This window comes from Nitrospira sp. (assembly GCA_029194665.1).
GTDB lineage: Bacteria > Nitrospirota > Nitrospiria > Nitrospirales > Nitrospiraceae > Nitrospira_D.
The window spans coordinates 692,060-749,730 of record JARFXO010000003.1 but is presented as its reverse complement, the minus strand read 5'-3'; the positions used below and the strand labels follow the sequence as shown (position 1 = coordinate 749,730).

At 56.0% G+C, this 57,671-nt stretch carries 49 protein-coding genes (2 of these 49 running past the window's edge); 34 read left to right on the top strand and 15 right to left on the bottom strand.

Features of this window, described 5'->3' with window-relative positions:
- The 6 genes from P0119_12975 to P0119_12950 form a co-directional block, all read left to right on the top strand.
- Nucleotides 1-295, top strand: the 3' portion of a protein-coding gene (locus P0119_12975) for a chemotaxis protein CheW (protein MDF0666971.1). It extends 152 nt beyond the left edge of the window; 295 of the gene's 447 nt are visible here — the last part of the coding sequence; its start codon lies off the left edge, out of view; its stop codon occupies nucleotides 293-295.
- 38 nt (nucleotides 296-333) lie between these two features.
- A complete protein-coding gene (locus tag P0119_12970; protein MDF0666970.1) occupies nucleotides 334-1,680 on the top strand; it encodes a response regulator in 1,347 nt (448 codons plus the stop codon).
- A 53-nt stretch (nucleotides 1,681-1,733) separates the two neighbouring features.
- Nucleotides 1,734-2,672, top strand: a complete 939-nt coding sequence (locus P0119_12965) for a hypothetical protein (protein MDF0666969.1) — start codon at nucleotides 1,734-1,736, stop codon at nucleotides 2,670-2,672.
- A 63-nt stretch (nucleotides 2,673-2,735) separates the two neighbouring features.
- Nucleotides 2,736-3,614, top strand: coding sequence for an AAA family ATPase (locus P0119_12960; protein ID MDF0666968.1), 879 nt, complete (start codon nucleotides 2,736-2,738; stop codon nucleotides 3,612-3,614).
- Nucleotides 3,599-4,681, top strand: coding sequence for an HD domain-containing protein (locus P0119_12955; GenBank protein ID MDF0666967.1), 1,083 nt, complete (start codon nucleotides 3,599-3,601; stop codon nucleotides 4,679-4,681). The genes P0119_12960 and P0119_12955 overlap by 16 nt, the downstream gene beginning before the upstream one ends.
- 120 nt (nucleotides 4,682-4,801) lie before the next feature.
- Entirely contained in the window at nucleotides 4,802-5,341 is a 540-nt protein-coding gene (locus tag P0119_12950; GenBank protein MDF0666966.1) for a hypothetical protein, read from the top strand.
- A gap of 4 nt (nucleotides 5,342-5,345) precedes the next feature.
- Here P0119_12950 and lpxD read toward each other — a convergent pair whose 3' ends face one another.
- The 5 genes from lpxD to P0119_12925 all read right to left on the bottom strand — a co-directional run bounded on the left by lpxD (nucleotide 5,346) and on the right by P0119_12925 (nucleotide 10,489).
- Complete coding sequence (gene lpxD, locus P0119_12945) at nucleotides 5,346-6,446, bottom strand: UDP-3-O-(3-hydroxymyristoyl)glucosamine N-acyltransferase (protein MDF0666965.1); 1,101 nt, start codon at nucleotides 6,444-6,446, stop codon at nucleotides 5,346-5,348.
- Complete coding sequence (locus P0119_12940; GenBank protein MDF0666964.1) at nucleotides 6,443-6,892, bottom strand: phosphopantetheine-binding protein; 450 nt, start codon at nucleotides 6,890-6,892, stop codon at nucleotides 6,443-6,445. Before P0119_12940 ends, lpxD begins: the two co-directional genes overlap by 4 nt.
- Nucleotides 6,893-6,967: 75 nt before the next feature.
- Nucleotides 6,968-8,224, bottom strand: a complete 1,257-nt coding sequence (gene fabF / locus P0119_12935; GenBank protein MDF0666963.1) for a beta-ketoacyl-ACP synthase II — start codon at nucleotides 8,222-8,224, stop codon at nucleotides 6,968-6,970.
- Nucleotides 8,225-8,301: 77 nt separating this feature from the next.
- Nucleotides 8,302-9,393, bottom strand: coding sequence for an LPS export ABC transporter permease LptG (gene lptG, locus P0119_12930; GenBank protein ID MDF0666962.1), 1,092 nt, complete (start codon nucleotides 9,391-9,393; stop codon nucleotides 8,302-8,304).
- A gap of 4 nt (nucleotides 9,394-9,397) precedes the next feature.
- Nucleotides 9,398-10,489 (bottom strand): LptF/LptG family permease, encoded by a 1,092-nt coding sequence (locus P0119_12925; protein MDF0666961.1) that lies wholly within the window; start codon nucleotides 10,487-10,489, stop codon nucleotides 9,398-9,400.
- A gap of 294 nt (nucleotides 10,490-10,783) precedes the next feature.
- Between P0119_12925 and P0119_12920 the strand changes: the two genes are divergently transcribed.
- Both P0119_12920 and P0119_12915 read left to right on the top strand, forming a co-directional pair.
- Entirely contained in the window at nucleotides 10,784-11,002 is a 219-nt protein-coding gene (locus tag P0119_12920; protein ID MDF0666960.1) for a cold shock domain-containing protein, read from the top strand.
- A 158-nt stretch (nucleotides 11,003-11,160) separates the two neighbouring features.
- Nucleotides 11,161-13,074: a tetratricopeptide repeat protein gene (locus P0119_12915; GenBank protein MDF0666959.1), complete on the top strand. Its 1,914-nt coding sequence runs from the start codon at nucleotides 11,161-11,163 to the stop codon at nucleotides 13,072-13,074.
- A gap of 27 nt (nucleotides 13,075-13,101) precedes the next feature.
- On the opposite strand, the gene P0119_12910 is transcribed toward P0119_12915, so the two are convergent.
- Nucleotides 13,102-14,058 (bottom strand): D-glycerate dehydrogenase, encoded by a 957-nt coding sequence (locus P0119_12910; protein MDF0666958.1) that lies wholly within the window; start codon nucleotides 14,056-14,058, stop codon nucleotides 13,102-13,104.
- Between the two features lie 88 nt (nucleotides 14,059-14,146).
- On the opposite strand from P0119_12910, the gene P0119_12905 reads away from it, so the two are divergent.
- The 7 genes from P0119_12905 to P0119_12875 all read left to right on the top strand — a co-directional run bounded on the left by P0119_12905 (nucleotide 14,147) and on the right by P0119_12875 (nucleotide 24,080).
- Nucleotides 14,147-16,984, top strand: coding sequence for an FAD-binding and (Fe-S)-binding domain-containing protein (locus P0119_12905; GenBank protein MDF0666957.1), 2,838 nt, complete (start codon nucleotides 14,147-14,149; stop codon nucleotides 16,982-16,984).
- Between the two features lie 78 nt (nucleotides 16,985-17,062).
- The gene (locus P0119_12900; GenBank protein MDF0666956.1) at nucleotides 17,063-17,341 is read left to right on the top strand and encodes a MoaD/ThiS family protein; all 279 of its coding nucleotides are present in this window, start codon (nucleotides 17,063-17,065) and stop codon (nucleotides 17,339-17,341) included.
- A 206-nt stretch (nucleotides 17,342-17,547) separates the two neighbouring features.
- A complete protein-coding gene (locus P0119_12895; GenBank protein MDF0666955.1) occupies nucleotides 17,548-18,207 on the top strand; it encodes an outer membrane beta-barrel protein in 660 nt (219 codons plus the stop codon).
- A 188-nt stretch (nucleotides 18,208-18,395) separates the two neighbouring features.
- Nucleotides 18,396-20,768, top strand: a complete 2,373-nt coding sequence (locus tag P0119_12890) for a DEAD/DEAH box helicase family protein (protein MDF0666954.1) — start codon at nucleotides 18,396-18,398, stop codon at nucleotides 20,766-20,768.
- Between the two features lie 66 nt (nucleotides 20,769-20,834).
- Nucleotides 20,835-21,329: a four helix bundle protein gene (locus P0119_12885; protein ID MDF0666953.1), complete on the top strand. Its 495-nt coding sequence runs from the start codon at nucleotides 20,835-20,837 to the stop codon at nucleotides 21,327-21,329.
- 16 nt (nucleotides 21,330-21,345) lie between these two features.
- A complete protein-coding gene (locus tag P0119_12880; protein MDF0666952.1) occupies nucleotides 21,346-22,896 on the top strand; it encodes a class I SAM-dependent DNA methyltransferase in 1,551 nt (516 codons plus the stop codon).
- Nucleotides 22,893-24,080, top strand: coding sequence for a restriction endonuclease subunit S (locus tag P0119_12875; GenBank protein ID MDF0666951.1), 1,188 nt, complete (start codon nucleotides 22,893-22,895; stop codon nucleotides 24,078-24,080). The genes P0119_12880 and P0119_12875 overlap by 4 nt, the downstream gene beginning before the upstream one ends.
- Nucleotides 24,081-24,211: 131 nt before the next feature.
- Here the strand turns inward: P0119_12875 and P0119_12870 are convergent, their stop codons facing one another.
- A complete protein-coding gene (locus P0119_12870) occupies nucleotides 24,212-24,898 on the bottom strand; it encodes a zinc metallopeptidase (protein MDF0666950.1) in 687 nt (228 codons plus the stop codon).
- 110 nt (nucleotides 24,899-25,008) lie between these two features.
- On the opposite strand from P0119_12870, the gene P0119_12865 reads away from it, so the two are divergent.
- Nucleotides 25,009-26,202 (top strand): geranylgeranyl reductase family protein, encoded by a 1,194-nt coding sequence (locus P0119_12865; protein ID MDF0666949.1) that lies wholly within the window; start codon nucleotides 25,009-25,011, stop codon nucleotides 26,200-26,202.
- A 44-nt stretch (nucleotides 26,203-26,246) separates the two neighbouring features.
- Here P0119_12865 and P0119_12860 read toward each other — a convergent pair whose 3' ends face one another.
- Nucleotides 26,247-26,975 (bottom strand): outer membrane beta-barrel protein, encoded by a 729-nt coding sequence (locus P0119_12860; GenBank protein MDF0666948.1) that lies wholly within the window; start codon nucleotides 26,973-26,975, stop codon nucleotides 26,247-26,249.
- Nucleotides 26,976-27,321: 346 nt separating this feature from the next.
- On the opposite strand from P0119_12860, the gene lepB reads away from it, so the two are divergent.
- The 9 genes from lepB to P0119_12815 all read left to right on the top strand — a co-directional run bounded on the left by lepB (nucleotide 27,322) and on the right by P0119_12815 (nucleotide 38,791).
- The gene (gene lepB, locus P0119_12855; protein ID MDF0666947.1) at nucleotides 27,322-28,245 is read left to right on the top strand and encodes a signal peptidase I; all 924 of its coding nucleotides are present in this window, start codon (nucleotides 27,322-27,324) and stop codon (nucleotides 28,243-28,245) included.
- 118 nt (nucleotides 28,246-28,363) lie between these two features.
- Nucleotides 28,364-31,138, top strand: coding sequence for an anti-sigma factor antagonist (locus tag P0119_12850; GenBank protein ID MDF0666946.1), 2,775 nt, complete (start codon nucleotides 28,364-28,366; stop codon nucleotides 31,136-31,138).
- A gap of 193 nt (nucleotides 31,139-31,331) precedes the next feature.
- On the top strand, nucleotides 31,332-31,715 hold the full coding sequence (locus P0119_12845; GenBank protein MDF0666945.1) for an STAS domain-containing protein: 384 nt from the start codon (nucleotides 31,332-31,334) through the stop codon (nucleotides 31,713-31,715).
- A gap of 160 nt (nucleotides 31,716-31,875) precedes the next feature.
- The gene (locus tag P0119_12840; GenBank protein MDF0666944.1) at nucleotides 31,876-32,655 is read left to right on the top strand and encodes a hypothetical protein; all 780 of its coding nucleotides are present in this window, start codon (nucleotides 31,876-31,878) and stop codon (nucleotides 32,653-32,655) included.
- A gap of 169 nt (nucleotides 32,656-32,824) precedes the next feature.
- Nucleotides 32,825-33,145 (top strand): hypothetical protein, encoded by a 321-nt coding sequence (locus tag P0119_12835; protein ID MDF0666943.1) that lies wholly within the window; start codon nucleotides 32,825-32,827, stop codon nucleotides 33,143-33,145.
- A gap of 292 nt (nucleotides 33,146-33,437) precedes the next feature.
- Nucleotides 33,438-35,204, top strand: coding sequence for a DEAD/DEAH box helicase (locus P0119_12830; GenBank protein ID MDF0666942.1), 1,767 nt, complete (start codon nucleotides 33,438-33,440; stop codon nucleotides 35,202-35,204).
- A 28-nt stretch (nucleotides 35,205-35,232) separates the two neighbouring features.
- Nucleotides 35,233-37,254, top strand: a complete 2,022-nt coding sequence (locus P0119_12825) for an oligopeptide transporter, OPT family (protein ID MDF0666941.1) — start codon at nucleotides 35,233-35,235, stop codon at nucleotides 37,252-37,254.
- Nucleotides 37,251-38,375 carry a RuBisCO large subunit C-terminal-like domain-containing protein gene (locus P0119_12820; protein ID MDF0666940.1) on the top strand — a complete coding sequence of 375 codons (1,125 nt, stop codon included), beginning with the start codon at nucleotides 37,251-37,253 and terminating at the stop codon, nucleotides 38,373-38,375. Before P0119_12825 ends, P0119_12820 begins: the two co-directional genes overlap by 4 nt.
- Nucleotides 38,376-38,485: 110 nt before the next feature.
- The gene (locus tag P0119_12815) at nucleotides 38,486-38,791 is read left to right on the top strand and encodes a DUF1232 domain-containing protein (protein MDF0666939.1); all 306 of its coding nucleotides are present in this window, start codon (nucleotides 38,486-38,488) and stop codon (nucleotides 38,789-38,791) included.
- Nucleotides 38,792-38,908: 117 nt separating this feature from the next.
- Here P0119_12815 and P0119_12810 read toward each other — a convergent pair whose 3' ends face one another.
- The 3 genes from P0119_12810 to hrpB all read right to left on the bottom strand — a co-directional run bounded on the left by P0119_12810 (nucleotide 38,909) and on the right by hrpB (nucleotide 42,301).
- Nucleotides 38,909-39,256, bottom strand: a complete 348-nt coding sequence (locus tag P0119_12810; GenBank protein ID MDF0666938.1) for a hypothetical protein — start codon at nucleotides 39,254-39,256, stop codon at nucleotides 38,909-38,911.
- A gap of 171 nt (nucleotides 39,257-39,427) precedes the next feature.
- Entirely contained in the window at nucleotides 39,428-39,649 is a 222-nt protein-coding gene (locus tag P0119_12805; GenBank protein MDF0666937.1) for a hypothetical protein, read from the bottom strand.
- 126 nt (nucleotides 39,650-39,775) lie between these two features.
- Nucleotides 39,776-42,301, bottom strand: coding sequence for an ATP-dependent helicase HrpB (gene hrpB / locus P0119_12800; protein MDF0666936.1), 2,526 nt, complete (start codon nucleotides 42,299-42,301; stop codon nucleotides 39,776-39,778).
- A 57-nt stretch (nucleotides 42,302-42,358) separates the two neighbouring features.
- Between hrpB and P0119_12795 the strand changes: the two genes are divergently transcribed.
- The 5 genes from P0119_12795 to P0119_12775 all read left to right on the top strand — a co-directional run bounded on the left by P0119_12795 (nucleotide 42,359) and on the right by P0119_12775 (nucleotide 47,911).
- Nucleotides 42,359-42,589 carry a hypothetical protein gene (locus P0119_12795; GenBank protein MDF0666935.1) on the top strand — a complete coding sequence of 77 codons (231 nt, stop codon included), beginning with the start codon at nucleotides 42,359-42,361 and terminating at the stop codon, nucleotides 42,587-42,589.
- Nucleotides 42,590-42,699: 110 nt separating this feature from the next.
- Nucleotides 42,700-44,166: a glucose-6-phosphate dehydrogenase gene (zwf, locus tag P0119_12790; GenBank protein ID MDF0666934.1), complete on the top strand. Its 1,467-nt coding sequence runs from the start codon at nucleotides 42,700-42,702 to the stop codon at nucleotides 44,164-44,166.
- Between the two features lie 273 nt (nucleotides 44,167-44,439).
- Nucleotides 44,440-45,870 (top strand): MFS transporter, encoded by a 1,431-nt coding sequence (locus P0119_12785; GenBank protein MDF0666933.1) that lies wholly within the window; start codon nucleotides 44,440-44,442, stop codon nucleotides 45,868-45,870.
- A gap of 571 nt (nucleotides 45,871-46,441) precedes the next feature.
- Nucleotides 46,442-47,320, top strand: a complete 879-nt coding sequence (locus P0119_12780; GenBank protein MDF0666932.1) for a formylglycine-generating enzyme family protein — start codon at nucleotides 46,442-46,444, stop codon at nucleotides 47,318-47,320.
- 51 nt (nucleotides 47,321-47,371) lie between these two features.
- Complete coding sequence (locus P0119_12775; protein MDF0666931.1) at nucleotides 47,372-47,911, top strand: hypothetical protein; 540 nt, start codon at nucleotides 47,372-47,374, stop codon at nucleotides 47,909-47,911.
- Nucleotides 47,912-47,935: 24 nt separating this feature from the next.
- On the opposite strand, the gene P0119_12770 is transcribed toward P0119_12775, so the two are convergent.
- The 3 genes from P0119_12770 to bioF form a co-directional block, all read right to left on the bottom strand.
- Complete coding sequence (locus P0119_12770; protein ID MDF0666930.1) at nucleotides 47,936-49,111, bottom strand: PilT/PilU family type 4a pilus ATPase; 1,176 nt, start codon at nucleotides 49,109-49,111, stop codon at nucleotides 47,936-47,938.
- A 27-nt stretch (nucleotides 49,112-49,138) separates the two neighbouring features.
- Entirely contained in the window at nucleotides 49,139-50,197 is a 1,059-nt protein-coding gene (locus P0119_12765) for a type IV pilus twitching motility protein PilT (GenBank protein MDF0666929.1), read from the bottom strand.
- Between the two features lie 119 nt (nucleotides 50,198-50,316).
- A complete protein-coding gene (gene bioF, locus P0119_12760; GenBank protein ID MDF0666928.1) occupies nucleotides 50,317-51,477 on the bottom strand; it encodes an 8-amino-7-oxononanoate synthase in 1,161 nt (386 codons plus the stop codon).
- A 151-nt stretch (nucleotides 51,478-51,628) separates the two neighbouring features.
- Here bioF and P0119_12755 point away from each other — a divergent pair, with 151 nt between their 5' ends.
- Nucleotides 51,629-52,411: a tetratricopeptide repeat protein gene (locus P0119_12755; protein ID MDF0666927.1), complete on the top strand. Its 783-nt coding sequence runs from the start codon at nucleotides 51,629-51,631 to the stop codon at nucleotides 52,409-52,411.
- A gap of 71 nt (nucleotides 52,412-52,482) precedes the next feature.
- On the opposite strand, the gene P0119_12750 is transcribed toward P0119_12755, so the two are convergent.
- Nucleotides 52,483-53,799 carry a transglycosylase SLT domain-containing protein gene (locus P0119_12750; GenBank protein ID MDF0666926.1) on the bottom strand — a complete coding sequence of 439 codons (1,317 nt, stop codon included), beginning with the start codon at nucleotides 53,797-53,799 and terminating at the stop codon, nucleotides 52,483-52,485.
- A gap of 272 nt (nucleotides 53,800-54,071) precedes the next feature.
- Between P0119_12750 and P0119_12745 the strand changes: the two genes are divergently transcribed.
- The 3 genes from P0119_12745 to hisZ form a co-directional block, all read left to right on the top strand.
- The gene (locus P0119_12745; protein ID MDF0666925.1) at nucleotides 54,072-55,214 is read left to right on the top strand and encodes an alanine--glyoxylate aminotransferase family protein; all 1,143 of its coding nucleotides are present in this window, start codon (nucleotides 54,072-54,074) and stop codon (nucleotides 55,212-55,214) included.
- Between the two features lie 17 nt (nucleotides 55,215-55,231).
- On the top strand, nucleotides 55,232-56,830 hold the full coding sequence (gene serA, locus P0119_12740) for a phosphoglycerate dehydrogenase (protein ID MDF0666924.1): 1,599 nt from the start codon (nucleotides 55,232-55,234) through the stop codon (nucleotides 56,828-56,830).
- Nucleotides 56,831-56,933: 103 nt separating this feature from the next.
- A protein-coding gene (gene hisZ / locus P0119_12735) for an ATP phosphoribosyltransferase regulatory subunit (GenBank protein MDF0666923.1) crosses the window boundary here: on the top strand, nucleotides 56,934-57,671 show its 5' portion. Its footprint extends 576 nt past the window's final position; the window shows 738 of its 1,314 coding nt (coding positions 1-738); it begins with the start codon at nucleotides 56,934-56,936; its stop codon lies beyond the right edge, outside the window.

The following is a 57,671-nucleotide window of genomic DNA, read 5'->3' as shown; positions in this document are numbered from 1 at the left end:
AACACCTTTTGTCACGGCAGTGGTTCGTCAGGGGCAGACCGTGCTACCGGTATTCGATCTGGCTAGGTTCCTTCATCTTGTCGTGCAAGGAAGCAGTCCCTTGTGTCTGAGGGTAAAGCATCCCCTCGGAGAAATGGCGATGCGCATTGATGAGGAGATTCCTGTGCTTCATACTTTTGATCCTGCCGCGCTTCAAACATACCAAGGCAATGATTTGCCAGCCGAAGGCAGCTATACCAACGGCTTGGACGAAATCCTGATTCTCTCGCTGTCACGACTTGGGTCGACTGTGTGACGATTTCCCGTGTTCCGGGACGGACGAAAGGTGCAGGCATGCCGAAGATCCTAATAGCCGATGATAGCATCGCAGTTCGTAAAGTTGCGGAGCGACTGTTGACCGAGGCTGGCCTCGGCGTCACTCTTGCCGCGAACGGAGAGGAAGCATTGGCCTATTTGGCAAAGGAACGGCCGGATGTTGTTGTGTCAGACGTCATCATGCCGGATAAGAGCGGATATGAGGTCTGTGCCTTTGTCCGTGGAAACGCAACCCTCTCCGCGACGCCCGTACTGCTCATCTCAGGAATCGTGAACGATGAAGTGACCAGGCAGGCCGAGTCTTGCCACGCGAATGGAGTGTTGAAGAAGCCGTTTCAAGGCACATCTCTGAAGGATCGAGTCCTCGAACTGATAGCAAAGCGGCAGGAACCAGCGGGGGCCGCGGTCGCCGAGCCTGTTTCCGTTCTCGCGGCGGCTCCCGCTGAGAGAATGATGCCCATGTCTGACCAACTGCAACAGAGTCTGTGCCGGGTGAGCGGCAAACCCGAAGAGTTTGAAGAACAGTTCCAGGCAGAGCGGGTTCGATCAGAGGAACTGACCAGGCAACTGGCTGAGTCTACAGCGCAGCTTGCTAGCGCCAAAGAAACCGAGGCGCAGCTGGTGACTGAGCGCAAACGCGCCGACGATCTGCGGGAGTCACTCGCAAAGGTTGAAGAACAGTTCCAGGCAGAGCGGGCTCGGTCAGAGGAACTGACCAGGCAACTGGCTGAGTCTACGGCGCAGCTTGCTAGCGCCAAAGAAACCGAGGCGCAGCTGATGACCGAGCGCAAACGCGCCGACGACCTGCAGGAGTCACTCGCTAAAGTCGAGCAACAACTATCAAGAATCCCTGAGCTGGAATCGGCACTGAAGGCGGAGAAGGATGCGGTCGAAGCCTTCAAGCAGGAGGCCGTGAACTGGCAAAAAACTTCTGTTCGAATTGCAGAACTGGAGTCTGCTCTACACGCTGAACGGTCGGCGGCGGAGCAACTCGTGCAACAACTGGTTGAGTTGGAGCAGGTGTCGATCAAGGCAAGAGACGTGGAAACAAGACTCACGAATGCAGAACAGCAGAATGGCGAACTTCATCAGAACATTCGTGACCTCGAAGTAGCACTTTCGACGGAACGACGGAAGAGAGAAGAGACGATGGGACACCTTCAAGAATTGGAGAGAGTGGCGACGAGAGTTCAGGAAATGGAAGGGCTCTTGGTCGCAGAACGAGATCGCAACGGAATACTCGCTCGACAAGTCGTTGAAACCGAACAAGCCGCTGACAGCGCCACAAAACGACTCGAGGAAATGGCGCGCAAGTTAAGCGAGATTGCAGGACTGGCTTCCCAACTCGGACATGGGAGGGGATAATCCTGAGCCGGTCACCTGAACTCTAGTGTGGTTTTGTCGAATGGCTGAAACCAATGTCCGTTGAAAGCGAAAGTGCGTTCCAGAAAGAACTGGTTGAACTGTTCGTTCAAGAGGCACAAGAATGGCTCCAGCAAATTCACGTCGCACTCGATGAACTACAGCAAACTCCGCCTTCCGATCGCCATCGTGTCTTGGCTCAGACAATCAAGGTCGGCGTTACGAACCTCGGCGGATCTGCAGCCACTGTCAACTTGTGCGATGTCGAGCGAGCTAGCTTCGCGGCCCTTCCCTTCGTTGAAGCCGTCCAAGACCCTTCCGTACCAATCTCAACCGATGACTTTATCGCCCTGTGCAAACAGCTGGGGCATGTCCATGGAGCCCTGACTCGAGCGACAGGTTTGGCATTTGAGGAGGAACAGGTACCGGCTTACGGCGAAGGCTCTCCAAGAATGATCGCTACGAAAGAGTTGCTGATATTGCTCCGTGGGCTTCAGGATCAATGCACAGCATCCGACACATTCCATCGCAATGTGGTTCAGACGATGGTGGCCCAGACGGAGGGATTGATGGGGGGCGGGGTGGAGCAATGCAATGTGACTTCCATCCGGGAATTTCTTGACCGGTCAGCCGAAGGAGATCAAGGCTTTCTCCAAGCCGTTCGGCAAGAACTTCCTCATCTGACGGCTGTGCTTCAGACCCTCAAGCATGAGAGCGTCGCCCCTGGCCGATTGTCTTCCGCCCTCCATAATGCAGTTGAACGTACCGCGCAGCTCTGGTCTGCCGCTCAGCAGGTCAATGCTTCTCATGCGATGGTATTTTTTATGGGATTGCATAGCTTCCTCACCGTCGTGATGCAGCATCGTGTGATGGTAAGCGCAGACAACTATGACGCAGTCCAGTCACGTCTGGACCAGAGCGTGAAGGGAATTGAGGACTGGGCAGAACGCGGTCGGGTGGAGCGCATGGCGATACAAGGCGTGTTGCCCCACTGAATGAACCCCATCTATCCGAAGCGTCCCTCCGGCTGAGATGCCGAAACGAAAAAGGACATACCAGTGCCGCTTGTCGATGCGATACAAAATCATAGTCTGATTCAAGATTCCGCCTACGAGTCTTATTGGCGACTGCGTCTTCGCCCCTTTGAGAATGTGCCGGATCCGCAGTTTTATGTCCCATCGGTCAAACATGATGCAGCAATGGAACGGATGCTGTACGGGATCCATGCCCGTAAAGGGATCGTGATGCTTACCGGTGAGATCGGAAGTGGGAAGACACTCCTCAGTCGTGCCGTGATTCTCAAGCTTCCCCGATCCCGCTATGAGATCGGACTGGTATCGAATCCGACTATCCCAGGGAATGAATTTCTCGGCGAGATCTTGTTTCAACTCGGATTGGATTTCCACGGGACACGAGTGGAGCAGTTGCGTCGCTTGAACGATCAACTGCTTGCCAACTACCATCGAGAAGTGGACACGGTTGTAGTGGTGGATGAAGCCCAGGCCATCGAACACGACCGCTTGTTTGAAGAGCTGCGCCTTCTCAGCAATTTCCAGCTAAATGATCGGTTTCTCATCACCCTCGTGCTCGTAGGACAGCCGGAACTGCGGGATCGTATCGCGCGTATTCCGCAGCTTGCTCAACGGGTGGCTGTTCAATACCATATCGAATATTTGAATCGCGCCGAAACGAAAGCCTATGTTCTGACTCGTCTCGCTGCTGCGGGGGGCGAGTTGCCGATATTCTCACCGGGTGCGATTTCCTCTGTCTATCATCGCACTGGTGGTGTATGCAGATTGATCAACTCGCTGTGCGACCTGTGTCTCCACGTCGGGCGTGTTTCGGAAGCGCGCCAGATCAAACGCTCGTTGGTGGAAAAAGTTGCGAATGATATGCTACATCGACATCACAGTCCCGGCGCATGGGTAATGCCTTGACGACCTGGTATCAAGAGGCAGGACAGGTGTTGGGCGGGATAGCGGCCGCTGTTCTGGAACACCGTTCCATATCACTCGAACCACTTGAAACCCTTGCGACGAGCGTCGTGTCATCGCTGCAGCGCAACGATGAGCTCGTCGTACATGCCCTAGCGGGAGCGCCCGGATCACCACTCATCACCAATCTGATCAATGTGGCCATACTCGGAACCAAGGTCGGAATCGGCCTCGGGTACTATGGGGAAGAGCTACACCGGTTGGCACTGGCGGGATTTGTCCACGATATTGGATTGTTTGCCGTGCCGAAACACGTGATCAGCAAGTCCGGCCGATTGACCAAGGAAGAGCGGGAACTCATTGAGAGGCATCCTGAGCTGGGCTATCAAGTTATCGAGAAGTGCGGACCAACGTATCGTTGGTTAGCACAATTGACGCGTCAGGCTCACGAACGCTTCAACGGGCAGGGATACCCCAATCGACTCGCTGGAAGAGCGGTCAGTGAAATGGCTCAGATCTTGGGTGTGGTCGACGTATTCGATGCATTGGTGAGCGAGCGTCCCTATCGCCGTCGCCTTCTTCCGCACGAAGCGATCAAGGAACTCCTGGTTGCTGAACGAAAAACCTTTCCTCGAGAAGTCCTGAAGGCGCTCGTCGAGCAGTTTTCGGTGTACCCGCTTGGGACGACAGTGCGATTGACGAGCGGAGGAGTAGGAACAGTGACCAACGTGAATAGCCGTTATCCCCTTCGCCCGGTCGTGCGGATGGATGGTCGGCAGGAATATGAAGTAAGTGGTGCTTGTGAGATTGATTTGAGCCGCGCGCCAGCAATATCGATCGCGGAGATTCTACAGCCTCCTGTCGTCGGACGCATCACGTTTTCGGAAACACCCTCCAAATCGTTAACGGCTGTTGTGCCGACCGTCGTTTCTGATTCCTTCACGTCCTTGCTCGAAAGCCTTGACGCGGTTGCGTTGACACTGCAAGGCGTGGTGGACACCAAGAAAACCTCGTTGAAGCCTCCAGATCTTGATACCGATATCGGTACTATGACGAGGATCGATTGCTAGTTTCGGTAGCAGATCGACATCGAAGGGCCCCCCTCGTTCTATTCTTTCCAGCAGACATCCGGATGGTTATAATAGCGTGCTTCCTCTCCGATATGTCTTGACGATCGTAAAGAGAATAACGTGCCGAAGCTCATCAACGTTCATCATCCACAGCAGGCGATACAGCTGGCCCAGGAGTACGTCAAAACGTACATCCTCATGCCGTCCGGTCTTCTAGGCCTCATCTGCATGATCGGCGCGATCGGAGGTCTGGGATACCAGTGGCTCTCAACCGACGGCTATACCTTTGGTACCTTGTATCAGAGCTCCGGGTTGTTCATATCGGGCGTAAGCTTGGGAGCATTGCAGACGCTCTATCAACGGCATCTCTTGCGGGAGTTCCCGGAAGTTCTGGCGGCCCGGATGAAAGAAGGGCTGAATCGGCAGAGAGGCACGCTCAAGAAGAGGTCGGATGCGACGACCATCAAGCATCCGGGGCGTCAATTCGTTCCGCTCGCATATTTGCTGGGCGCGATCATCTTAATTGGAGGGACCATTGCGGCGTATGTCTACGGCAGCGTGAATATAGTTCCGGCGCTCTTGATGCCCTGGGCCGGATTCTATTGGGCAAGGCTGTTCTTGTGGCGGAGAGTGATCAAGGTAGGAAAAACCCAGGGCTGAAGTGTTAGCTCTTTCTAGAACGAGCTGCTCTTAATCGAGGCCCTCGACCTGACGAACGTTTTTGCTGCCCTTCAAGGGCCGCCACACGCTGTTCCAAATCCCGCACGAGTTGTTTCAACTCTGGGAGCTGAAAAATAGTGCCTTGAACTCTCAGTGCTTTTTCACGCGGCATTGCCGGGATGCCGCCTACCATCTGGTTGGATCCAATACTCCGATTGACTCCGGCTTTGGCCGCGATCATGACCTGATCTCCGATGGTGAGGTGATCGGCAAGCCCGGCCTGACCGCCGATTACCACATGATGGCCGATGGTTGTGCTGCCGGCGATGCCCACCTGCGCGACGAGAATGCTGTGCTCTCCCACTGTGACATTGTGAGCAATCTGGACGAGATTATCGACTTTGGTGCCCTGCTTTATCAGGGTCCGGCCGAACGTTGCGCGGTCGACCGTCACATTGGCTCCTAGTTCAACGTCGTCTTCGATGACAACGCCGCCGAGTTGAGGGATCTTATGATGTCGGCCTTGATGCTGCACGTATCCGAACCCGTCGGCTCCGATCACGGTTCCGCTGTGCACAATCACTCGCGCACCAAGTGAACAGCTCTCGCGGACGACGACATTGGGGTACAGAATGCAATCGTCCCCGATCGTTGAATCAGATCCTACAAAGACTCCCGGACAGAGTGTGACACGATTGCCGATCGTCACGCGGTCGCCCAAGGTCACAAAAGGCCAGATAGAAGGATCGTTTCCGATCCGTACGTCGGCTCCCTGTATCACCTGTTCCGCAAGGCCCCGAGGTACCTGTTGCCGGACAAAAAAAGCCTGTGCGACTCGCGCGAAGGCCAACATCGGATGGTCCACGACGATTTGTGGCACAGCGAGATCGGGCAAATGGCGATGAACCAGTAGTGCTGCTACGCGAAGGGTTGCCGCCGCCTTCGACATTTTGTCGTTGGCGATGAATGACAACGCGTCTGGATTGGCTTCGCTGAGACTCGTTAAGCCATAGACCGGTGTCTGGCTGTCGCCGTGAATCGTCCCTCCGACGACCTCCTGGATTTGAGCCAATGTGATCGGAGAAGGCAGTTGGGGTTTGCTCATCGGGTCCCGACTTTCTTCTTCCCGGACGGAACGGCGCCTGTCTTCTTTGGCTTTCCGGCCGAGGCGGGCTTGAGTGAAGCCGCCTTCTTGGTGGCTGAGGGCTTGGCTGTCTTGCCCGCAGTCGACTTGGTTGATTTCGACTTGCTCGCGGGGGTCGCGGGTTTGGTCGTCTCGGGCTTCGACTCAGTCTTCGGTTCAGCGAGCCGCCGCTGAACATAGGCGGCCACGGTACCAACGGTACTCAACCCCGGGAGGTCTTGATCGGGGATTTGAAGTTTGAATCGTTCCTCGATTTCGAAGAGCAGTTCGATGATGGCCACTGAGTCGAGGCCCAGATCATCTCGGAGATGATGTGACTCGGTAATCGACGCAGGGTCTCGTTTGAGATAGCTGGCTAAGGCCTGAGTAATTTTAGAGGTAATCGCGGGATCGACGGGTTCAGTCATTATGGGTACTCCTTACAAATGGAATGAGGCGTTTCGCATGTGAATTCCGCGAGTGGTCCTCGAGTTCATCTATGCTTATGCCACAAATTGTTTCAAGACTACCGTGGCATTGTTACTGCCGAATCCGAATGCGTTCAAGAGGGCGTAACGAACCTTTCGTTCCTGCACGGCATGCCGGATCCCATCCAACTGGCAGGCTGGATCCGGTTCCTCATAATTCGCAGTGGGATGAATTTGTCCGGTGTGAATTGAAAGAGTCGTTGCTACAGCGCCGATCGCGCCTGCCGCCCCCAGGGTATGGCCGATCAGCGACTTCGTGGCATTGACGGCGATTTTGTCCGCGCGATTCTTAAACAGACTCCTGATCGCTTTGGTCTCAACGGCATCGCCGATCGTCGTGGAGGTCGCATGGGCGTTGATGTAGTCGACCTGATCGGGACCGATGCCGGCAGAATCTAGACCGATCTTCATGGTCATGGAGATTTCCTGACCATCTTCCTGCGGAATGACCATGTGATAGGCTTCGCTGGTCGCAGCATATCCGGCAAGCTCAGCATAGACTCTCGCTTTCCGTTTCTTGGCATGCGCCCATGATTCTACGACTAATGCGGCAGCCCCCTCTCCCATGACGAATCCATCACGGCGTCGATCGAAGGGGCGCGAGGCTCGTTCCGGAGCATCGTTAAACTCGCTGGAAAGCGCGCGCAAGGAACAGAATCCGGCAAAGACCAACGGAGTAATGCTCGCGTCGGCTCCGACGACGATCATGACATCGGCTTGACCGCTGCGAATGCATTGAAGGGCTTGACCAAGGGCATGGGCACTGGATGAGCAGGCCGTCGAGATCGTGAGGTTCGGTCCTTTGGCGCCGTGTGCCATCGCGACGATGCCCGAGGCGGAATTCAGCGTGATCGTAGGAATGAAATTGGGATGGACGCGATGGGGTCGTTGAGTCTTAAAGAGCTGCGTAATTTCGCGCTCTCCCATCACCATCCCGCCCATACCGGCTCCGACAATGACGCCGACGCGATGGGGAGCCTCTTTGGCCATGCTTAGATCGGCATCGGCGAGCGCTTCCTTCGTGGAGACCAAGGCGAATTGCGCGTAACGATCCACGCGACTCGATTGTGTCGTCGGCAAATACTGCTCCGGTGAGAAATTGTGGACTTGTCCTGCAACTCGCGAACGATAGCCGGACATGGGAAACCACCCTAGGGAAGGGATCGCGGTAATCCCAGAACGGCCCGCGAGGGCTGCCTTCCAGAATTCACTGACGCCGATCCCGATGGGAGATACTACCCCAAGACCGGTAATTACCACGCGCGAGGCCATGTTTCTCCCTCCTTATGGGCGCACACGGCGCCTTTCTTACCGGAAGACCGATGTACAGTCAACTAGGAAACCTCTCTTTAATGCCTAACTTTCAATAATAGATACAGCCCGAAGCTGAGGAACAGCGCATTGGCCATCCAACCGGCCAGCATGGGAGCCAAAGCGCCTCCTCGTCCTAGCGCGATGGCGACGGAGTGGGTCGTCCAGTAGCAGAATCCGATGATGAACGCTTGTCCGATACCCATGGCCATACTTCCACCGCGGACTCCGCTTCGACGCAAACTGAGCGCAATCCCGACGAGCATCATCACGACGGTCACTAATGGGAATGCGACACGGCCGTAGTAATCCGTCAGCAGGCGAGCGAACGAGAAACCTTCGTGTTGAAAGCGCGCGAGGTAATTTCGGATTTCCCGAAACGTCATGGTTTCTGAGTTCCCCACAAGTGAGGAAGAAAAATCATCGGGAATCAATGGAATGTTGATCGTCTGTTCCGTAAACAGAGCCAGCTCGACGGTATCGTCCGAATGGAATCGACGGTGATTTCCGTTCAGCAGGACCCAGCCCTGAGGAGTATAGCGGACTTCAGCCGCTTCTGTAATCCGATCGAGCTTAAACGGCGGACGAAAATAAAAGATTCGTACACCTCGAAGGACCGTGCCTGCGGCATCGATCTCATTGACTTCCATCAGGCCGTCGGCGCTGATTCGGGCCCAGGGCTGGACGGCTTTGACGGTGACAGGAGCCGGTCTTTGTTCGATTTGGACCACCCGGACTTCTTCGGCTTTCTCCGAGGCGAGCGGAATGACGGTCGAGCTGAAAAGAAAGAGAATGACAGCCACGCCGGTGGAAAACAGGAGAAACGGCGACGTCATCCACAACAAACTGATCCCGCAGCTGCGCATCGCGGTGATTTCGTTGCTGCGGGAGAGAAGACCGATCGTCAGTAGGGTCGCTACGAGAATGGCGAAGGGGGCGACTTGAAAGGAAATTGAAGGGATCTTCAACGCAAAGTACGTCAGGATAGGGAGGATGCCGGACTCAAACCGAAGAAACCTTCGGACTTTTTCAAAAAAATCAATGACCACGTAGATCGTCACCAAGCCGGAAAAGCAGATTCCAAAAATTTTCATGTACTCGAAGAGGATATACCGAAATAGAATCGTCATGATGCTAGCGTTTGCTCATCCGTAAGAAGAGCACGATGGTGATCACAAGGAATATGACATTGGGCAGCCAGGCGCCCCAAAAGGGATGCAGGATCAAGGCCGTCACCAGGAAATCGCAGCCGACATTCAGAATATAGAAGGCAATGATGATGCCCACACCCACGGCGAATCCGCCCACACGACCGGACCGTTTCGACACGATTCCGACCGGGACTCCCAATAGACAGAATATAAGCGATGCGGTTGGGAACGCCAGGTCTTTGTAATATTCCATGAGGCGGCGAAGCGCGCCGGCATCTTTGCCGCCGGTTTCTGCGAGGCGTAACATAATTTGATCATAGGACGGACGTTCCTCTGTCGCAGAGTAGCTGCTGAGGTTCAGGTTGATCTTGATATCGTAGCGCGTGAACGCAATCCGTTGGGACTGATCGACCTGGGGTGGCCTGCTATGAATCATGCCGTTCTCCAACCTGAGTGCGACGTGGTCATGCTCAGAATCCATGAAGATGTGGTATTGCTCCGCCACGATGACTCGCGGTTCATGCGGTAAGCGTTCATCCGAGATAAAGATACCGGGAGCGGGACGTCCCTGCTCACCTTCTGGGACATAGATCATCATATTCGGAATCGGCTCGTTGAAGGTCCCACGTTCCAAGGCGAGGGCGAGTTGATCTTTCAGCAGATTCAGCGCGACCTTCTTCAGGTTCAGGGAACTCCATGGCTGCCCCCATTGAGACAATACCAATGTCAGCGTAAAGACACACACCGAGAAGAGGAGTACCGGCTGCGAGAGACGAAACAGGCTGAGCCCGGTTGCGCGCATAGCGATCAGTTCCTTGTCAAAGGACAACCGACCAAATGCGGTAACCGATGCGATCAGGCCCGCGATCGGAAGGGTGAGCACGAGGCCCGAAGGGAGCAACATGGCGATCACTTTGAGAACTGCCCAGAAACCGACCCCCTTGGAGACCAACAGTTCGACAAGACGCAAGAGTTCCTTGGTCAACATGACAAAGCAGAGCGCGCCGAGGCTGAGACCAAACGGAGAGAGCAGTTCCGCGAAAATGTAGCGATCAAGCAGCGTTCGTAAGATCACAGAATGTCAGGACCGGAGAGATGGTGAATACTATAAGGTGAATCCTTCTTCCCTGTAAACACGGGAGCAAGTCTTCACCTCAAAGATTCGCTTGACACAGCTTGATGCCTATGTTACATGCAGCGCGACTTTCCCTCAAATGATGGGTTCCGTGAGCGATGCACCATTCCTTACAGATGCCCGTCCCATCAACTATCCCGATTCTTGCCCAATCTGGTTGCAATTGTAATACAGGGTCGATTGAGTGGAGTCGCTACGTAACCAATCGTAGTTGTTGACAAAAGGAGGGCTTCTGTGAAGACAAAAGGAACGGTCAAGTGGTTCAACGATCGAAAAGGGTTTGGATTCATCCGGCTGGATAGCGGAGAAGACGTCTTCGTCCACTACTCCGCTTTACAAGGAGAAGGTTTCAAGACTCTCAAGGAGGGGGAAAACGTCGAGTTTGACATCGTGCAGGGAGCCAAGGGTCCTCAAGCGGCCAATGTGCTCAAGGCGGCGATCGCCGCGTCCTAAGTCATCATATCTTCCATTTGGCTCGGTAGAAGGGCCGATCATTCGACAAGAGTGCTCGGCGCTTCTACTGACGTGCGCACCGTCTGATTCAGCCATTTCCTAGACAAAAACCATTGACACTGTTAGTTTTTGGCTGTTCTGTTCCTGGAGGTATTGTTGTGCCATCGGATCGAAGTCGAGTCCTTCAACAAGCGCAGTTCCTGGCGTCCCGCGGACAGTACGAAGCGGCCATCGCCGAATGGAAGAGGTTGGCCACAGAAACCCCCGCCGACGGCACCGTTCATAATACGATCGGTGATTTGCACTTGAAGCGAAACGCTCCGGAGGAAGCGGCCGCTGCATTCTTGCAAGCGGCCTCGGCCTTCCGGGCCGAAGGCGCTACTCTTAAGGCAATTGCTGCCTTTAAGAAAGTCCTTAAATGCGATCCCTCCCGGTACGAAGTCTATCGCCACCTTGGAGATCTGAACGTCGAACGTGGACTCATCAGCAGTGCCGTCCAGGATTACCTCACCTTAGGGAAGTCCTACCTAAAAGGACGTCGGGGAAAAGACGCGCTCGAAATCTACAAGAAGATCGTTCTTCATGATCCATCGAATCTCGACGCGCAGCAGCGCGTCGCCGAACTCTGTGTCCAGGAAAACCATGGGGATGAAGCGACCAAAGTGTATCTCCAGTTGGGCCGAGAACGATCGGCGCAAGGGCGGTACGATGAGGCGAAAGACGCCTATCTCGCAGCTCTCAGGATCGATCCTGCGAACAACGAGGCGGCTCAATTCGTGGATAGCATGAAGAAGGGTGGAACCGCGTCGATTAAAGCGGTCAAACCAGGATCCACCCCGCCGGTGCAGAAACCATCCGAACCGGTTGATTTGCTGGCTGAGGCAGTTCGGCGCATCGACGAAAAGCAGTATGCCGGTGCGGAAGCGATCCTGAACCAAATGCTCACCAGGGAACCAGGGAACCCCCAAGTCTGTCAACTCCTGGCTCGATTGCATTTACAACGAGGGGATGTGCAAGTGGCGCTGGGGGAATATCGCTTCTTGGCCGGCGCAGCGCTGCGGGCGCATGATATCGCTCTTGCTGAATCGTTGATTCAGGAGTTCTTGGCTGTTGATCCGAACTCCGTGCCCTTACTGGAACTGAACGGGGAACTGCGCGAAGAGCAAGGTGATCGCGGAGGAGCCGCAGAGCACTATGCAAAGGCCATCGAACTCTTGTTGGAGCATCCCGAGCCCGGCATGGAAAGTCTGCATGAAGAGCTCTTCGAAAAGGTACGATCACTGTCCGGGGATGAGACATTGGTGAATCGGCTGGCGACGAGGATGGGGAGAGGATCCACGGCAGATCAGAACGGGCCTGCTCAAAATGAGTCAGTGCCGGAAACGTCGTCGGACTTCGTATCTGCTTTGGCAAGTGATGATCAATCTTTTCCGGTTCATTCAGAAGCTATGCAATCGACCAGTCCAGGTGATCAGGCTCGGGAAGACTCGGAATTCTCGCTGACAGGTGCTGCGCCGGACGACATCGGTCCTTTTGCAGGGATCAACGAGATGCAAGAGGCCGAAGACCCAGCATTGTCGGTTTCATACTCGGCCGAGCCCTCCGTCATTCAGACTGCCGTGGAATCGGCTGTTCCCGACGAACCACTCACTCCTCCTAAGCCGGCAACAAAGGAGCCGCCGCCTGATTATGAGGCGCAGTATGCGTTGGGCGTGGCGTACAAGAACATGGGATTGTACGAGGAGGCAAGAGAAGCGTTTCAGGTGTCGATGAACAGCGACTCGTTTTATCTCGATTCTGCGTTAATGACGGCAGTCTGTCTCAAAGAGGAGCATCTCATCGCTCAAGCAATTCTAGAGCTGGAAACGGTCTCGGCTGATCCTCGTTGCCAAGGGGCCAAGGGGCAGGCCATTCGTTACGAGTTGGGCTTCCTGTATGAAGCAGAGGAACAGTGGGAAAAGGCCGTGCACGCCTACCAATCTATTCCTTCGTTTCATGACGTCCCACAGCGACTGACGGCATTAATGGGCAGACCAGGGGGAAGGAACGACGGTTTTCGGTATGCACCGTAAAGTTCGGCCCCATTCCCCGATCACACCCTAGTTCACTCGATTCGGCGCCGGTCTGCCTCCTAATACGGCTGCAATATTGTCGAGACAGATGAATCCCATGCGAACGCGAGTCCCGAGTGTGGCTGATCCCAGATGTGGAAGAAGGACCACATTCGGCAGTGATCTCAAACGGGCATGGATCGTCGGTTCGTGCTCGTAGACATCCAGCCCCGCACCTGCGATCGTGCTTGCCTCAAGCGCCGACACCAAGGCAGATTCGTCGATGACAGGACCTCGCGACGTATTGATTAGGTAAGCCGTCGGCTTCATCAGGGCCAGCTTGCGTCGGTCGATGAGATGCCGAGTGCCCTCGGTGAGCGGGACATGGAGCGAAAGACAATCACACTCCGCGACTACTTCGGCTAGGGAGCGCCAAACCCACGAGCTGCCGGGTGGGTTGCAAACGCTCTGACGGCCCGCGTAGATCACCGGCATCCGAAACCCAGCCGCCCGTCGCGCGACCGCTTGTCCGATCCGTCCCATGCCGACGATGCCCAGCGTCTTCCCTGACAGGTCGGCGCCCAGCATCTGTGTCGGTGTCCATCCAGGCCAGGTACCGGTTCGCACCCACGCATCTCCCTCAACGATCCGTCTCGTCAGCGCGAGCAAGAGACCCCAGGTCAGATCAGCGGTGGCATCGGTCAGCACGTCTGGTGTATTGGTAACGATGATGCCGCGCCGAGCCGCGGCGGCAAGATCGATATTGTTGTAGCCGACTGCATAGTTGGCGATGATTTTCAATCGCTTAGCCTGGGACAATAACGAGGCATCGATACGATCCGTCAGGGTGCAGATCACCGCCTGTGCCTCGATAAAGCCACGACGCAGCTCTTCCTCCGTCGGCGGCAAATCTGTCGGTTCGGCCAGCAGCCGATACTGGCCGAGGATTGAGTCCAACACCGGGCGTGGCAACAGGCGGGTTACGTATAAGATCGGCCGTTCCATGGGCCTCTCCATTGTAGAAGAATTTGTAGGCGACCGACAACGACTCTGGTTCTTCGGAGTGTTTGCGAGCTAAGATGCAGAACTATCTATGACGACTTCATCCCCATTGATCTTGCCGACGAAATCCCACGCAGTTGCCCATGATCTGCGCGCTCTGTTGGGAGCCGAGAAAGTCAAAGATGACGGGCCCACGATCACGGCCTATGCCGTGGATGCCAGCATCTATCGCGTGCCTCCACAGGCGGTCGTCCTTGTTGAATCAGAAGAGGATGTTGCTGCCACCGTTGCCTACGCGGTGACTAGGGGTATTCCTCTTACGCCTCGTGCAGCCGGGACCAATCTGACTGGTTCCGCCATCGGCTCAGGCATCATTCTGGATGTGTCGCGTCTCAATCGAATCCTTGAATTGAATCAGGAAGAGAGGTGGGCCAGGGTTCAGCCCGGGATCGTCTTGGCGGAGTTGAACAAGCGACTGGGCTTGCAGGGGTTGTTGTTTGGGCCGGATCCGTCGAGCGGGGACATGTGCAAGCTGGGCGGCATGGTTGCCAATAATTCTTCGGGACCTCACACTCTTCGCTACGGGTCGGTAAAAGACAATGTCCAAAGTCTCCGGCTGTGCCTCACCTCAGCAACGTGGATCGAGGCGCGAGCCTATGCCTTCGATGATCCGTCGCTGGAGCGCCTCCTGACAGCTGTGCCGGCCCTGCGTGACGTGCTCGTGATGACACAGACCCATGCCGAACTGATCGCCGCGAAGCGGCCTACAGTCAGCAAAAATAGTTGCGGGTACAATCTCTTTGGACTGGCCGACGGGCTCGCACGGGGCTCGTTCGACCTCCCGAAGTTATTCGTTGGCAGCGAAGGGACGCTGGGTGTGGTGAGTGAAGCCCGGCTCACCCTGGTCGATAAGCCCAAGGCGACACTGACGGCGCTCATTCATTTCCAAAGTCTTGAAGAAGTCGGCGAGGCGGTGCCCCAGCTCTTGACGCTCCAGCCCAGCGCTTTGGAAGTCATGGATGCCAACACGCTCAACTTAATCGGTCGAGGGAAGCATGGCATTCCAGCTGATGCGGCGGCAACATTGCTGGTCGAATTGGATGCCGATTCCATCGAGATCGATCTCCGAGAGCAGGCTGAAACCATGGCCAACGTCTGTCGGCCTTACAAGCTGGCGGCGGAGTTGACGCTGGCGTTCGATGCAGAACGTCGGGAACAGCTCTGGAAAGCGCGGAAGTCGCTCTATCCCACTCTCTATCGATTTGACCCAAAAAAGAAGCCGATCAATTTTGTCGACGACGTCGTCGTGCCGGCTGGACGCATCAGCGAGCTGATCCGATACTTGGAGGAGTTTTTCGAATGGCAGAGGGTGCCGGTGGCGATCTTCGGTCATATCGGCAATGGAAATGCGCACATCGTCCCCCTGTTGGACGTGAACGATCGCGGCGATTTCGGGAAGATGGTGAGCGCCTATCGGGAAATTCATGCCACAGTGCTGAATCGGTTCGGCGGCTCGATTTGCGGTGAACATGGCGACGGCCGTGTCCGTGCCGAGTTCGTCAAGACCATGTTCGGTGAGGAACTTTACGATCTCTTTGTGCAGGTCAAGAAATCGTTCGACCCAGGGAATGTGCTCAATCCCGGCATCAAGTTGAGCGAGGTCTCATTTACCGAACATATCGATTACACCAGGCTTTCCAAATCCTGCGCCACCTGTGGCAAGTGCAATTCAGTCTGCCCCGTATACGATGTCTTTCAATCCGAGGACATGAGCTCGCGCGGCTGGTTCGAGATCGTCACGGCTAAAGATTACAGCTATCTCGATTCCAAGCGGGTGGTAGAAGCCTGCCTGAATTGCAAATCCTGCCGCACCATCTGTCCGGCGGGAGTGGATGTATCTGACCTGATTCTTCAGAAACGGGCTGAACATCCGAACCGGTTGGCCGGTTGGATCTTCAGGCAGCAGGCGCGCGGAGGAGCCTTTGAATCGCGCTTGCGGTTCCTGGGCAGCACGCAGTACATGTGGGATCGCCCCTTCTTCAGGAAGCTGCTGGAATGGATCACGAGACCGATCATGAAGGTCCTAGCCCCCACAGCACGCTTGCCGCATGACCTCGTGTTGCCGAATCTGGCCCGACGGCACTTGCGCGAACGGTATGCGCATTTGATCCCCGATGGAACAGAATCCACACCGCACTGCTCGGTAGCTTATTTTCACGGCTGCGCCGCGAACTATTTCGACGATGGGGTGGGGGACGCTGTCATCGAGGTGTTGAAGAAACATGGCGTCGAACCGGCACTGCCACCGCAACGCTGCTCGGGAACCCCCATTCAAACCTATGGACAGGCCGACCTGGTTCGAGACGGAGCGCGATTCAATCTTCGCTCGTTGGCACCCTATCAAACGGTCGTAACCGGTTGCGCCTCCTGCACGCTCATGCTGAAGGACTATCCCGCACTGTTTTCAGAAGGGACCGAGCAACAGCAAGCCGAAGAACTGGCCAAGAAAGTCGTGCATATTTCGGAATTCGTCGCGCGATCGCCGCAGCATCCTCATATGGGCAAAGTCGACGGGACGACGAAACGCGTCACCTACCATTCATCCTGCCATCTGCGGGCGGCCGGGGTGACCAAAGAGCCACGGCAAGTGCTGTCGTCATTGCCCGGGGTCAACTTCGTGGAGATGCAGGATGCCGACCGTTGCGCGGGAGGCGCAGGAACCTATCTCATAAAAGACTACGACACCTCACAAAAGATTTTCGACCGAAAAGCCCGCGCCATCACACAAACCGGCGCGAACGTCGTGGCGACAAGTTGTCCTGCCTGCATGATCCAGCTCAAGAACGGAGTGGGAGATTCGGTACAGGTCAAACATGTCGCCCAGCTTCTGCAAGAAGCTTATCGGGCGGCAGAAGATGAGCAGAGATGAGTCCAACTCGCTGATCGCGTATAGTGCGCGTGGCTCACTGTTGGAAGCGAGATATTCGCTCGACTCGTTGGAGGTCCGATGGTTTCGATACAGATTTTCGGCCAAACCTTGCGCGCGGTGGTCGAGGAGAGCGAACTTGAAATTCCAGTGACAGGTCCGACCACGGTGAAACAGCTGATTGAAGCGAACCCTGTGCTACTGGGCCCCTTGCTTCAGTACATCAACAACCGCGAAGCGCTCATTACGATCAACAAGAAGATCGGGTCAGAAGACTCGCCGGTTCGAGACGGCGACGTTGTCAAGCTCTCCTTCCAATCCCGCGCCTCTTACGACGGCACCCGCGACATTCCTACCTGAGTGTTCTCATCACGATTGGTTTCTCACTTTCTCCAGCCTTTTACGAGAGTTTCATACTTCCGCAGCAGACTGGGAAGACCAGATTTGTAAGAACACTGCACGAAATCCGACTGTAGCATGTGCCGTAGACAGCGTTGCTGTCCTTATCCAGGATGACTGTCCTGCTGCATGGGAGTCTTCTCGTAAAGTCGGAGGGGAGGTGCGTCGTGCATCGTCGCTCACTGTTTGCTCAGCTGCTCTTGCCGACTTTGTGGGTGCTCGCCTGGTCTGAGCCAAGCCGAGCCGAATGGTACATAGCCGGTCAGGGCGGGTACCAATTTCCTCAAGACCTGGTTGATGTTCGAGGAACCGGTAGTTTCAGCGGGGTAACGGCAAACGATCTGAACCTCAACAACCAAGCGGCGTTCGGCGTCAAAGTCGGGCGCCTCTTCAACGGCAGTCTACGGTGGCTCGGCCTGGAATTCGACTTTTCGCACAGCGACGCGAATATCGCGGACCAAGGCGTCACAACCAGCGCGCCGATTCTGGGCATCACCCAGCAGAACGGCAGAACCCCTGGCGTCGGCCTCTCGGTCAGTCACATGACGGTGAACATCATCGCGCGCTATCCGGGATCACAAGTCCAGCCTTATGTCGGAGTCGGCGGTGGACTCGGACTCTCGCTGCTACGGACCGCCCCGCAAGACGACACCGACCTGTATCCGGTGTTCAATGTGTTGATCGGTGCGAAAATGTTTGTGACGAAGCGTGTCGCGTTCTTCACCGAATATAAACATGCCCGAGCGACGGCCGAGTTCTCCGACAATCGCTTCGAAGGCGACCTCCGGACCAATTGGTTCATGGGCGGCCTCGCCTATCATTTCTGAGCAGCAGTAAGATCGTCTCGATGGGCATCTGCACCCAACGTATGCCGCCTGCTGTCTGACGATCCACGTTGCTTCGACTTCCCATATGCCATTCGCCATCAGTTCTTCGCTACAGAAAAACGTGATTTCCGAGAGGGAAACGGGTAAGCTTCGGCGGCGTTGCAGCCCATTCTTCAGCTACCGAGGGCATGATCACAGAAGCAGATACGTGCCGGAAGCAGGTTCTCCCGAAGCTCATCCAATCTGGATGGGACGATGATCCACATTCCTTCACAGAGCAGAAGACATTTACCGATGGCCGCATCGTTCTCGTTGGAGAGAAGGTCCGACGACGACCTCAAAAACGCGCCGATTACCTGCTCCGTTACACAAGAGATTTTCTCATCGGCGTGGTAGAGGCAAAGGCTGCGTACAAGTCTCCGGCCGATGGTCTCCAGCAAGCGAAAGACTATGCCGAAGTCCTTGGCTTGAAGTTCGCCTACTCGACGAACGGGCATGGCATTGTGGAGTTCGATTTTCTCACGGGCCTGGAGCGGAGTCTTGAAACCTTCCCGACGCCAAAGGAACTTTGGAACCGGCTACGGACAGGAGAAAACTTAAGAGACGATATAGCTGCCGAGCAGTTACTGACTCCTTACAACCATCTGTCGGGGAAAAGTCCTCGTTATTATCAGGAAATCGCCATCAATCGAACAGTGCAGTCGATCTTGCAGAGCAGGCGCCGCATTCTACTGACGATGGCGACCGGCACGGGCAAGACGGTGGTGGCGTTTCAGGTCTGCTGGAAGCTGTGGCAGGCACGCTGGAACAGAAGAGGCGAGTACCGACGACCCAAGATCCTCTACCTGGCTGACCGCAACATTCTTATCGATGACCCGAAGGACAAAACCTTCACACCGTTCGGCGATGCGCGATGGAAGATTGAGAACGGCGAGGTGAACAAAGGCCGCGAGATGTATTTTGCCATCTACCAGGCCATTGCCAAGGATGAGCGGCGGCCGGGGCTTTATAAGGAATATGCTCGTGACTTCTTTGACCTCATCATCGTCGATGAGTGTCATCGGGGCAGCGCAAGGGACGAGAGTAACTGGCGGGAGATTCTTGACTACTTTGAACCGGCCTATCAGCTTGGCATGACAGCCACGCCTCTGCGGGAAGAGACCCGCGACACCTATGCCTATTTCGGCAGCCCGCTCTACACCTACAGTCTTCGGCAAGGAATCGAAGATGGCTTTCTGGCGCCCTATCGAGTGCATCGGGTCGTGAGCACATGGGACGCGGCTGGATGGCGGCCGAGTCGAGAAGATCTTGATCGATATGGGCGAGCGATTCCAGACGACGAGTATCAGACGAAGGATTTCGAGCGCGTGGTGGCATTACGGGCTCGCACGCAAGCCATTGCGCGGCATCTGACCGAGTTTTTAAAAAAGACCGGTCGCTACGACAAGACGATCGTATTCTGTGTGGATCAGGAACATGCGGCGGAAATGCGCCAGGCCCTGGTCAATCTCAATGACGATCTCACACAGCAGCATGCCGACTATGCCTGCCGGGTGACGGCCGAAGAAGGAGATATCGGACGTGGACACCTCGGACGATTCCAGGAACCGGAACAGGACACTCCGGTCATCCTCACGACATCGCAACTTCTGACGACCGGTGTCGATGCGCCAACGTGCAAGAACATCGTGCTGGCTCGCGTGGTCAATTCCATGACGGAATTCAAGCAGATGATCGGGCGTGGCACCAGGGTACGTGACGACTACGGCAAGCTTTATTTCAACATTCTGGATTATACGGGTTCGGCCACGCGTCTCTTTGCCGATCCGGATTTCGACGGCGATCCGGTCTCAGTTACGCAAGAAGAAATGAGTGAGACGGGTGAACCGAAGACCAACAAGATTCTTGAAGAGCAACCGGTGATGGCAGAGGCGGAAGATCAATTTCAGATTTCAAATAGGCAGATCTCAGATGATCGCGAAGGGGAACGACGCAAGTACTACTTCGACGGAGGGCAAGTCGAGATTGTCGCGCATATCGTTCATGAGCTTGATCTGGATGGGAAACAACTCCGCGTGGTCAAATTCACGGATTACACGGCGGAGAAAGTCCGCACACTGTATCGGAACGCCTCTGATCTGCGAACCCAATGGGCTGATCCGGAACAGCGAGGGGAGATCATTCAGCGATTAGCCGAACGTGGTATCGACTTCGACGACCTGGCCGGCGCCGCCGGTCAGCCGGACGCCGATCCGTTCGATCTGCTCTGCCATGTGGCCTTCAATGCACCACTTCGGACCAGACGGGAACGAGCAGACAGGCTCAAGAAGGAAAAGAAAGACTTCTTTGATCAGTACGGACCGCAAGCAAAGGAGATACTCACGGAGCTGTTGGAGAAGTATGCGGAATACGGCACGGCCCAGTTTGTGATTCCCGACGTGCTCAAGGTGCCGCCGATCTCCGATCGTGGCAATGTCGTGGAGATAGCCGGATTCTTCGGCGGGCCGGAGCAGCTCCGAGCGGCCGTCAATCAATTGCAAACCTTGCTGTATGCAGCATAAAGTATTTTGAATCTCAGATCTTACCTGAAATGTGTCATTTTAAATCTGAGATCCTCCCAGGCGACCATGAAATATAAGTCCTTCGAAGACCTGCCTGTCTGGCAAGCTGCCATTGGATTAGCTCGCGATACATACGCACTGACGGAGCATCAGGCATTTCGCGGTCATGCTGGATTACGGGACCAATTGGAGCGAGCCGCGCTGTCTGTCTCGAACAACATCGCCGAAGGCTTTGAGCGCGGCAGCACGAACGAACTCCTTGCCTTTCTCTACATCGCCCGAGGATCGTCCGGCGAAGTCCGTTCCATGCTCTGCCTCCTGGACCGCATTCCGAGCTTCTCCCCTCTGAAATCTGAAATTGGCAATTTGAGATCGAGCTGCCTCAGCATCTCCCGGCAGCTCTATGGCTGGATCGAGCAACTCAAGAATTCCGATATCTCCGGCCAGCGGCATTTGAACGACAAAGTGCGCAGACGTACTACTGAGCGTAAAGAGCGCGACGCTTTCCTCGACGAACTCGACCGCATCCGTCAATCAAGTGTGAAGCGTTCTGATATCTAAAATTTGAGATTCCGCCATGCCCAAGAAACCCTCTGCACCTCCGACCACCGCTCAACAACTTGGCTCACTCATCAAGTCCTCCCGCGACATCATGCGCAAGGACAAGGGACTGAACGGCGACCTCGACCGCCTGCCCATGCTTACCTGGATCATGTTCCTCAAGTTCTTGGACGATCTGGAGCAGATCCGTGAGACCGACATGAAGCTCGCCGGCAAGCGCTTCCGTCCCGCCATCGAGCCGCCCTATCGCTGGCGCGACTGGGCCGCCAAACCCGACGGCATCACCGGTGATGAGCTGATCAAGTTCGTGAACAACGACGAAGCCATCGGTCCCGACGGCAAGAAAGGCCCAGGTCTCTTCGCCTATCTTCGCAGCCTGCAAGGCGTAACCGGCGGTGATCGCCGTGACGTGATCGCCACAGTCTTTCGCGGCACGATCAACCGCATGATCAACGGCTATCTCCTGCGCGATGTCGTCAATAGAGTGCACGGTATCCACTTCTCATCAAGCGACGAAATCCACACCCTCGGCCATCTCTATGAATCCATGCTCAAAGAGATGCGAGACGCCGCGGGTGATTCGGGCGAGTTCTACACGCCGCGCGCCGTCGTCCGCTTCATGGTTGCCGTTACTGATCCAAGATTGGGCGAGACCGTCCTCGACCCAGCCTGCGGCACCGGCGGCTTTCTCGTCGAAGCATTCTCGCATTTGGAGAAGCAGTGCAAGACGGTTCAGCAGCGTGAGATTCTGCAAACGAGAAGCCTATGGGGCGGGGAGGCCAAGCCGCTGCCCTATCTGCTCTCACAGATGAATCTATTACTGCATGGGCTGGAAACGCCGCAGATCGATCCGCTCAATAGTCTGCGATTTCCGTTGAAGGAAATCGGTGACCGAGACCGGGTGGATATCATCCTGACCAATCCGCCTTTCGGCGGCGAGGAAGAGCGCGGCATGCTGTCAAATTTTCCGGAGGACAAGCAGACCTCCGAAACCGCCTTACTCTTCCTTCAGCTCATCATGCGCAAGCTCAAACGATTGCCAAAGCCAGGCAGAGCTGGTGTCGTGGTTCCTAACGGCACGCTTTTCGGCGACGGCGTCTGCGCCCGCATCAAGGAAGAGCTGCTGAAGGACTTCAATCTCCACACGATCGTCCGTTTGCCCAACGGCGTCTTCGCACCTTACACGAGCATTCCAACGAATCTGATGTTCTTCGACCGCTCCGGTCCGACCAAACACGTCTGGTACTACGAACAGCCGCTTCCCGAAGGCCGGAAGAACTATACGAAAACCCAGCCGATTCAATTCGAAGAGTTCGCCGACTGCATTGCCTGGTGGAATGGTTCGACGGGCTCACCACAGAGTCGGAAGGAGAATGACCGAGCCTGGAAAGTCCCCGCCGCCGACATCCTCAAGAACGGCTGCAACCTCGACATCAAGAACCCGCGCGGGAAAGTCGATTTCGAGCATCTCCCTCCCGAGCAACTCGCCGACGACATTCTGAAGAAGGAACTGCGCATCGCCGAGATCATGGGTGAGATCAAAGGTCTTCTGAAGGGTGGGGCATGAGCAAGTGGCCGATGACGCGGCTCAGTGCGGTCCTTGTGCCTGTGAGTCGGCCTGAGTCTGTTCGCTCAGATATTGCGTACAAGATGTTGGGAGCTCACTGGTACGCAGAAGGTTTATACACAAAGGAAATTAAGTCTGGATCAGAAATTCAGGCAGCCAAGGTTTATCGAGTTGAAGAAGGAGACTTTGTTTATAACCGTCTCTTCGCGTGGAAAGGCTCATTTGCTATAGCCGCAAGAGAGAATCACGACTGCTATGTCTCCAACGAGTTCCCTTGTTTTATGGTAAGGCAAGATCGTGCTGACGGGCAGTACCTCTGGAGATATTTTAGTCGTATCTCAGCCTGGGAAGATGCACTGGGCTTGAGCACCGGAGGTACCCCAACAAGCCGAAACCGTCTCAAAGAGGAAAAGTTGCTAGCAATGGCGATCCCTCTCCCCCCGCTTCCGGAGCAGCGGCGGATCGTGGCGCGGATCGAAGTCCTGGCTGCCAATGCTGCCGAAGCCCGCTTCTTACACCAGCAAGCTTCCCAAGAAGCAGAAGCACTTCTGACCACCGCTCGTCGGGCAATTATATCCAGATCTACGCAGCAGACCATCCCCCTAGAGGATGCGTGTGCTGCCATTATCGATAACCTCCACTCCAACCCAAGGCTGAGTGAAACGGGTGTCCCATGCATACGATCGCCCGATGTTGGATACGGCAAATTGAATCTTCATGGTGCACAGCGAACCGATGAAGACGAATACCGAAAACGGACAGTCCGCGGCGAACCACAGGCTGACGATATTGTTCTTGTCCGCGAAGGTGGCGGTACTGGAAAGTGCGCCCTTGTTCTTCCAGGACAACGTTTTAGTCTCGGGCAACGAGTTATGATGTTACGACCAAATTGCAATCGAATTGCGCCTCGATTTTTCTTACACCAACTCTTATCACCGCTTATCCAAGAGGAACAAATTCAGCCTCTTTCTACAGGCTCAGCATCGCCTCATCTCAACATCGCTGCACTGAAGAAATTCAACCTTCGAGTTCCGTCACTTGGTGAGCAGCGCCGCATTGTTGCTTATCTCGACGGTTTGCAGGCCAAGGTGGACGCGCTGAAGAAGCTACAAGCCGAAACCGCCGTCGAACTCGCCGCGCTGCTGCCATCCATTCTCGACAAAGCATTTAAAGGGGAACTATGAACGGGTAGTGAATCCACCGGACAATAAAACAATGGGCCAGGAATCTTTTCTCCCCGGACTCAATCACCGACGATCGTAAATCCACTTTGGATCAAGTTCGTTAGTTGCGAGGGTGGGTGAAGAGGCTGGGCTTATCGCCGAAGGAACGCGATCCAACGCCACAGGTTCAGCAGGCTGGCGAGAGAGGCGGCGACGTAGGTCAACGCAGCGGCGGTGAGAATGCTGCGGGCGCCCTGCTCATCTTCAGACGAGAGGTACTGGCCCTGCCGGAGTATGGGAAGGGCACGACCAAAGCTGGCGTCCCACTCGACTGGGAGCGTGACGAGGTGGACCAGCGTGGAGATCCCCATCGTTGCCATTCCGGCCATCATGACGACGACACTCGCGACCGGCGTTCGGGCCACAGCCGCTGCGACCGGAATCCCCATCATCAGGACCGCGCCGACCTTCTCCGCACCCTGTGCGATCCGCACGAGCTTGGTGCGCTCCGCCAGCGGCTGGTAACCCAGGTGGTCTTGAATGGCATGTCCGACCTCGTGCGCGGCGATCGTAATCGCTGTGAGGGATTTCCCATCGAAGATAGCGGGCGTCAGGCGGACCGCTTTGACGACAGGATCGTAGTGATCGCCGGTCTCGGTCGGTTCAACTGTGATGTGCTGCAGGTCGAACCGATTGAGCAGGTGCCGGGCCAATTCTCCCCCGGTTCCCGGATAGTCTGCACGAGGCGTGCTATGTTTGGCAAAGACCCGCCTGGTCCAGAGCTGCGGTCCGACAAGGACTAGGGCAACCACGATCAAGAGTAGGACGAGACGCACCATATATCCCGATCTCCCCGCTACGCTCCACACAGGCTAACACAATTGAAGACAGGAATTGAAAACTTAGCTACAATTCTCTACCTTCCTTGAAATGGCCATATGCGCAAAGCATGAACCGCACCTATGACGTCATTGTGGTCGGCGGTGGACCGGCCGGGGCTTGCGCGGCCTGGGGGCTGGCGAAGGCGGGCGTGGCGGTCGCCGTCATCGAGAAAGCCGCTCTGCCCCGGTACAAGACCTGTGGTGGCGGGATCGTTGGGCGCGCCATGCAGGCGCTGCCGCTGGATCTGCGTCATGTCGTCGAACAGGACTGTTATACAGCACAGCTGAATTTTCTCCCTGGAAAATTGTCCTTCACAACGCATCGACCGACTCCCATCGTTTCGATGACGATGCGAGCTCAGTTTGACTATGCTCTGCTTTCCGCTGCGCAAGAAGCGGGGGCTACAGTTCACCAACGGTGCGCCCTAGACAAAGTCTTGTTCCACGGCGATTTCGTCACGCTCGTTACTGGTACAGGCTCGATGAGCGCCAGGTTTGTCGTGGCAGCCGACGGGGCACTCAGTACAGTCTCACGAACCATCGATCTCGCCGATGGACGAGTCATGATTCCGGCTCTGGAGTACGAAGCGACGGTGCCCCATGACCGGTTGGACACATTTCATGGGATTGCAAGATTCGATTTTGGATTGATTCCCCATGGGTACGCCTGGGTGTTTCCCAAGCAACAGCATCTGTCAATCGGAGTCTTGTCGATGGTGCGGCGGGGGAGCGACCTCAAACAGGCGATGACGCACTATCTCGACCTGCTTGGCTGTGGTCCCGTCACGCAGATCGAGCGACACGGCTTCGTCATTCCGATCCGCCCGCGACGAGGGCCGTTCGCCGACAAACGCATCCTGTTGGTCGGCGATGCCGCCGGCTTTGCCGATCCTGTCACCGGGGAAGGCATTTCATTCGCTGTTCGAAGCGGCCTGATGGCAGCCCAATCGTTGGTTGACGGGCTTCTGGAAGAGGAGCCTGTACGACAAGCCTATACCAGTTCACTGACTGCAACGATCCTTCCGGAACTGCAAAGAGGACGATTGCTGGCCCGACTGCTGTACGATTTTCCTCGAATACGATCGTGGGCGTTTTCTCAACTGGGGCAGCCTCTCTGTGAAGCGGTGACGGACGTGATGGCTGGGGAGAGGCAGTATCAAGACTTGGCGCTCAAGCCACGAACCCTGCTCCGACTCTTTTCACCAAGCTGGTTAAGAAACTCCGCCCCCGGGCCTGCTCGGCCACGCGATGATCGAGTCTGATACAGGGCCGAGCAGAGGTGAGGAGTTTGGTCCTGTCCTTGGAATCAAAAGTTCAGGGACAGTCCTGCGATGACATGGTGCGAGTCGTAAGTGGTCTTGAATGTTTCAGTGGCTGGGGCCGGCTGGTTGTTCTGATAGTTCAATTCAGCGGTGAAGTGCGTGAAGCGATATTGCGCGAACGCTCCGATTCGTTTCGTGAGCATGAAGGTTGCGCCGGCGTCGACTTTCACTCCGACGGAAACGTCGGTGGAGCTTTGTCCAGTCGGCTGAACAAATGTGTTCTGGCCCGCGTAGGTAATGAACAGGGTAGGGCCGGCGGCGATGTACGGCTGCACACGCCCATGGAGGAATTGTTCGTCTCGAAGGAGCGGGAGTCGCAGACGGAGCACGTCGAAGCCGATTCCCCATGCCGGCAAGCTCCAATTGGCATCTATCGTGGTACTGCCCCCAGTTCCGGTCACGCCCACCTGTTGTCCGGGGGGCGTCTTGAGGTCGAAGAAGAAGACATCCAACCCGAATCCAAGCCAGTCCATCTTCCCCTTATCCAGCCAGTACCCCCCACGGCCACCGGCCGTCCAAGTGTTATGGACGTCGAGGTCCTGGTAGGTCGTTGTAGTCCCTAACGTGCTGGTCACGGTCAAGTTCGCGTTTTCGGTCCAGACGGCTCCCGCGTAGGCATCCACATACCATTCAGCCGATCCGTCCGTTGGACATACCAGAAACCCCGCGTACAGCGCGAGACTAGCCAGGCCGATGAGCTTTCGATTGATCATGATCGTGCTCCCCCTGTGAGTAAATCCTCTTGGCCACAATTACATACCGACTGCGTTTGCTTGGCCAGCACTATCAATTTTTTGAACATGGCTTAGGACTCGCGTGGTGGACGGTTTCCCACTACCACGATTCCTCGGTCCCTATCGAGGACTCCGCTCATCAGGCCGTCCCGGAGCCATACCCGGGTGGCTTTCCAATCATGGTCCAGTGCGGTATCCTCCCGGGACGCATGAACGAGAGGAGCCTTGACTGAGCATCAAGATTTTCTCCTGCCTGTCCCGCATGTTTGGTAGATCTTCGAGTCACGTTGCCGGCTGTCTACTTGTAACCTGTGGTGGACTCTGGATGGGGTGTAGCGCCACCCCTGTGGCTCAATCTGACCGTGACAGCGAGTCGCAGACCGTTTTTTATCAGCTGGCCGAACTTGAGGTGGCGTCGGAGCGATTGTACGAGTCGATCGTGGACCAGGCCGATGTTGCGAGGTACAGTCGCCAGCTGGAGGTCGAGTCTGATCTTGCCGATCCGTTCACTTCACCGGAGATGGAGCGTATCGCGCGGTCGTTCGCGCGCTCACTCAGAGTGATGCTGTTCGATCTGGCCCCGGCAAATTTCTGGGAGCAGCATCTCGCGCAATACTATGCCTCGAAATTGTCTGCTGCAGAAGCCAGATGGTTGGTCAGAAGATATAGCAGCGAGATCCTCGTCCCGACGTCCAGGGTGCAGGAGCTTCGCTGGAATTTTGTGACGGACCGCCTGCCGGATCTGTTGCCGGCTGTGCGGGCACAGTCCCATCGGCTCCAGATCTCGAATGAGGCGATGGTACCGACGCTCTTGCCGGGAGACCATGTGATTGCGCATAGGACTGCGTATCATGCAGCCGAGCCTCAGCGCGGCGATATAGTCGTCTATCGCTATCCAGACGAGAGTGGGACGCTCTTCTTGCAGCGCGTGATCGGGGTTCCCGGCGATCGGATCGACATCCGCAATCAGGTGGTCCTTGTGAACGAAAAAACCGTGACTGAACCCTATGTGCAACATACCGATGGATCCAGTATGGCCGGAAACGTCCGTGATAACCTCGGCCCTATGACCGTGCCTCCCGACACCTATTTTGTCTTAGGTGACAACCGGGAGGAGAGTCTAGATAGCCGCTTCTTGGGACCGATCAACAAGGAAAACATTCTGGGTCAGGTGCGGTTCATCTACTGGTCGGTTGATCCCGGCACGCGGACTCCTCGCTGGGATCGTCTTGATCAACCGGTGCATTGACTCATGGTCGGTGATGCCCCGCATCATGTTGAATCTGCCTTGCCGCAATGGTCGGAGCTCACGGCATTTGCCATAATGTCTATGATGCTCGTTGACATCACCTAAGTGGAGTTTCACCGTGCTCGGAATCTGTGATCCCTTGCTTGCCGCTTCCTCGATGCTGCTGGGTGGCGCGGCCGCTTACGTCGTCCTCAGCATTGCCGAGCGGATGCGCGCTTCCGACGCGGGTCCCATCAAGTTCCGGTGGCTCACTATCGGTGCCATCGCGGCCGGTCTAGAAATATGGGCGATTCATTACATCGGCAATCTGGCGTTCTGTCCGCCGGTCTCAGCAGCCCAGGACTCAGCGCTCGCCGTTCTTTCCCTCCTGTCCGCCGGGGCGACAGGGGCCGTGGCCGTGTATATGATCAGCAGTCATGCCGACGGTCGAATGAGGCTCGTCTCCGGAGGGATGCTGATGGGTGCTTGCATGACCCTGACCCATTTCTCCAGCATGATGGCAGTCCACCAGCCGATCGATCTCCAGAATGACGTGTTGCTCTTTGTGCTGTCGGTTACGGGAATCGTAGGACTGAGTATCGCCGTCCTCGCACTCGGAGCCTGGAATATCGCGTACGGAAATTGGCGGGTGACGGAAAAGGCGAGTGCCATGGGGTTTGCGCTTGCCGGATCCCACCTCATCGGGATGATTCCGACGTACAACATTTCCAACATGACGACTAGTGCGCCGCCGGGAATCGAGGTGGATCTACTCGCGGTCGTCGCGGTATCGCTCTCGACACTCCTGGCCATCATTGATCGCCATGTGACGAAGGCATCAAGTCTGGCACGAGATAGCCATGCCCGAATGATCGAGGCGATCGAAAGCGTCCCGCAAGGATTTTCGCTCTTCGACGCGGACGACCGTCTGGTGATCTGTAACCGCAAGTATCGCGAAGTGGTTTCTCAGCCTGGTGCCGAGGTTCAACCCGGCGACTCGTTTGAATCGATCATTCGCCGCATTGCGAAACGAGGCGATATACCCGCCGCAACGGGGGATATCGATTCCTGGGTGAAAATGCGTCTCGACATGCACCACAATCCTCGCGGGCCCTACATTCAATACCGCTCCAGCGGAGAGTGGGTCATGATCAACGAGAAGAAGACACAAGATGGCGGGATCGTGGCCATTGCAACAGACATTACGGCGCTGAAAAATGCCGAACAGGCCGCCGAGGATGCCAAGGCGCGGTTAGTAGATTCGTTGGCGTTGGTGGAGGCGGCGAAGGCCCGCATGCAGGAAGAACTGAACGTCGGCCGGGATATTCAGCAGAGCATGCTCCCACGCCGGTTCCCGGCCTTTCCGGACCGGAAGGAGCTGGAGCTCTATGCGGTGCTCGAACCGGCCCTGGAAATCGGAGGCGATTTGTACGACTTCTTCCTGGTCGATGACCATCGGCTCTGTTTCGTCATCGGCGATGTGTCGGGCAACGGGGTCCCTGCTGCGCTCTTCATGGCGATGACCAAGATCATGGTGAAAACCAGGGCGGCGTCGGATCCCTCACCGGCGAGTATCGTCACCCATGTGAACGATGCGCTCAGCGCGGAGAACGAGAGCTGCATGTTTGTCACCCTGTACCTGGGCATCCTGAATCTCCGCAACGGCACCCTTCTTACCACGAACGCAGGTCATAATCCTCCTCTGCTGAAGCGACGAGATGGACAGTTCGAGTGGTTGACGGCTCAAGACGGGCCCCTCGTCGGTCCTATGCCTGGCATCGCATTCAAGGAGAGCCTCATCCAATTAGGACCGGGAGATGAGCTCTTCTTGTACACCGATGGGGTTACCGAAGCCGACAATAGACGGCGCGAACTGTTCGGCAAGGACCGGTTGAAAACGATTCTCGACCAATCCATGGCTGTTTCAGTGGTCGATCGGATCAGTGAGGTCATGAAGGCGGTGAAGACCTTTGTCGGTGACGCTCCGCAGGCGGACGATATCACCATATTGGGGATACGGTATCTCGGTGTCGCCCCGTCTGATGTGGCGGTCAGCGTATTTCGTCAGACCATGCTCAACCGATTGGCGGCCATCCCCGTGGTACAGATGGCGTTTGAGCGATATGTGAGTCAATGGGAACGGGCCAAGCCGTTGATCCCTACACTCAACATGGCGCTGGATGATCTCCTCAACAATATCGTGCAATATGCCTTCCCGAATGATCCGACAGAGCACACCATCGCGGTGGAAGGCGAAGTGCGCGATGAGTGCGTGACCCTGACCATGACGGATGACGGGATTCCCTTCAACCCCTTAACGGTCGCTACCCCGGATCTGTCGCTACTCCTGCACGAACGCGAGATCGGCGGTTTGGGAATTCATCTGGTGCGCTCCATGTTTGACGAGGTGACGTACCATCGCAACGTGGGGCGCAACGTCTTGACAGTGAAAAAGAAGCTCGTATCTGAGCCGTCCGCTCCTCTGAAACGTCCCGATCAAACCGGAATCAGGATGTTCGAAGGTGGATGGAAGTCGCCACAACCTGGGCAAGACTCAACGAGCATGGCCATGAGCGTCATATCACACCGAAGCGATGATGTGATGATCGTCACCCCGCAGAACCGCTTTGACACGAACAGCTCACCGGAGGTCGAGCGCATCCTGACGGAACATATCGAGCGTGGGGAACGGCAGATCGTCCTGGATCTCGCTCGAATTTCCTACATTTCATCCATTGGACTACGAGTGATCCTGAAAGCCGTGATGTCCATGACGCGAGTGGGAGGGAGAGTCGTCCTGAGTGGAGGGAATGACCATGTCAGAGCAGTACTCCAACTGAGTGGGGCCTTGATGATGAGCCTCCATGCCTCCACGCTGGAGGACGCCATCTCAAAGATCCGAGAGACAGGTTAATCCACCCTTCGATTGGCCGAGGTACGATGCTTCGTTGAATCGTTGACGCCCCGTCGAGGGTCTCGTCCGGATGGAAGGAGAGAAAGTATCGATGATATGATGAGGCACACTGTGGGAGTCGCGGCCTCTCGAATAGGACAGTCGCTGTGAATGGGATGATTGTGGAAGAGGCGAAGAACAAAGGAGTGCAACCATGGACCAAGAGACCCGACACACGTTGACGATGACCTCTCACGAGAACGCCGGGGTTACCCTCGTCAAGATGCAAGGGAGCCTTTCCGCCACCACGGCCGAACAAGGGATCCAGGAGATGAAAAGGATCGTGGACACAGGTACGAAAAAGGTGATCATCAACCTGGCTGACGTGGACTATATCAGCAGCGGCGGCATCCGGGTCCTGATTCTGGCCTGCAAGCAGTTGAACAACGTTCACGGAGAGATGAAGATTGCCGCAGCGAAGGGGATGGTCAAAGAAGCGCTTGAGGCCAGTGGATTTAATCTGCTGAACCGCGTGTATGGTGAAAATATTCAATTGTGCAACACGGAAGAAGAGGCTCTGGCTGCATTTTCAAGCTAGAAGTCTCGATACTCGATCCCCAAGGAATCGGGATCTTGTTCTCCGTCCATCCGTTCGCTCATGCGCATGGGTTCCCCTTTCCCTGCTTGCAGCGGCTGCCCCTGGCGTACAATCGAGCCTCTCCAACTCGCCGATTATTCCCGGTTCAATCTCGTGATCCATGTCCCGCGACGATCCTGACAGGAGCAGGTCGTCCCGAGCCGGTACTCGGCGACTCATCGAGCAGACGCCGAAAGCATTAGCCGGATTGGCGGCCATGAGTGGAGTGGCCTATCTCGCCGGATCGATCTACACGAAAGCTTATTTTTCAGAATTTGGAGCCTCATGGATCTTAGAGGAAGTTCCGGCGGCGACCTATTTTAGCCAAAGCTGGGTGCCGTTGTTACTGATGCTCTACTTGGGATATCTGGCGACGACGAATCTCGCGGCGATCGGGAGTCAAGAGAACGTGACGGAAGGCTTTCAGTTCAAGCTCTCCGTGGTCCTGGTTCGGTATGGATCATGGTTCTTGCTCGCGCTCCTAGTGATAGCCCCACTCCTGAGCACATTCGGCTATGTCGCTTCGGCTATCGCTCTATCGATTATCGGTGTCGTCGCGATTCTGCTGCTGTGCAGCTCGGCACTCGAACTGGTTGTGGTGCGGTTCAAGACCATGAACCGACTCATTGATCTGTCAATGGCGTATATCGCATTCGCCGTGGTTGCCGCCGGCCTGTATGTGGTCCCTGCGCAGCTCGGACTGAATTGGGCACGGGTCGATAAACAACCGACATCCTCGCTGCTCACGGTGTATCTGCGCAGCGATGCCGAACAGGAGTATCGGCTGCTGTTTTCCGACGGAGAGCGCTTGTACGTCTTTCCAACGAAATTCGAAGGGGCCTATCCTCCAGTCCAAGCCGCTGCCATTGCCGACGTCGGCTTCGTACCCCATGAGCGGTAAGGATCAGTTGTGTGACTCGTAACCTGTATGAAAAGGTTTTCATCTATCTCTAATGGTCTTCTCATGTTCCGTGATTACCTAGGTATGTTAGGATGAGCTGAAACTGTAACCTGGCACGGCGCATGAGCCATGGCGCTTGAGACGATGGATCAGGCACAAGGAGGGCACGATGAAAGAAGTATCAAAGGAACTGACCGTACCTACATTCGTAATTCCTGCTCCGGCGAGACGGGGACCTAAGCGGTTGTCACCCAATCATCTTTTGGAATTGGTCACTCGGTTGTGTATCTTCAAGGCGGAGCGTTGGGGGCGCCGGGCTCGCTTTTACGAGCGCCACCGCGATTATTTCCCCCGGTTGTCCTCCGGTCGATTCGTAACTCGGTGCCGTGAATTGGAGGCGAGTTACCGAGCGCTCGCGCAGGTCATGTTTCTTATTCCAACAGAGGACCGGTTGATTCCGATACGCGCATTGACGCTGGCGAAGCTATAGCAGCAACAAGTCGCTGTCCGATTACGTCGCCGTACATCTGTGAGCGGACAGGTGCCGAACGCCCTGTCCACTCAAGGTGCGGGGGCATCCTCTTGGACCGCGTGATTCCTATCCAACAGACTGAGAATCGATCTCCCCTTCGGCACGTGATTCAAACCGCTGGTGCCTACCGATCTGTCTTGCGATGATCCCTGAGGATCGGCTCTCACCAGATCTTGCGTTACCGCCCCATTCAACGTAACATCCAGCCTCCCGTGAGTCGTCGTTCCATACGCTCCACGATCCCACGATCATGGCAAACAGAAATGCCGCTGAGTACCATATGAAGCATGGCCCGTCCTCAGAGTCCGCTACCCCCACCGTAACGGGATTTTCACCAGGCTTCGCCGCCTTAGGCCTTGAAGCACCGCTACTCGCGACATTGGAAACGCTGGGTTACGAAGAACCTACTCCCATCCAGCGCGAAGCGATTCCTCCGCTCTTGGCAGGACGAGATTTGCTTGGACAGGCTGCGACCGGCACCGGTAAGACCGCGGCCTTCGCATTGCCGATGCTGCAGTCCATCAGTCATGCAGCGAGGGCATGCCCGTCTGCGCTTGTGCTCGTACCGACCCGCGAGTTGGCGATTCAAGTCGGGGAAGCGGTGCAGCGGTACGGAAAGGAATTACGAGTGAGCGTGCTGCCGGTGTATGGTGGGCAGGCTATCGGTCCTCAGTTGCACAGGCTGAAGCGGGGAGTCGACGTGGTCGTCGCCACACCTGGTCGCGCACTGGATCATATTCGCCGTGGCACGCTGAAACTGCAGGAGGTGCGGATCGTCGTCTTGGACGAAGCAGACGAAATGCTCGACATGGGATTTGCGGAGGATCTGGAGGCGATCCTGGCCGGGACGCCCAAGATCAAACAGACTGCCTTGTTTTCGGCGACCATCCCTCCAAGAATCCGCGCGATCGCCCATCGGCATCTGCAGGACGCGATCGAGATCACCATTGCCAAAGAACCGGTCAAGGCCGGCACGGCTCCACGGGTCCAGCAGACGGCCTATATCGTCGCGAGATCTCATCGGGCGGCGGCGCTTGCCCGTGTGGTCGAGGTGGCAGGCGCGAACTCCGCACTGGTCTTCTGCAGAACCAGACTGGAGGTCGATGAAGTGACGGCCATGTTGGCGGGCCGTGGTCATCGAGCTGAGGCCATTCACGGCGGCATGAGTCAGGGGCAGCGTGACCGTGTCATGCAGGCGTTCAAGGCCGGGCAAACCGAATTGCTTGTGGCGACTGATGTGGCGGCGCGCGGGCTGGATATTCCGCAGGTATCCCACGTCATCAACTACGACCTTCCGTCCTCCGCTGAAGTGTATGTCCATCGGATCGGCCGGACCGGACGGGCCGGCCGGGAGGGTGCGGCGATCACCATTCTCGACCCTCGTGAACAGCGTCTCCTACGGGCAATCGAACAACACACGAAGGCTCGGGTCACCATTCTGCCGGTCCCGAGCGTGGCAGATCTTCGTGCCAAGCAGTTGGATCGCGTGCAAGGTACAGTTGAGCAGGTGTTACGCGATGGCCAGTTGGATGCGTTCAAGCCTCTCGTCGAGAGGCTCTCCGCCCACCCACCGGCAGAGGTGGCGGCAGCGGCGTTGAAGCTACTGATTCGCGCGCAAGGTGGCGAACGTCAGGAGCAGGAGATCCCTGCCGTACCTGTCAGGCAACCGGAATTTGGACGGCTGATTCGGGATACAAGGCATTCGAGTGGTCCGGTTCATAGATCGGCTGGACCAGACCGTCCTCCGACAGGAAGGTCACGGCAGGGCGGGCGAACGGTTGAGATGGCGCGGGTGTATGTAGGCGTAGGGCGAGCGGCAGGCATCAGACCAGGCGATTTAGTGGGGGCGATTGCCAACGAGGCGAGGGTCAATTCCAGCCTCATCGGTGCCATCGAAATCGAAGATCGGTTTTCCATCGTTGATGTACCGGCATCTATGGCCTCAGACATTATCAAAACACTTGGCCGCGCTCGCATCAAGGGCCGCACTGTGTCCGTACGACTGTTTCGAGAGTAGCTTGTCCGATCACGAAGGGCTGACTATCATGAAGGATTCTCAGCCTCTCGTTCCTGCCACCGTCACACTCCCTGAGATCACCGTTAAAGCAGTCCTGTTGTCGGTTATCCTGGCAGCGGTCTTGGCAGCTGCCAATGCCTATCTAGGCTTGTTTGCCGGCATGACGGTGTCCGCCTCTATCCCTGCGGCAGTCGCTTCCATGGCGATCTTGCGGTTGTTTCGTGAATCGAATGTTCTCGAAAACAACATCGTTCAAACAGCAGCGTCATCCGGTGAAGCGTTGGCGGCCGGCGTCATTTTCACGATTCCTGCGCTCCTGCTGGTCGGGTATTGGACTGAGTTTGATTACTGGCAGACCGTCTCCATCGCTGTGGTCGGCGGGTTGCTCGGCGTGCTGTTTACGATCCCGCTGCGGCGGGCGCTGATCGTGACGGCTCGCTTGCGGTTTCCTGAGGGAGTGGCGACGGCGGAAGTTCTCAAGGTCGGGGCAGCGGAACGGAGTGAAGCCGGGTCATGCGAATCAACAAGGGGCTTTCAGTCTCTGTTGTCGGCTGCGCTTCTCGGTAGCTTGGCGAAGTTCGGCGAGAGCGGCCTGCGAATATGGACTGAGTCGCTGGAAGGGACCATCCAGATTGGGCGCACCGTGCTCTACGCGGGCCTTAACCTTTCGCCGGCGCTTCTTGCAGTTGGATTTATCATCGGTCTCCAGACGGCTGCGGTGGTCTTCCTTGGAGGAGTCATCGGATGGGTGGTCCTGATGCCTGCTTATGGATTTGTCCATGGGCTACCAACCGATCGGACGGGACTGGCGGCGGCGATGTCGATTTGGAGCGGGCAGATTCGATATGTCGGCATCGGAGCGATGCTCACCGGAGGGCTGTGGACGCTCACCAAATTGCGTGAGCCGGTCTGGAAGAGTCTCATGACGCTCCGAGCAAGTTATCGTGCATCCGGGACACCAAGTGATACGGCAGGCCTGCTACGGACGGAACAGGATGCATCATTCCTGTGGATCGTCGTGCCATTTGTCCTGTCGCTCCTGCCGATGGCATGGATCTATTCGACGGTCGTGGACAATTTCCTTCTCGGGTTATTGATGACGATTGTGATGACACTTGCCGCATTTCTCTTCTCGTCGGTCGCCGCCTATATGGCTGGGATGGTCGGAAGTTCAAGTAACCCTGTTTCAGGCGTGACGATTGCCACCATTATGGTCGCCGCACTGCTGCTCGTGTTCTTCATGGGAGCTGGACATCCCGCTGGTCCGGCGGCAGCATTGGTGATTGGAGCAGTCGTCTGCTGCGCTGCCGCGATGGGCGGCGACAATCTCCAAGATCTCAAGACAGGTCAGCTGGTCGGGGCGACACCATGGAAACAACAAGTCATGCAAGTCGTCGGGGTACTGACAGGTGCCCTGGTCCTCGTGCCGGTTCTGTCGCTCCTCCAGGCCAAGTACGGGATCGCCGAACCGACGAGCAGCCATCCACATCCTCTCAGTGCGCCACAGGCCACATTGATGGCCAACCTGACCAAGAGTGTGTTTGGAGCTGGCTTGCCTTGGTCTCTTGTAGGAGTGGGGGCGGTAATCGGGGTTCTGATCATTCTGGCAGATCGACGGCAAGAACAACGTGGCAGTTCGTTGAGATTACCCGTGCTTGCTGTGGCACTCGGGATCTACCTGCCGCTGAAACTTTCAGCAACCATTTTTGTGGGTGGCGTGATTGCGACCTTGGCACATAGGCGCATTAGTGGAGGGCAAGAGGCGCTGCAGAGAGGATTGCTCTTTGCCGCTGGATTGATTACCGGCGAAGCCTTGATGGGGATCATGCTCGCGATGCCGATCGCGCTCGCCGCCCTATGGCCCGGCTTCAGCGCCGATCCATTTACGATTTTTGCCGCTCCTCCGTTCGGGGGGTGGCCCGGTCTTGCGATCGTGGCAGTCGCGGGATTCGCGCTTTATAGGATTGTGGTAGGGCGTGACCGGACCACTCCGACGTCCTCGGCCGAAGCGCCGTCGCAGGATAACTCATCGGGTGAGACGCAGTCATGAGTACCACAACCCCTGATGCCTCGGAGAATCTCACGGCGATCTACGAGATCGATGGGCCGGAAGCGTTGGCTCGAAGAACGGCGGAGCGTATCTGTTGTGATCAGACCATTGAAGCCGAGAGCGATCTCCTTTCACCTTCGCTTCAATCGACGATTCTAGGTCGGGTAGAGGATCTGAAGGCAACTGCCGGAGGTCGATATCAAGCCACTATTCGCTTCGGCGGCGATCTGCTCAGCGGCGAATGCAGTGATTTACTCAATGTCTTGTTTGGGACAAGCAGCCTTCGTGGAGACGTCACGTTGCTGTCGTTCGCGATGACGAGCGGATTGCTTTCCTCGTGGCCTGGACCACGATTTGGAATCGACGGACTTAGGCAGGCGGTCGGTGCTTCCCGTCGCTCACTCCTCTGCGCGGTCCTGAAGCCGTTAGGCCGCAACCCCTGTGAACTTGCCGAATTGGCCGTTCAATTTGTCGAGGGCGGAGTTGATTTGATCAAGGACGACCAAAGCCTGGTCGATCAACAGTGGTGCCGCTTTGAGGAACGAGCCGGTCGCTGTGCCGAAACCATCGCCCAAGCCAGCACGCGTCGAGGAAGACCCTGCCTGTATTTTGCGCACATCAGTGGATCGTTGGATCGGATGCGTCGGCGCGCAGCACAAGCAAGGAGCCTGGGTGTGACAGGTCTCTTGGTAGCGCCCGGCTTGACCGGCTGGGACGCCTTGAGATCTCTTCGGTCGGACAACGAGATTGCTCTGCCGATCGCGAGTCATCCTGCCATGCTCGGAACCTCTGTCGATCGGGGCAGAGGTGGGCTCGCTTCTCCTGTCGTCTATGGGCTGCTGCCTCGATTGGTCGGCTCGGACCTGAGTATTTATCCGGCCTTCGGTTTCGACTATCCCATGTCGCAACAAGACTGTGTCTCGATAGCGGAGCACTGTCGGCGGTCCTGGGGTTGCCTCAGATCGATGATGCCAGCGATCGGTGGACGCATCGGCCCGGAGCGTCTGGTCGAGTTGGGTTCAGCGTTAGGCCAGGAGACGATCTTTATCTTGGGGAGTCGTGTCCAACAATTCCCTGGAGGTGTCGTGGCAGCAATGAAGGAGTTTCATCGTGCTCTGTGAAAATGATTTCAACTCTCCCGGCCGGACAGGGTTTTCTGAAATCAATGTCTCTTGGTATCCTACATCGCATCGGGTACATGTGGCAGAGGCCCGGTCGTCAGGAGGTGAGCATGAAGGTATCGACGAGGTTCTTTGAGTTATCACGCATGATCGGTCGCCTCTGTGGAGATCTTCCGCTCTTGTTTAGACTCCTGAAAGCTTGGAAGGACGGCAGCTATCGGGGCCTGTCCGCACGCACGATGGCCTGGCTGGTTGCCGCACTGATTTATGTATTAAGTCCGGTCGATCTCATGCCGGACTTTATTCCCGGTATCGGCTTGATCGATGATGCGGCGGTGCTGGCTTTCCTCCTGCACAGCATGGCACAGGACTTAGCGGCATTTCGCGCCTGGGAGCAGAGCCGCGTCAAGATGTGATGGCTTCACATGATCGTTAATCCGACGACCAACGGTCAAAGTCGGTGACATTATGGCCTCCTGTCCCGATCACTACCAAAGGAGTGAGCAGTCGGTTGAGAGGGGCCCTGATGGTGCTTATCCTATTAAGTCGGAGTTGAACTGATTGAGGGGACGCACGGTGAATGCATTCACTTCGTTATACACGGTGAGGCGGCCGCCTTGTCGGCGCCGGGTAAACGTACCTTCGACAATGACCTGATCCCCATTCTGCACTTGGATTCGGCTGGTCACTTTAAGCGTGCCGTCGTCGTCGGCCAGTAGAAACCTGAAGGTCGGTTCACCTTTCTGATCAAAGACCAGGTGCACATCCTTCACCGAACCGATCACCACCACAGTTTTATGATCATACACTTCGGGATGGGCCACGAGATCGGCCATTTCGAGCAAGTTGGCGCCGGCAAGAGGTGCGAACAGTAAGCTCACAAGAATAGCTACTGGTGCCGGGAGTCTGCACCACCAATGAACTAGAGTTTTGCTTGCCATAATCGCGACGTATTGTACCGAAGATCACGGTAAGTACAAGATAGGCAATCACCTTACTCAAAGTCTCTCAGTTCACATACGAGGTGGCGGAGTGGTGGGCTGACAAGGAATTCAGCGGAAGGTATTGAGCCCGTGCGATGTATCGGAGAGGTCAGTGTCGTCGTCCGGCTGTTGTAGAGTCTCTGGCTTCTCCATGGTCAAGGTCGGAGCACTTTGCGCGGAAGCCGACAGAGATTGTCGATCGTCGCTCACACTGTGAGCGTCTCGGCCTCCGGCAAACATACCGACGATCACGAGGAATGCGAGCGCAACGACGATCCCCTTTATATCCATTTCATCTACTTCCTGAGTAAGCTCTTTCTCTAACCGGTGACGTGACGACATAGGTCCCCTATTCGCTGAGAAGGAGATTGTGTTCTGTGTACCCTCTCCACACAGAACAAGCCACAAGGAAGAACCCTAGCGGTTTCTTTGCTTTGCCCTGGCGGTTGGCGCAGCACCTGTAGGATCTTCAGGCCAATGGTGCTTGGGATACCGGCCGCGTAATTCTTTCCGGACATCCTGATACCCTCTCTTCCAAAATCCATCCAGATCTTGTGTCACCTGCACCGGCCGTTTGGCGGGCGACAGGAGATGCAAGATCACAGGAATCTTTCCGTCCGCTACGCGCGGCGTGTCCTTGCAACCAAACATTTCTTGGAGACGCACCGCCAACACTGGGAACTCGGTTTGCTCGTAATCGAGTGGAAGGCGGGAGCCGCTCGGAACAAGGATATGGGTGGGAGCCAGACGGTCAAGACGACGCTGTTGTTCGTGCGTCAGTAAGGCATGGAGCGGTGCGGTCAGATCGAGTCGTTTCACTCGATCGAGGGTGGTGATGCCGGTCACGTAAGGACCAAGCCACTGATCCAATGTCTGAAGCAGTGCCTCGTCGGAAAGGTCGGGCCATCCTGATTGAGAACCATCAATACGTCTCAGCCACATGACGCGGGCGCGCCACTGTTGAAGCAGATGGCCGAATGATATTACGTCAAGATAAGATTTACGTATTCCTTGTAAGATGGCGTCTCTTATTTTATTTGTATCGGGCGACGAGACGGCATCTTCTACAAGAATCATCGCTCCGAGTCGTCGGCGGCGTACGGCTCGTACCGCGTTGAGGGCGTCATCCCATGCGATCTCTTCTTCTTCAACCAGCCGATCATGGTAAAGCGATTCAATATCTTGCAATGTGATCGGAACAGCGAGATTGATCTCGGACCACTGATCGCCCCCATCCAGGTCGGCAATCACCAAGAAGGGTTCGACGGCCAAGGAATCGGCGGTCCTAAATCGTGCGCCTCTGCCATTCACAAGGCGGTAGTGCCCTGCACGATCCGCCTGCCGCCGCGCAATTCGATCAGGGTAAGCCAGTGCAACCAAGCGCCCGACCGAGCTTGAACGATCGTATCCCTTGTCTTCCGACCCATGGGATGAGTCATTGCTGAGCCGCCTCCGCCATAGGTGAGCAGTTCGCCTCACTCGGTCAACCGCGGCTCGATTCACCACCAGACCAATGGAATCGTACTGACCCCGCAGAACATCCATCCTGATCCGCAGGTCGGCGTTCTGTCGTTCGCGTGGTCCATGAAGAATGTCGCGTTCACTCAAGAGCGCCGCCACCTCGCAAGCGAGATCAGCAAGACCCGATGGCACTGCCCGGAGTATCATGTGCGCGAGGCGGGGGTGCAGCGGAAGGTCGGCCATTCGTCGAGCATGGTCGGTCGGTCGGCCATCGGCAGTGAAGGCTCCGAGTTGGATCAGTAGATCTCTGGCCTGAGCGACCGCACCGGCAGGTGGCGGAGTGAGCCACGACAGTTCCGCCGGATCTTGTACGCCCCACTGGGCAAGATCGAGCATGAGGGAAGTGAGATCTGCATCGAGAATTTCCGGTGGACGACGGGGAGCAAGCAGAGCCTGTTCTTTTCCGGTCCACATCCGGTAACACATGCCCGCTTCAAGTCGTCCGGCTCTGCCGCGGCGCTGTTCAGCAGAATCTTTTGTGACACGAATGGTCTCCAATCGAGTCAGACCGGAGCGAGGATCGTACCGTGGGATACGTACCAGGCCTGCATCGATCACCACGCGGATACCGTCGATCGTCAGACTGGTTTCGGCGATGGAGGTGGCAAGTACGACCTTTCTCCGTCCGAGCGCTGTCGGTCGAATCGCTGCATCTTGCATGTCCTGAGGAAGATCGCCGTGCAGCGGCGCAATCTGTACGGAATGGTCAAGGTTGGAGTCGATCAGGAGTCGCTCGACTCGGCGAATGTCTGCCATCCCCGGGAGGAAGACTAACAGACTACCGTGATCTTTTATGAGTGATTGCCGGATGCGTTGCGACACGGCCACGTCGAGCCGTCCGGTAAGAGGCTGATCAAGGTACTGAGTCTCGACCGGAAACATCCGGCCGGCGCACGTGATGAGTGGAGCTCGATCCAACAGTTCGGCAATCGGACCGCAGTCCAGAGTGGCCGACATGATGAAGAGACGAAGGTCTAGGCGGAAGAGGCGTTGAGCTTCGAGGCACAGGGCAAGTCCCATGTCCGCTTGCAGGCTTCGTTCGTGGAACTCGTCGAACAACACGATGCCATAGGCCTCCAGCGATGGGTCTTGTTGGAGCAGCCTTGTCAGCACTCCCTCTGTCACCACCTCGATTTTTGTCGTCGGTCCGATCTTGGTTTCGAGACGCATCCTATAACCGACGGTCTCCCCGACCTGTTCGTGCAACTCTTCCGCCATGCGACGAGCGGCGGCTCGCGCGGCGAGCCGCCGGGGTTCGAGCAGCAAGAGTTTTTTACCCGACAACCAGGGCTCGTTCAGGAGCGCCAAGGGGACACGAGTGGTCTTGCCAGCTCCTGGAGGCGCGGTCAGCAATACATTCGGGCCTGCTTCCAATGCTCGGCAGATTAACGGCAGGACATCTTCTATTGGAAGTGTGGACATGACGTGATAGGGTCACAAATAGAGCTGTACTGTACCAGAACATGAAGATGGGGATGAATGGTGAAACGTGAAGAACATGAGGAAGAACCGAGAGCGCCCTATCGTTGGAGCCACAACAAACCGACAAGGCCTGGCTGGTACTGGTTCCGCGGGCCGGCCCACGAAGCCGACCCGTTTATCGTGCTTGTCGATCAAGCCGGAGAGTTCCAATGGCCGGACGGCGGATTTCAAGAGGTCTCGCTCGCCAACGGCGAGTGGGCCGGTCCAATTGAGGAACCGGAAGAGTAGATCGAAGCCTTACGTAAAAGCGCACTGAGGATGAGGGGTTTCGTCCATTGACGAACGACAGAATGAGTCATAGCTTCAGCATATGTGAGGGATCGTCACGAGGATGATGGATGATGAAGGAAACGGTTGAGCCACATCTGTTTATTATTCTGGGGGCGACAGGAGATTTAACCCGACGGAAGCTGTTGCCCGCATTGTTTCACTTGCGAACCTACGGTGAGCTGGAGAAGCAGAATACGCTCATCGTCGGAGCCTCATTGCCTGAGATGAGCGCGGATGCGTTCCGCTTGTGGGCTTATGAGGGGCTGCGCAATTCAGGTGCTCGTAACGCTTCTGATCTCCAGCGATGGTGCGAAGACCATCTGTACTATCAGACTCTGCGGGAAGGCAGATTGTCGGACTACCAAGCACTTGCCACGTTTATCGCCCATTTGGAAGTCGCCCGAAATCTACCGCAAAATCGGGTTTTCTATCTGGCGCTTCCCCCGGCGATTGTGCCGGCGACTTTGGAATTACTCGACCAAGCCGGCTTGCTGAAAAGCCGTGGGTGGGTGCGCGCCGTCTTGGAAAAACCCTTTGGTCACGATTTTCATTCTGCCCGGGCGCTCAATACCCTGTTACACCGTTATCTGGACGAATCGCAGATTTATCGCATCGATCACTATCTCGGCAAAGAGACCGTGCAAAACTTACTCGCCTTTCGCTTCGCGAACCCCATTTTTGAGTCGCTGTGGAATCGCAATACGGTGGAGAGCGTGGAAATCACCGTCGCTGAAGACCTCGGTGTCGAACATCGTGGAGCCTACTATCAAAAGGCCGGAGCCTGCCGTGACATGGTGCAGAACCATTTAACGCAACTATTGACCGTCGTAGGCATGGAGGTGCCGACTTCCTTCGAAGCCGCTGAGATCCGGGCTGAAAAATTGAAAGTACTTCGCTCTATTCAACCGATTCACTCACAAGACGTGATCTTCGGCCAATATAGGGCGTGGGAGGTCGCCGGCCAGCGGATTCCCGGCTACTTGGAAGAACCAGGTGTACCACCAGACTCGACTACCGAGACCTATGTGGCGCTGAAGTTGGAGATTCACAATTGGCGCTGGAGGGGAGTGCCGTTTTTTTTAAGAACCGGAAAGCGGCTTCCTCGCAAGATCACGCAAGTGGCCGTCACCTTCCGAGCGGCGCCCACGCAAGTCTTTCGATCTTTGGAGCCGGGTAGTCTGAATTCCAACAAGCTGTTGATCACGTTGCAACCGGGTGAAGGCTTCTCGCTCTGCTTTTCCGTGAAAACTCCTGGGAGACCATTCAAGTTTACCGATCGGGCGCTGGGATTCGACTATGGTCAGGGATTCGGCGGCGAGTTGCCGGAAGCCTATGAGACGCTATTGCGTGACGTCATGATCGGCGACCAGACATTGTTCGTCACCGCAGACTTTACGGAAACAGCCTGGCGACTCTACGACCCCCTTTTGATCGGTCCCCGACCAGTGCATGTCTATACCGCCGGATCGTGGGGCCCAAGGGAAGCGGACGCGCTCGTGGAACGGAATGGTCTGAACTGGCAATTGGGTTGGTAGTAGGATGTTGAAAAAGCCCGCCAGATTCGTTCCCTGCCTTCGCCGAAGCGCTTCGCGCAGGCAGGTCGCATCGCTCAAGGTCTCAATGTTCCAACCACGTACGCCTTGACCTTTCGCTCGCTGCAGCCTTGACCGGGGAACGGCGCGTCTTGGCGCGCCGGGGCGGGAGGGTGAGAAGGACGTCCTCTTTGAACATCCTGCCCATTGTGCTTATTCGATCCATTGGACAGCCGGCATCCAGTTGCCGTATTAATAGGACGCATGCCTCCCGGCATGCCAATCACCACCAATATTCCCCAACGGATGGACCGGTTGCCATGGGCACGCTGGCACTGGTTGGTCGTCGGAGCATTGGGTGTCACATGGCTGCTCGACGGGCTTGAAGTATCCATCGTGGCCTCACTCGGCCCGATGCTGACCCACTCCGACACATTACATCTCTCACAATCGGAGGTAGGACTCACGGCCTCCGCCTACTTGGCAGGTTCGGTCCTTGGCGCGTTCCTCTTTTCCTATCTCACCGATAGGCAGGGGCGAAAGAAATGGTTCATGATCACCTTGGCGCTCTATCTCACGGCAACGGTCCTGACGGCTTTTTCATGGGACCTGATGAGCTTCATGTTCTTTCGATTTCTGACTGGAGCCGGCATCGGAGGCGAGTATGCAGCCATCAATTCCGCGATTGATGAATTGATTCCCGCCCGAAATCGTGGCCATACAGATCTGGCGATCAACGGAACGTGGTGGCTCGGCTCGGCAGCCGGCGCCTTGATGACGCTGCTCTTGTTGAATCCTGAGATCTTCCCTGAATCCATCGGATGGCGGCTCTGTTTTGTCCTTGGTGCCGTGCTTGGAGTGGCCATCATCATTGTTCGGCGCTTCATTCCAGAAAGCCCGCGCTGGCTCATGACCCACGGTCGGGTTCCTGAAGCCGAAGCCATTGTGTCACAGATTGAGCGGCAAGTGACGCTGGATCGAGGTATGTCACTGGCAACTCCTGAAGGCACGATCACGGTACATGCGCGCCCCCACGCGACGATTGCAACCGTGGCACGCGAACTCTTTCAGTCTTATCCGCGGCGAACGGTATTAGGCATAGGATTGATGGTCACACAATCGTTCATGTACAACGCCGTATCGTTTACCTATCCGCTGCTGCTGACGAAGTACTATGCCGTACCAACCGTAGACATCGGCCTCTACATCCTCCCGTTCGCACTGGGTAATTTTTTAGGACCACTCTTGTTGGGGCGTCTGTTTGATACGGTGGGCCGCAAACCGATGATCAGCTTCACGTACGGGATCTCCGGTATCCTGTTAGGGCTCACGGGATACCTGTTCTGGACTGGTTCTTTGACGCTCTCCACACATATGCTCTTGTGGTCATCGATTTTCTTTTTTGCCTCGGCCGGAGCAAGCGCCGCCTATCTGACGGTGAGCGAGGTGTTTCCGATGGAGATCCGTGCGATGGCGATCGCCTTTTTCTTCATCGTGGCACAAGGCGCCGGCGTGGCGGCACCGTGGCTCTACGGGATGCTCATCGAAACATCGGCCACAAGCGTCTTCTACGGATATCTCGTGGGTGGAGGCATGATGCTCGTCGGTGCGGCGATTGAGCTGTGGTTGGGAATCAATGCGGAAGGGCGGTCGCTCGAGCAATTGGCGCCCCCATTATCCGTGCGAAAGTCTACAGAGGTGGGATGAGTCTCAGTCCAGAATGCTGGATCATCACGGAAGCCTTGTTAAGGCCGTCTTCAGTTCTCGGAGATCGTTCATGCGTGCTACCGACGCAGAGGGAACTTGTGTAACCAGAACACCATGAGCAATACAGATGACTGCAGCACATGACAGCTGGATAGTCCTTAACGATCAACAAGGCAGTCACCTGATATCCACGCAAACAATTGTGGCCAAATGTGTTGAAATCCGATTCTTCCACATCAGAATAGACACCTGCGGCATCGCATTGCCAGATATCGACCCGCGCGCCAGCCAACGGCCGACAGCCTCCTTCGCTGAGACCCATCACCTGTAATTTCAACGCCAACGGCGTACCAGACTTCAGTTGCACAGTAGTCGGATCAACACGAATGTCGAATCGATGCAAGCGTTCCTCCACAAAATGCGGACCTCGGTTTGTTCTGATCGGACGATGCAGATGGTCCAGGAAAGATTTTCAATGAAGGAGATGTTCTGTTAGCTCTCCTCTTGGATTATTACCTGTATCTGTGCTACATCCTCGCGCGACTGAGGCGTGTTAAGCGAGTCTTCATAAATGCTGGTCACATTGATGATCAATCAATTTGGATTGTGGCTGCGTCTCATTGTTGTTCTTTTTCTTCTTGATCAATGGGCCCTTGGCGTTGCCGCTTTTCCGGAAGAAGAGCAACGAGGTGGTGCCGCTGTGGAGATCATCAAGGGAAATGACGGGGCGCCCATGGTTCTTATCCCTGCCGGACCCTTTCTCATGGGCAGCAACGATGGTTTGCCGAACGAGCGTCCGGAACATCATGTCACGGTCGATGCCTATTACATCGATCAATTTGAGGTCACCGCGGGCCGCTACCAAAAGTTTGTCGAATCGGCCAAGCGTGGCTTGCCGCCGATGTGGGATGATGAAGCGGCTCGGACCTTGAGCGACCTCCCTGCCGTGGGGATATCGTGGAATGACGCTGTGGCATACTGCACATGGGCAGGCCGGCGCCTTCCCACGGAAGCGGAATGGGAGAAAGCTGCGCGGGGGACCGATGGTCGACGCTATCCATGGGGGCCCATGCAGCCCTTCGTCGACATAGCAAATTATAATCGAGGCGTCTGGGTGAACGAGGCTGTGACCTTGGTTCCTGTCAACAGTGGCCTTGAGGGGATGAGCGTACGATATGGGCTGAAGAACGGCGGTAGAAGCCCCTATGGGCTATCTCACATGGCCGGGAATGCAGCTGAATGGGTGGCTGATTGGTATGACCGTGAGTATTATCTCAAGAGTCCGGAAAAAAATCCTTTAGGACCGACTTCCAGTGAGAAGCGTGTGCTGCGAGGCGGATCTTGGGCAGACATGCCGATCGCGTTGCGTGTGACGGCTCGGTTTTCTGCTGAGCCGGAGTTTGAAGATCGCACGATCGGGTTTCGATGCGCAGCAGACGCCGATAGCTAATCCCTGCTCCCTTCAATCCGGCAACTGGTTCATCAACCACCCAGGTGCTCCTTGCGTGACGAACCGAACCTCACGAAGTCTTCCGAGCCGGTCCCAGAAATGACTCCTCGCCCTCCTGAACAGCTCGTGATCCTAACGGCCATCGCCCTGGTGCTGTTGTCGGTAGTGTGGGCGCTTCGCGATCCTCCTGCCTCTCATCCGAAGCTGGACCAATCAGTCGGCCTTGCACTGAATCTCGAAACGATTCCGCTGGTCACGGGAGATGAGCCTCTCATCGACATTTTCGCGCGGCCTGGTTGTCCCGTGGGCCACATCATTCCCGGGATTCCCGGTGCGAATGGACAAGTCGGACCTCCATTGGTACTCGGGACGACCGGCCCTCGGCGACTCAAGGATCCAGGGTACCGAGGACAAGCTAGGACGGTGCGTGAGTACATCGTTGAATCAGTCCTGGAGCCCCAGCGATTTGTCGTGCGGGGCTACCCAGAGCATACGATGCCGAATTGGTATGGATCCCGACTCAGCGCGCTGGCTCTTGAGAAGATGGCGTCCTATCTGGAGCGCCAGACCGAAGGGAGCTCAATCCTTTGAGGATCAGGCGAGTGATCTGGTGGTCTATCGTTTGCGAAGCGGAGTGACGTTTCCTGAAGCGCCGCCCTGAATCTTGAACGCATCCGTGCCGTGGCTCCCCATCTGCTTATCAAGCAAGGCATTCACGGCGTCATCCCCCTTGAGCCCTTCAAGTTTGATCTTCAAACGTAGATTGTTCGCACTATCGGCGTTGATGAGGGCTTGCTCGAGCGAGATCTTGTTCACTTTGTATAGTTGAAACAGCACATGATCGAAGGTTTGGCAGCCTTCGTCCACTCCCTGTTCCATCGCTTCCTTCAACGTATCGACCTCTGCTTTTTTGATCAGATCCTTGATGCGCGGCGTGTCCAGCATGATTTCTAAGGCAGGCACACGTTTGCCGTCGACCGACGGAATCAATCGCTGTGAGATGATCGCGCGAAGATTCAGGGATAACTGTAAATAAATCTGAGCATGGCGTTCGACCGGGAAGAAGTTCATGATGCGCTCGATCGCCTGGTTGGCATTGTTGGAGTGTAGCGTGCCGATGCACAGGTGCCCGGTCTCGGCAAAGGTAATCGCCGCTTCCATGGTTTCCGTATCTCGCACCTCACCGATTAGAATCACATCAGGAGCCTGACGGAGCGTATTCTTCAGCGCGTTTTGGAAGGTTAAGGTGTCGAATCCGACTTCGCGCTGCGTAATGATGGACTTCTTGTGTTGATGAACGAACTCGATCGGGTCTTCCACGGTAATGATATGGCCCTGGTGGACGGTGTTACGATGGTCGATCATGGCAGCCAAGGATGTCGACTTACCAGACCCGGTTGCGCCCACCACCAGCACCAGACCGCGTTTGGTCATTGCGATATCTTTGATGATTGGAGGGAGTTGCAGCTGCTCAACAGTCTGAATTTCTGCTTTGATGTGACGGAAGACCAATCCGACATTGCCCTTTTGCCTGAAGATGTTGACGCGGAACCGCCCCAATTCCTTGTAGTAGAGCGCCAGGTTCATCTCCATCTTTTCTTCGAATTCACTCCGCTGTTGACCGCGCATGAGGGCCAATGCCAGTGCTTCAAGTTGCTCGTTGGTGAACGGGGCAGCGTCGGTCGGCTGGGTAGCGCCATGGATGCGGTAGATCGGTGAGGCGTCGACGGTCAGATACAAGTCCGACGCTTCGCGGTCCACCATCACTTTTAACAAGCTTCGGACATCCATCGTGAGATTCCGTCCTAATTCAGGCTCTTAAGCCGCTCCGGCAACTAGACCACCGAAGAGATTGGGGTTCATACTGCGGGACTGGGCCTCTGCCTTGTGGACGATTCCCCGCGCTGCGAGATCGACCAACGCCATGTCCATGGTTTGCATGCCGTCTTTCTGACTTGCCTGCATGATCCCCGGGATTTGGTGCAGCTTCGCTTCCCGGATGAGATTGCGCACGGCCGTCGTCGCTACCATGATTTCGAGTGCGGCGACGCGTCCGCCGGTTTTCTTCTTCAGCAACGTCTGGGTGAGGACGGCCTCCAGCGCCTCCGATAGCTGGGTCCTGATTTGCGCCTGCTGTGCCGGCGGGAATGCATCGATGATACGGTCGATCGTCTTGGGAGCGCTTGACGTGTGGAGGGTCCCGAATACCAAGTGCCCGGTTTCTGCGGCGGTCAAAGCCAGCTGAATGGTCTCCAAGTCCCGCATTTCGCCTACCAGCACGATGTCGGGATCTTCGCGAAGCGCCGACTTCAGGGCGTTGGCGAAGGACAAGGTGTGAACACCGAGTTCCCGTTGATTGACCAGACATTTCTTGGATTTGTGGACAAACTCGATGGGATCCTCGATGGTGATGATGTGACCTTCAAACGTGTTGTTCAGATAATCCACCATCGCAGCAAGCGTGGTGGACTTACCGGATCCGGTCGGTCCGGTCACCAAGATCAACCCCTTTTCCTTGTCGCACAGTTGCCGAAGGATCGGTGGCATGCCGAGTTTTTCCAACGGAAGAATGGTGGTCGGAATATTCCGAAAGACGGCGCCTAACCCCCGCTGCTGCACGAACACGTTGACGCGGAAACGGGCGATGTCTCCGAGCTCAAACGAAAAGTCACATTCACGCTTCTCTTCGAAGGTCTTCCGTTGAGCGTCATTCATCATGTCGTAGATGAGGGCGTGTGTTTCGTCGGGAGTCAGGTGAGGGTGGTCGAGTTTTTTTAGATCCCCATGAATACGAATCATCGGAGGTTCGCCGGCACTGATATGACAATCGGAGGCGCCTTCCTTTACTGAGAAGGTCAGCAGCTTGGAAATATCCATCGCCCGTGATCCTCGGTGTTATGGGTTGTTCGTGAAGTAAAAATCTTCTGTGCATCATGCCATAGCAAAGCCTGAAAGCAAGAAAATGTCCGGAAGGTGCGTGCCGAAGAGGAGGTCGATCAGAGCAGGCCGGTCTCACGACCGGCGAGGTCAAGTGCATGAAGCGCTTCGTCGATCTGCTCAGTCGTGTGTTCCGATGTCACAGTGAAGCGTATGCGGCTGGTTCCATCAGGAACGGTCGGCGGACGAATTGCGGAAGCATAGATTCCGTGAGTGAGCAGTCGTTCCGCTAGCGCTGATGCAGTGGCTGCGTCGCCCACCAGGATCGGCAGAATTGGACTGACGGTCTGCGTCGTCCGAAAACCGAGCTTCTGCACTCCATTGAATAGTCGTTCTCGATTTGACCAGAGCCTCATCCGACGTGCTGGTTCACGCTGAATGACCGCGACTGCCGCCGCGGCGGCCGCCGCGATGGCGGGTGGAAGCGCGGTTGTAAAAATGAATGGACGGGCCACGTTGACTAAATATTGAATCAAGTCGTTGGGCCCGACGATGTAGGCCCCATGGCTCCCTAGTGCTTTACTGAGCGTCCCCATGTGAAAGGGGATTTGTTGTTCCAGACCGAAATGTTCGATCGTTCCCCGGCCGGCCGGTCCCATGATGCCAGTTCCATGGGCATCATCGACATACAACGTTGCTTCATAGCGCTCGGCCAGCGATACCAGATCCGACAACGGAGCGACGTCGCCGTCCATGCTGAATAGCCCTTCTGTGATGATGACAGTGGGACGATTCGCTCGCCGACGTCGAAGCAATGACTCCAGATGTGCACAGTCTCGATGGCGGAATATCCGAAAATCGGCTCGGCTCAATCGACATCCATCGATGAGACTGGCATGACACAATCTATCCGCTAGGATCAGACCTCCTTGCCCGACGAGGTTCGGAATGACACCGATATTTGCTAAATAACCGGCTCCGAACAAAAGGGCTGCTTCCGTCCCCTTAAAAGCCGCGAGGGAGGCTTCGAGGTGCATATGGGGAGGAAGAGTTCCGCTGATTAATCGAGAAGCTCCAGACCCAGCCCCATACTGTTCCGTTGCATGTATTGCGGCGCGGACGACGTCAGGATGGGTCGCAAGCCCCAGGTAATCGTTGGAGGACAGTAGGATGACCTGGCGGCCCGCATATTGAATGGTCGGCCCTGTGCCGGATTCCAATGGAGACAGTCGGCGCATGAGCGCTCGGTCAGCGAATTGCTTAAGTCTGCTTTGAAACATGCTGCTTCAAACCCTCCGTCAGAGCCTCGGCAGGGTTGTGACCATACGACGAGTCCGTTCCGATTGCATTGACAATGAGAATTCATCCTTAGTATAAGACAAAGATTCTGGCGCAGACAGTCTGCTCTCAACCGTGAAGTGATGATTCCAGATGACCTACCGAATTAAAGTTCCGCCTCGGACGTTGCCGGTAGACGAGGCTCATCTTGTGAGTGGGCTTGAGCACTGGGTGCTCGGACTGGCGAACTACCGCTGGTCGATTTTGGTCGGGTTCCTGCTTCTCTTGTTGATAGGGGGCGGAACGTGGGGCGTCTTCTGGTATGACGCACAAAATGCCGATAAGGCCCAGGAGCTGGAACGAGAAGCGACTCTCCATCTCTTTACACGTGCGACCAATGATCCACAGAAGGCGGCCGCCAACCTGAAGGAAGCAATTGCCCTGTATAAGAGAATAATCGACGAGTATCCTCGAACTCCGACGGCTCCGCTCGCACAGTTTAGTCTTGGAAATGCCTATCTTCAGTCCAACGACCTCGCGTCAGCGATCGAAGCCTATACCAGGTTTATCTCTACCTATGGGGCTCACGTGTCGCTTCTTGGGCTCGTACAGCAAAAACTGGGTTATGCCTATCTGCTCAAGGGAGATCTGGATCAAGCCGCCAAGGCCTATTCGAGGATCCTCGAGATCCCCGGCGCGATGAACCGGGATTACGCGCTCTTTGAACTTGCAAGGTTGGAGGAGAATCGCCCTAGACCCGATGAAGCCTTGAAACATTATCAGGATCTGATGAAAACCTTCCCAAATTCTCCCCTGACGAGCGACGCCGCCATGCGTGTGAAGGTGATCGAAGCCAAGAAAACTCCCGAGCCGTCACCCCCTTCAGCAACTCCTGCTTCCCCTGCTTCCAGCTCTTCGAAGCCGCCCAAGCCGTAGGCAAGCTTCTTTGCTTGAAGAGCAAAGGCCCGTCACTCACTCGTTCAAGATCGGTGCGTGCTAGGTGTGGACTAACGAGTGATCACGAGTAGCTCTCCAGCCTTAATCACTGAGCTGGACAGATGGTTCAACGCTTTGAGGGTCTTGAGAGGAACGTGGAATCGTCGGGAAACCTTCTCAAGCGTGTCACCCATACGGACTCGATACCAGCGGGCGGCATCGGTTTTGACACGCTGACTGGCGACGGGCAGGGGAGGAAACTTATAGGTAGGGACTCGGTCGATCAGTTCGATGACTTTGGCGCTCGTTCCCACAGGGACCTTCAGATGGTAGGCCGAGTCATCAGGAGGCGTCGCATCTCGGCGCAGCTCTGGGTTCAGTAATCGGAGTTCGGCGTACGGAATCCCTGTCACGTTGGCAATTGCGCGAAAGTGCAAGGGGCGGGTCACCATGACCTCCTCGAATTGGTGAAGAGGGGCGGGATCTTGATTGAACCCGTATTGGTCGGGGTTCTTCGCAATAATCGTCGCAGCCATAATCCGAGGAATGTATTGCTTTGTCTCCCTTCGAATGAGTTTCGTTCTAGAGATCTCTGAGAAGGATTCAGCCTGAGCTTTCTGAAGGGCTCGCAGGACCTTCCCTTCGCCCGCATTGTACGCGGCCATCGCCAAGGGCCAAGCGCCGAATAAATCATAGAGGTCTCGCAGGTACCTCGCCGCCGCGACGGTGGATTTGATAGGATCACGTCGTTCGTCAACATAGTGATCGATCCGCAACCCATAGAGCTGCCCGGTCCCTTTCATAAATTGCCATGGACCTGTGGCTTTTGCTCGTGAATAGGCGTAAGGGTTGAAGCCGCTCTCAACAAGGGAGAGATTCACGAGGTCGCTCGGAAGGTCGAACTCGGCAAAGATGTTTTCGACCAGCGGACGATAGCGGCTGAAGCGCAGGAGCCATTGCTCAAACCTATTTCGAATTGAGGTGTTAAAAAAATGAATATGGCTTTGTACAGTCTGATCAATGACGACGGGAATGTTGTACACCGGACCTTGAGCATCGACGCTCGCTGCGCCCGGAGTATCGAGAGCAGCCTTATCGGGGGTCAATTCAGGTTGCTCTTCACTACCGTCCGTCGATGGAAGGTCGGAAGGAGAAACCGTCAGTTCAGGCTCCAAAGGAACCAGGTTTGAGTCAATGCCATCATCTTCTTGGGGCGATTCGATTTCACCGGAAGGATTACCTTGTTCACTAACAGGACTACCCTGGTCAGCGGCAGAATTACTCTGCGCCCAAGTCTCAAATGTGGGCAACAGCAGAGTGGCACTGAGTATGGCCGCGATTGTCCCTTGAGTCCCCCGCAGCCTGACACACATTGTCATCGTCATCATGGATAGCCTCGATCGCATCAAAGATTATCGATCCACCAGATACTTGTCAAGGAACTGCGGTCAGCGAAGACGCTGGTACATTCGTGTCATGTCGGGCACAAAGAATGGGGTGCGGAAAAACTTAGCTTCTCTACGTCATGGCAAGAGAAAAGCTCTTGGTGCAGTCGTCGTTTGCGCCGGTCGATTTCTTGACAGCTTCCCAGAGCAAATGATAGCGTACCGCCTCTCCTAGTGGCACCCCACCAGAATCGCATTGTAAGGAGGATTGATCAATGTTGAAGCGCTATCTCTTGGCTCCTGGTCCAACCCCCGTCCCTCCGGAGGTGTTGTTGGCGATGGCTCGTCCGATGATCCATCATCGCGCACCCGAGTTCGATCCGATCTTCGCGGAGGTCCGCGAAGGGCTGAAGTGGCTGTATCAAACACGGAATGATGTGCTGATGTTAGCAGCGTCCGGAACAGGTGGCATGGAAGGCGCTGTCTCAAACTTTTTGTCTCCCGGCGACAAGGCCTTATACGTCAACGGAGGCAAATTTGGAGAACGTTGGGGCAAACTCTGCAAGACCTTCGGGGTACAGGCGACCGAGATCAAGGTTGAATGGGGACATGCGGTGAATCCTCAGCAAGTTGCTGATGCGCTCAAAAAAGATCCTTCGATCAAGGCAGTGTATGTGCAAGCCAGCGAAACCTCGACGGCCGTGGCTCATGATGTCAAGACGCTCGGTGAGATCATCAAGGGCTATGACAATACGATTTTGGTGGTCGATGCCATTACAGCCCTGGGTGTATTTGACATCAAAACTGATACATGGGGTCTGGATGTGGTGATCACCGGTTCCCAGAAGGCCTTGATGTTGCCTCCCGGCATGGCGTTTGTCAGTGTCAGCGAGAAAGCGTGGGGCTTGGCCGACAAAGCCAAAAATGCTGCCTTTTATTTCAACTTCAAAAAGGAACGCGAAAACCAGATCAAGAATCAGACTGCCTTCACCCCCGCTGTCTCGCTTGTCATCGGCCTTCAAGAGGCGGTCCGAATGATGAAGGCAGAAGGACTGGAGAAGATGTTTGCACGGCAGGGACGGTTGGCCCATGCCATGCGTGAAGGTGTGAAGGCTGCCGGGCTGGCGCTATTCCCAAAGGGATCGCCCAGCGATGCCTTGACGGCGGTCTGTGCGCCTGATGGAATTGACGGGCAGGCGATCTATAAAAATCTGCGTGTGCAATACGGCATGACGGCTGCCGGTGGACAGGATCACCTCAAGGGGAAGATATTCCGACTGTCTCATATGGGGTATGCCGATACATTTGACGTGATCGCAGCCTTAGCCGCGACCGAGATGGTTCTGAAAGGGCTTGGCCATCCGGTCAAGTTGGGAAGCGGTGTCGGAAAGGCGCAAGAAATCTTACTGGCGAAGTAACCACGGCGAGGATGTACATGGCTGCAGCTGCAATGAAAATTTTGATCAGCGATAGCTTGTCGAAGCAAGGCGTCGATGCGCTCGAGAAGGCGGGATTCACCGTGGTGGTGAAATCTAAGATGCCGAAGGACGAACTGTTCAGAGAGATCAAAGACGCCGACGGCCTAATCGTGCGATCCGGCACCAAAGTGACGGCAGAGCTGATCGCTGCAGCAGAGAAACTCAAGGTCGTCGGAAGGGCCGGGTCCGGTCTGGACAATGTCGACACCCCAGCTGCGACCCGTCGAGGCATCGTTGTCATGAATACTCCAGGGGGGAACACCGTCACGACCGCCGAGCATACGATGTCGATGATCTGTGCGATGAGCCGGCGCATTCCCCAAGCCACCGCGTCGGTGAAGGCCGGCAAATGGGAGAAGGACAAATTCATGGGCGTCGAGCTCTACAACAAGGTGCTCGGCATCATCGGGGCTGGACAGATCGGCAGCCACTTGACCAAGATGGCACAAGGTATCGGCATGAGTGTCGTCGCGTTTGACCCATATCTCGCGCCAGAACGGGCCGAACGAATGGGCGTGACGATGGTGGATATCGATGAACTGTTCCGGCGGGCAGACGTGATCTCGGTTCATACACCGCTCACGCAGGAGACGCGTGGGATCATCAACGCACAGGCCATTGCCAAGATGAAGCCCGGCGTGCTCATCGTGAATTGCGCCAGGGGCGGCATCATCAACGAACAGGATTTGTGCGAAGCCTTGAAAACAAAACGCGTCGCTGCGGCCGCCTTCGATGTGTTTGAAGAAGAGCCGGTCAAGGCGGACAATCCGCTTCTCGTTTTGGATAATTTCATTTGTACCCCGCATATTGGAGCCCAGACGACCGAGGCCCAGGAAAACGTCGCGATCGGAATTGCCGAACAGCTTGTTGACTACTTCACCAAGGGAGTGGCCAAGGGTGCTGTCAATATTCCGTCGGTCGCTCCGGAATTATTGCCTCGTTTGCAACCCTTTCTGACGTTGGCCGAGAAGCTCGGCGTGCTTCAAACCCAGCTCGTTCAGGGAGGAATCGAACGAGTTACGGTGGAATACAGTGGGGAGGTCGCTGCGCTTTCACTCGCGCCCGTGACCATCGCCGTCCTCAAGGGCGTGCTCGCTCCTATTATGGAACACCCAGTGAACTACGTGAATGCTCCCATCGTAGCGAAAGAGCGGGGTATTGAAGTCAAGGAAATTAAGAGCACGGATGCCGGGGATTTCACAAGCTTGATCCGAGTTCGGGTCGAGGCCGGCAAGGTCTCACACCAAGTCGCAGGGACGCTGTATCACAAAAAGGAAGCTCGCGTCACAGAGATCGACCAATTCAAAGTTGAAGTCGTGCCGGAGGGGCATATGTTATTGATTCACAATGTCGATCGTCCAGGGGTCATTGGTATGGTCGGAAAGGTATTGGGAGATCAGGGAATCAACATCGTGCGGATGCAGTGTGCCTTGGAGAAGCGGGGAGGGGATGCGTTGCTGATCATAGGCTCCGATACGGAGTTCTCATCTGCGGTCCTGGATGAGATCCGGTCGAGCTCGAATATTTTGTCCGTCAAGGTCGCCAACCTCTCGTAACGATTATCGCGACCAGGTTACTATGACCTCTGCTCCTCCTATTCGTAGGACTTCTCCGGGGCAGTTCCCTCTTTTGCACGAGCACTCACTGGTTCCAGTCGGGATGGCCACCATCCTTCCGGAAGCCGCCCGCCGCGTTCGGCATCTGGAAGCCGAATTGTTGTCGTACTGCAGCCGATTTGGTTACGACGAAATCATCCTTCCGACATTCGAGTATCTCGACGTGCTGGCGCCCGGCCTCGAATCAACGCTGTTGGAGAACTCCTACAAGATTGTAGACCGGACGACCGGCCGTATTCTGTTGTTGCGGCCCGACGTCACGGCTCAGATTGCCCGCACGGTGGCGATGGGCATGGTGGGCATGCACTTTCCGTTGCGCTTGTCGTATCGGGCCACCGTCTTTCGGTATGAACCGGAACATGCCGGCCGGGATCGAGAAATTTTTCAGGTAGGCGTCGAGTTGATCGGGGCTGATGATCCATCCGCCGATAGCGAAATCATTATGCTGTTGATCGAGTGCCTACGGCAGGTCGGGCTGCGGTCGTTCAAGATTTCCCTGGGGCATGTTGGGTTTTTCAAAGGCCTCCTCATCCGTGCGGGACTCTCGCCGGAAGGGCGGAAGCGGGCCGAGCAAGCAGCATCACGAAAAGATGTCCCGAGGCTTGGGGAAATCCTGTCGCAAGAACGGGTGACCAAACGGTCGGCTCATAGAATTTTGGAAGCGCTGGAACTTTGCGGACAAGCTGACGTTCTCTCGAAAGGGCGCGCATTAGCGAAGGGTGAGAGGCCGCTGGTAGAAGCATTGGACCGATTGGCAAACGTCTATCGGTTGCTGTGCGCG

Bases quoted from the DNA above. Each gene is read 5' to 3' on its own strand.
- P0119_12970 (MDF0666970.1), top strand. From the start codon at position 334: ATGCCGAAGATCCTAATAGCCGATGATAGCATCGCAGTTCGTAAAGTT.
- P0119_12965 (MDF0666969.1), top strand. From the start codon at position 1,734: ATGTCCGTTGAAAGCGAAAGTGCGTTCCAGAAAGAACTGGTTGAACTG.
- P0119_12955 (MDF0666967.1), top strand. From the start codon at position 3,599: ATGGGTAATGCCTTGACGACCTGGTATCAAGAGGCAGGACAGGTGTTG.
- lpxD (MDF0666965.1), bottom strand. From the start codon at position 6,446: ATGAGCAAACCCCAACTGCCTTCTCCGATCACATTGGCTCAAATCCAG.
- P0119_12940 (MDF0666964.1), bottom strand. From the start codon at position 6,892: ATGACTGAACCCGTCGATCCCGCGATTACCTCTAAAATTACTCAGGCC.
- fabF (MDF0666963.1), bottom strand. From the start codon at position 8,224: ATGGCCTCGCGCGTGGTAATTACCGGTCTTGGGGTAGTATCTCCCATC.
- lptG (MDF0666962.1), bottom strand. From the start codon at position 9,393: ATGACGATTCTATTTCGGTATATCCTCTTCGAGTACATGAAAATTTTT.
- P0119_12910 (MDF0666958.1), bottom strand. From the start codon at position 14,058: ATGGAACGGCCGATCTTATACGTAACCCGCCTGTTGCCACGCCCGGTG.
- P0119_12905 (MDF0666957.1), top strand. From the start codon at position 14,147: ATGACGACTTCATCCCCATTGATCTTGCCGACGAAATCCCACGCAGTT.
- P0119_12900 (MDF0666956.1), top strand. From the start codon at position 17,063: ATGGTTTCGATACAGATTTTCGGCCAAACCTTGCGCGCGGTGGTCGAG.
- P0119_12890 (MDF0666954.1), top strand. From the start codon at position 18,396: ATGATCACAGAAGCAGATACGTGCCGGAAGCAGGTTCTCCCGAAGCTC.
- P0119_12885 (MDF0666953.1), top strand. From the start codon at position 20,835: ATGAAATATAAGTCCTTCGAAGACCTGCCTGTCTGGCAAGCTGCCATT.
- P0119_12880 (MDF0666952.1), top strand. From the start codon at position 21,346: ATGCCCAAGAAACCCTCTGCACCTCCGACCACCGCTCAACAACTTGGC.
- P0119_12875 (MDF0666951.1), top strand. From the start codon at position 22,893: ATGAGCAAGTGGCCGATGACGCGGCTCAGTGCGGTCCTTGTGCCTGTG.
- P0119_12870 (MDF0666950.1), bottom strand. From the start codon at position 24,898: ATGGTGCGTCTCGTCCTACTCTTGATCGTGGTTGCCCTAGTCCTTGTC.
- P0119_12865 (MDF0666949.1), top strand. From the start codon at position 25,009: ATGAACCGCACCTATGACGTCATTGTGGTCGGCGGTGGACCGGCCGGG.
- P0119_12860 (MDF0666948.1), bottom strand. From the start codon at position 26,975: ATGATCAATCGAAAGCTCATCGGCCTGGCTAGTCTCGCGCTGTACGCG.
- lepB (MDF0666947.1), top strand. From the start codon at position 27,322: ATGGGGTGTAGCGCCACCCCTGTGGCTCAATCTGACCGTGACAGCGAG.
- P0119_12845 (MDF0666945.1), top strand. From the start codon at position 31,332: ATGGACCAAGAGACCCGACACACGTTGACGATGACCTCTCACGAGAAC.
- P0119_12840 (MDF0666944.1), top strand. From the start codon at position 31,876: ATGTCCCGCGACGATCCTGACAGGAGCAGGTCGTCCCGAGCCGGTACT.
- P0119_12835 (MDF0666943.1), top strand. From the start codon at position 32,825: ATGAAAGAAGTATCAAAGGAACTGACCGTACCTACATTCGTAATTCCT.
- P0119_12830 (MDF0666942.1), top strand. From the start codon at position 33,438: ATGGCAAACAGAAATGCCGCTGAGTACCATATGAAGCATGGCCCGTCC.
- P0119_12825 (MDF0666941.1), top strand. From the start codon at position 35,233: ATGAAGGATTCTCAGCCTCTCGTTCCTGCCACCGTCACACTCCCTGAG.
- P0119_12820 (MDF0666940.1), top strand. From the start codon at position 37,251: ATGAGTACCACAACCCCTGATGCCTCGGAGAATCTCACGGCGATCTAC.
- P0119_12815 (MDF0666939.1), top strand. From the start codon at position 38,486: ATGAAGGTATCGACGAGGTTCTTTGAGTTATCACGCATGATCGGTCGC.
- P0119_12805 (MDF0666937.1), bottom strand. From the start codon at position 39,649: ATGGATATAAAGGGGATCGTCGTTGCGCTCGCATTCCTCGTGATCGTC.
- hrpB (MDF0666936.1), bottom strand. From the start codon at position 42,301: ATGTCCACACTTCCAATAGAAGATGTCCTGCCGTTAATCTGCCGAGCA.
- P0119_12795 (MDF0666935.1), top strand. From the start codon at position 42,359: ATGGTGAAACGTGAAGAACATGAGGAAGAACCGAGAGCGCCCTATCGT.
- zwf (MDF0666934.1), top strand. From the start codon at position 42,700: ATGATGAAGGAAACGGTTGAGCCACATCTGTTTATTATTCTGGGGGCG.
- P0119_12785 (MDF0666933.1), top strand. From the start codon at position 44,440: ATGCCAATCACCACCAATATTCCCCAACGGATGGACCGGTTGCCATGG.
- P0119_12780 (MDF0666932.1), top strand. From the start codon at position 46,442: ATGCTGGTCACATTGATGATCAATCAATTTGGATTGTGGCTGCGTCTC.
- P0119_12770 (MDF0666930.1), bottom strand. From the start codon at position 49,111: ATGGATGTCCGAAGCTTGTTAAAAGTGATGGTGGACCGCGAAGCGTCG.
- P0119_12765 (MDF0666929.1), bottom strand. From the start codon at position 50,197: ATGGATATTTCCAAGCTGCTGACCTTCTCAGTAAAGGAAGGCGCCTCC.
- bioF (MDF0666928.1), bottom strand. From the start codon at position 51,477: ATGTTTCAAAGCAGACTTAAGCAATTCGCTGACCGAGCGCTCATGCGC.
- P0119_12755 (MDF0666927.1), top strand. From the start codon at position 51,629: ATGACCTACCGAATTAAAGTTCCGCCTCGGACGTTGCCGGTAGACGAG.
- P0119_12750 (MDF0666926.1), bottom strand. From the start codon at position 53,799: ATGATGACGATGACAATGTGTGTCAGGCTGCGGGGGACTCAAGGGACA.
- P0119_12745 (MDF0666925.1), top strand. From the start codon at position 54,072: ATGTTGAAGCGCTATCTCTTGGCTCCTGGTCCAACCCCCGTCCCTCCG.
- serA (MDF0666924.1), top strand. From the start codon at position 55,232: ATGGCTGCAGCTGCAATGAAAATTTTGATCAGCGATAGCTTGTCGAAG.